We start from the raw sequence: 56059 nt of genomic DNA, 5'->3' as shown, positions 1-56059 counted from the left end.
TGACATGCCCGGTTTCCTCGACTGCCGCCGCCAGCGCGCCTGCGGGCGTGTAGGAGACCAGGCGCGGCTGCCCCAGCTCGGCGTTGTTGGCGACGCCGATGATCGCGACCTTGACCTTGTTGCCCAGCGCGTCCTGCTGCTCCATGGGCTCCGGCGTCGCGGTGACGGTGATTTCCTTGCCGTCGCGCAACATGGTGAAAGTGATGGCGTCGCCGGCGCGGCCCGAGACCAGGCGCTGAACGTCGGCAAAGGTCCCCACCTTGTTGCCGTCGACCTTGACGAATCGGTCGCCGGGCTGGATGCCTGCCCGCGCCGCCGGACTGCCGGCGGTCACTTCGGCCACCATCGGCTCCATCACCGGACGGCCGTAGAGCGAAAACAGCACCGCGAACACGGCGATCGTCAGCAGGAAATTGAACAGCGGTCCGGCAACAACGGTTGCCGCGCGTTTCCAGATCGGCTGCGTGTGGAAGGCGACCCGGCGCTCGGCCTCGGTCAGCGATTCGAGGTCTTCGGCGCTCGGCTGGCTCGATGTCGCGTTCATGTCGCCGACGAATTTGACATAGCCGCCGAGCGGAATGGCGCAGAGCTTCCAGCGCGTGCCGTGGCGGTCATTGAAACCGAAGAGTTCCGGGCCGAAGCCGATGGCAAAAGCCTTCACGCCGATGCCGCACCAGCGGCCGATGAGATAGTGGCCCATCTCATGGACGAACACCACGACGGTGAGCACGAACAGGAACGGCACGAGGGTGCCGAGGACAAAGCCCTGCGTGCTGAAGAGCGCGTGAAGAATCTCGTTCAAGTCATGCCCTCAAATTCGCCCAGCGCGAGCGTCCGCCGCGACTGTGGCATCAATCCGGGCGAATCCGTGGCATGCGTCGTTTTTCGCCCGTTGGCGACGCCGTTCAGTTCGGAAACAGCCCCAATGCCGGATGGTCGGCGCCCGCCGCGATCCAACCGATGACGTACAGGGCGAAAGCCGCCGCGACAAGCCCATCCACCCTGTCCATGACGCCGCCGTGGCCTGGAATCAGATTGCTCGAATCCTTGCAGCCATGCCGGCGCTTGACCCATGATTCGAACAGGTCCCCGATCTGCGAGACTATCGAGAGCGCCAGCGCCACGAAACCGAGCATGACGAGATTGTCCGCCCTGGCCGCGATTGCCAGCAGCAATCCGGCGACCACGCCACCGATGGCGCCGCCGATCGCGCCGCTCTGAGTCTTGCCCGGCGAGATCGATGGCGCGAGCTTCGGCCCGCCGACGGCGCGACCGACGAAATAGGCCGCGATGTCGGTTGCCCAGACCACCGCGAACAGAAAGAGGATGGCGATCAGGCCGGCATGGTCGCTGCCACGCAACAGCGCCAGCGATAGGCCGGAGAGAGACGCATAGGCCAGGCCGGCTGCGTCCCAAGGCGTCGTTCCGCGCATCTGAGCGCCGGCGGCGGTGATGACGACCAGCGCCACCACAAGGATCGACAGCCAGACCGCCGGCACGCCGGCAATCAAGGTGCCGACAAAAACCAGCAGCAGCGCCTCCGGCAGAAAGCCCAGGCTGCCGCCGGTAGCAGGGCGCGACATGCGCGACCATTCGTAGAAAATGGTGCAGGCGAGGAAGGCGCAGAACAGGCGGAACGGCAGCCCGCCGAGCCAGGTGAGCGTCAGCGTAACGGCCGCCATCACGATGGCCGAGATGACGCGTTGCTGGAGATTGCTCATTGACGTCGGCGCTACAAGGCGACGTCGCGGGCGGCGAGTCCGCCGAAACGCCGCTCGCGACCGGCAAAGTCGCGCAGGGCGTCGGCCAGATGCTCCCGGCTGAAATCCGGCCAGTAGCAAGGCAGGAAGACAAGCTCGCTGTAGGCGGCCTGCCACAAGAGGAAGTTCGACAGCCTTAGCTCGCCGCTGGTGCGAATCACCAGGTCGGGATCGGGAATGCCGTCGGTGTCGAGCGAGGCGGCAAAGCTCTCCATCGTGATGCCGTCGCTTGTCATTTCGCCGCGCGCCACGGCGGCGGCAAGCTTGCGCGCGGTGCGCACGATCTCGTCGCGGCCGCCATAGTTGAAGGCAATGACCAGCGTCAGCGACTCGTTGCCGGCAGTCAGCGATTCGGCCTCCTGCAGCAGGCCCCTGATGTCGGGCTGCAGCCCTTCCCGGTCGCCGATCACCCGCACTCGCACGCCGTTCTGGTGCAGCTCTGCGAGATCGCGGCGGATGAAAAGCTTCAAGAGACCCATCAGGTCGCTGACTTCGGATTTCGGCCGCGACCAGTTTTCCGAGGAGAAGGCGTAGACCGTCAGGTAGGAGATGCCGAGCTCAGGCGCGGCGCGCACCGTCTTGCGCAAGGCCTCGACGCCGGCGCGATGGCCGGCAAGCCTCGGCATGCCGCGCGCCTTGGCCCAGCGTCCGTTTCCATCCATGATGATCGCGACATGCGCGGGCGTTGCCATGGTCTCGCTTTCGAGCCGGTGAGAAACCGACCCTAAACCTGCATGATTTCAGCTTCCTTATCGGAAAGCAGGTGATCGATGGTGCTGATCATCTCGTCGGTCAGCTTCTGAACCTGGTCGGAGCGCTTGCGATGATCGTCTTCGCTGATCGTACCGTCCTTTTCCGCCTTTTTTAGGAAATCCATGCCGTCGCGGCGCACATGGCGCACCGCGACGCGTGCATTCTCGGCATAGCCATGCGAGATCTTGACCAGTTCCTTGCGGCGCTGCTCGTTGAGCTCGGGCAAAGGAATCCTCAGATTGGTGCCGTCGACGATCGGATTGAAGCCGAGATTGGCTTCGCGGATAGCCCGGTCGACGGCGCTGACCATCGACTTGTCCCAGACCGAGACCGAGATCATGCGCGGCTCCGGCACCGACACGTTGGCCACCTGGTTGATCGGCATCGCCGTGCCATAGGCCTGGACCTGGACCGCGTCGAGCAGGTTGCTGGAAGCGCGCCCGGTGCGCAGCGAAGCGAGATCGTGCTTGAAGGCCGCGATCGCCCCGTCCATGCGCCGCTTGAGGTCGTCGTACTCGCCACTCATGATCATCTCCTCGACCCGTTCGCCGGGTTCACTGCTTGTCTTCTAATCTCGTCCTGAACCGGCAATCATCTCGCCGACCTCGGCCCCGGTCAATTGTCCGCGACGATCGTGCAACGGCCGCCGCCCCTAAGAATTTCGCCGAAACCACCCTTTTCGTGGATCGAATAGACGATTATCGGAATGTTATTTTCGCGCGCAAGCGCAATCGCGGCCGTATCCATGATCGTAAGCCCGCGTTTGATGACTTCGGCATGAGTTATGTGCTCGAAGCGCACCGCGTTCGAATCCTTCTTGGGGTCGGCCGAATAGACGCCATCGACCTGTGTGCCCTTGAACAGCGCGTCGGCGCCGATCTCGGCGGCGCGCAACGCCGCGGCCGAATCGGTGGTGAAGAACGGATTGCCGGTGCCGCCGGCGAAAATCACCACCTTGCCCTGGTTCATGTAGGCGGTTGCCTGGCGCTGCGAGAAGCTTTCGCAGAGTTCCGGCATGGCGATGGCCGAAAGCACCACGGCGTCGACGCCTATCTTGTTCAGCGAGGTGCGCAGCGCCAGCGAGTTGATGACGGTGGCGAGCATTCCCATGTGATCGCCGGTGACGCGGTCGCCGCCCTTGGAAGCGACGGCCACGCCCCGGAAGATGTTGCCGCCGCCGATGACGACGCCGACTTCGATGCCGAGCGCGCGCGCCTCGGCTATGTCGGCCGCGATGCGGTCGACGACCGAAACGTCGATGCCGAAATGTTGTTCTCCCATCAGCGCTTCGCCCGAAGCTTTCAGCAAGACACGTCGATAGAGGGGCTTCACCGTCATCTGGTTCCTCGAAAATCTCGGCGCGGCAAATCAGGAGGCGAAACTGCCCGCTTCGCCTGGCGGCGCTGGCATGATGGTTCGACCCGATACACGAAGGGCGCGGCGATGTCACGCCGCGCCCTTGCGCAAAATCCCAGGCTTTCCGATCAGTTGCTGCTGATGCTGACCGCCTCGCCTTCGACCAGGACCGGCAGCGAATAGCCGGAAGGCTTGTCGCCGGTCACGGTGCCGCCAGCCACCCTGACCTGGATCTCGGGTCCAAAATAGGAATGCGGGAACGGCGCCGGCGCGCTGCTCACCGAATCGAGCCGCTTGCGAAGCTCGGGCGCGATCGAAAAATCGAGCGCCCCTAGGTTGTCCTGCAGCTGCGCGAGCTTCGTCGCGCCGAGGATGACGGTGGCGACGCCGGGCTGCGTCGTAACCCAATTGAGCGCCACCTGGGCCATGCTGCGGCCGACTTCGGCGGCCACCTTCTCGAGCTCAGCCACGATTGCCCAGTTGCGGTCGCTGAATTTCTGGAAGCCCGGATGCGTGGTGTTGCGAAAACCGTCGAGCCGCCCGGCGTTCCCGGCCTGCGTCGGGCGGTACTTGCCGCTGAGCAGCCCGCTGGCCAGCGGGCTCCAGACCATGATGCCGGCGCCGTGACGCGTGGCCAAAGGCACGAATTCATGCTCGATCGTGCGTTCGGCCAGCGAATATTCGAGCTGCAGGGCCGAGACCGGCTCATAGCCGCGCAGTTCGGCGATCGCCTGCGCCCGGCCCGCATACCAGGCCGGCACGTCGGAAAGGCCGACATGGCGCACCTTGCCCGCGCGCACCAGATCGTCAAGCGTGCGCAGCACCTCCTCGGCAGGCGTCAGCCTGTCCCAGACATGCATGAGATAGAGGTCGATATAGTCGGTTCCGAGCCGCTTCAGCGAAGCGTCCACGGCGCGCATGATGTTCTTGCGGCCATTGCCGCCGCCATTCGGATTGCCCGGTTCTGAATTGAAGGTGAATTTAGTGGCGATCACCGCCTTGTCGCGCAAGCCGCGCTCGGCGATGAATTCGCCAAGCCAGGTCTCGGCGGTGCCGCCGGTATAGAGATCGGCGGTGTCGAAGAAATTGCCGCCTGCCCCGACGAAAGCATCGAACATGGCGCGGGCGGTTTCCCTGTCGGCGCCCCAGCCCCATTCGGTGCCGAAGGTCATGGTGCCCAGCGCCAGCCGGCTGACGCGCAGGCCGCTGTTGCCGAGCGTGTAATATGTCATGCTCATGATGTGTTCCGATCGTGTTCAGCTTATTGGCCGGGGGTCGACTTCACCCAGGGATTGCCGCGCTCATGCGTCACGCGGAAGGTGAAGCCGTCGACCTTCCAGCCCGCGCCGGAGCGGATCAGGTGGTGCTCGTAGGTGCCCCACACTTCCCAGAGCGGGTCGCCATTGCCCTCCATCCGGTTCCAGGCATAGCCATTGGAATGGACGGTCGCCGTGTCGCCATCGATGTCGGTCTGGTGGTTGGTGCGCAGGTGCAGGCTGGTCTTGCTGCCCTTGAGGTTGGCCGCCCAGGTGCCGATCAGGTCGTCAGAGGCGATGGTGGCCGGCGGCTGCCCGGAAAGGCTGCTGAAATCGACGGTGACGCGGTCGGCGAAATAGCTGCGCGCCAGCTTCCAGTCCTGCGCATCGACGGCGCGGTCGATGGCGTCCGCGATACGGATGACGGCGCGCTCGTCGGCAAGCGCCTGCCAGCCCGCCGGTTCGGCTCCGCCGGCATCGACCGGCGCCAGCGCCAGTCCTGCCGCGAAGGTCACGTGTCTCAAAGCATTCATGTCTCTTCTCCTTAAGCATCAGCCCGCCGCCGATGTGTTGGCGGATAATGTGGAGCAGCGCGTCGGCATCGATAAGATTGCATTGTTCGCAAAGACTGTGCGATATCACTCATGAATGGACCGGGATCTGCTCGCACACCTGCCTGTTGTCGTTGCAGTGGCGCGACGCGGCGGCTTCGCGCTTGCCGCGGCCGAGCTCGGCATGAGCCCGTCGGCCGTCAGCCATGCCGTGCGGCTGGTGGAGGAGCGCATCGGCCAGCCGCTGTTTGCGCGCACCACGCGCAGCGTTTCGCTGACCGAAGCCGGCAAGGCATTGGTTGAGACGGCGGCCCCCGCCCTTCAGGATATCACTGAGCGGATGGACCGCATCCGCGGCATCAAGGGCCGCCCCTCCGGCCTGCTCAGGATCAACGCCTCCAACATCGCGATCCCCTTGGCGGTGACGCCGGTGGTCGCGGCCATGGCCGAGCGCTATCCGGATGTGACGGTCGAGGTTTTCGCGGACCAGGCCCTGGTCGATATCGTCGGCGAGGGATTCGACGCCGGCATCAGGCTGGGCGAGATGATCGCACAGGACATGATCACCGTGCGGTTGACGCCGCCCTTCAAGGCCGTGGTCGTCGCTTCGCCCGCCTATATCGGAAAGCACGGCCGTCCGCGTGACGTGGCCGACCTCGCGAAACACAACTGCATCGGCTACCGGCTTGTCCGCGCCGGCGGGCTCTATCGCTGGGATCTGAACGAGGGCGGCAAGGATATCGTGGTCGAGACGCACGGCACGGCCGTCGTCACCGATTCGCTTGCGGCGATCGACCTTGTGCTTGCCGGCGTCGGGCTCGCCTATGTGTTCGAGCCGCTGGTGCGCGCCGATCTCGCCGCCGGTCGTCTGGTCCAGATCCTGCCGAAGACGGCGATCGAGGAGCCGGGGCTCTTCCTTTACTTCCCGCGCCGGGCGTCGATGGCGCCGAAGCTGAGGGCCTTTATCGATACCGCACAAGAAATCGGCCGGGCATCCATGCGGACACCCGACCGAGTTGCCTGAGCTCTTTAGCCTTACTTTTTTCTTCGGGCTATTTCTTGACCACGGCCGCAACTTCCGCCGCGAAATCGGTCGTTTCCTTCTCGATGCCCTCGCCGAGCGCGAAGCGCAGGTAGGCGCTGATCTTGGCCGGAGCGCCGATCTCCTTCTCGGCATCCTTCAGCGCCTTCTCGACAGTGATGTCGGGATTGAGCACGAAGGCCTGCTTCAAAAGCACCACCTCCTCGTAGAACTTGCGCAGGCGGCCCTCGACCATCTTCTCGATGATCGCCTCCGGCTTGCCGGTCTGGCGCGCCTGGTCGGCGAAGATCGCCTTCTCGCGCTCGACCGCTGCCGGATCGAGTTCTTCCGTGGTCAGCGCCATCGGGTTGGTGGCGGCGACATGCATGGCAACCTGGCGGGCAAAGGCGTGGGCGGCATGCTCGTTGCCGGTGGTCTCGATCGCGACGAGCACGCCGAGCTTGCCGAGGCCGTCGGCAACGGCGTTATGGACATAGGTTGCAACCGTGCCATGCGGCACGGTCAGCTTGGCCGAGCGGCGGAAGCCCATGTTCTCGCCGCTGGTGCCGACCGCGTCCTTGATGGTATCGGTGATCGACTTGTCGGAGCCCGGATACTTGGCCGCGGCAACAGCTTCGGTCGTGCCATAGGCGAGCGCGACCTTGGCGACGTTGGCGACGATTTCCTGGAAGGCGGCATTGCGCGCGACGAAGTCGGTCTCGGAATTGACCTCGACGATGGCGGCTTCACGAACGCCGGAATCGACGCCGATCAGGCCCTCCGCCGCGGTGCGGCCGGCCTTCTTGTCGGCCTTCGAGATGCCCTTCTTGCGCAGCCAGTCGACGGCCTCTTCCATGTTGCCGTTGGTTTCGTTCAACGCAGCCTTGCAGTCCATCATGCCCGCGCCGGTCAAGTCGCGGAGTTCTTTGACCTGTGCAGCCGAAATGCTCATTGTCGCCTCTTTGTCTCAAATGCGCCGACGCACCATCGAAACCCGATGATGCGCCCGGCAAAAGCGCTTTAGCGCGCCAACTTATTGGAAAGATGAAGGCCGGAACCGGCCTTCGCTTTTCAAGCTTCCGGAGCCTCGGCCGCCGGGGTGTCGAGCGCCGGCTCGACGGGGGCCTCGGCCGACGCGCCGATGTCCATGCCGAGCGCGCCCTGCTGACGGGCGATACCGTCGATGGCAGCCTTGGCGATCAGATCGCAGTAGAGCTGGATGGCGCGCGCCGCGTCGTCATTGCCCGGGATCGGGAAGTCGATCTTGTCCGGATCGCAGTTCGAATCGATGATGGCGACGACCGGGATGCCGAGGCGCTTGGCCTCGAGGATGGCGATCGCTTCCTTGTTGGTGTCGATGACGAACATCAGGTCCGGCGTCGAGCCCATGTCCTTGATGCCGCCCAGCGCCTTGTTGAGCTTCTCGCGCTCGCGATCGAGGTTGAGGCGCTCCTTCTTGGTGAGGCCCTGGGCCTCGCCGCCGAGCGTCTCGTCGAGCTTGCGCAGCCGCTGGATCGAGTTCGAGATCGTCTTCCAGTTCGTCAGCATGCCGCCCAGCCAACGCGAGTTGACATAGTACTGGGCCGAACGCTGCGCGGCGTCGGCGACGATGTCCGAAGCCTGGCGCTTGGTGCCGACGAACAGCACGCGGCCGCCCTTGGCGACGGTGTCGGAAACCTGCTTCAGGGCCTGGTGCAGCAGCGGCACCGTCTGCGACAGGTCGATGATGTGGATGTTGTTGCGGGCGCCATAGATGTAAGGCGCCATCTTCGGGTTCCAGCGGTGGGTCTGGTGGCCGAAGTGAACACCAGCTTCCAAAAGCTGGCGCATGCTGAAATCAGGCAGAGCCATTCTTAGTTCCTTTCCGGTTGGCCTCCACGGACACAGGCATTTTCGGACTTATGTCCTCGATGCCACCGGAGGTTTCAGCCGGATTTCTCCCGGGCAGACACCAAAGTCCGTGTGTGGAATGAGCGCGCATATAGAGGGGAAGCGCGACAAACGCAAGCGGCGTCGCGTCGCTCGACTCAGCGTGCGGCGATCAGCGCATCAGTGCCGATCATGGCGCCGCCTGCGAACCTGTTTATCAGGCGCATGCGCTTCGTTGTCCTGAACCAGCCCGAGGCCCGCCCGGAAAGTGCGGCATAGACACCCATGGTGGCGATATTGACGCTGATCACCACGAGCAGCCCGTCGCCGAAGGTCATCGTATCCAGGTCGAGGATCAGCGGCATTATGGAAGCGTGGAACAGAATTGCCTTGGGGTTGCCCAGCGCGATGGACGCGCCGAGCAAAAACGATCGGGACAGCCTCGGCTGCGCTTGCAGGCCATCGGGTTGCGCGGCGGCCGACCGCCACATCCTGATGCCGAGAAAGACCAGATAGGCGGCACCCGCATATTTCAGGGCGAGAAAAACCCATTCGAAGGTCTGTGCCAACGCCACAAGGCCGAGCAGCGCCAAGGTGACCAGCACCGCGTCGCCGGCGGCGACGCCGACACCGGCCATGAAGGCGCGAACGAAGCCACGCGAGATCCCGTTGGTGATGACAGCAAACATCGCAGGGCCGGGCGTGGCCGCAGCGATCATGATCGCGGCACAATAAGCCAGAAATGCCGTCAACGTCATGGTTGTATCTTCCCGTTTGGCACCCGGACGCGCCTGAAAATCGCGACGATCTCTTCGCGGCTGCATTCGATTGCGCCTAGCCGTACCGCACGGTCGCGCTCGAAGCCGGTGATATCGTAATGCGGCGCAGAAGTCTTCGGCGGTCCCTGGTAGGATGAGCGTTTTAGGCCGAGCTTGGCGGCAAAGCGGTGCAACTCGTCGGTGTCGTCGGCGAGCAGATGGCACCAGCGATGGCCGGCCCATTTCCAGATCGCCGCATCGACATAGACAGCCATCGGGTTTGCAGCACTCCAACCGACGTCACCGGCCCGTTCACAGTCGCCCGGGCCGGAGTGAAGTCAGCGATGATAGAAGGGATTCGGATAGGAAATGAAGCCGCCAGCGGCATCGACCTCGGTCACGATCTTCGTCACGGCGTCCTGCATGCGTGAGCGCAACAAGGCGAGCGCCTCGTCGACCGAGCCGTCATAAGCGTGCAATCCCAACGGCTCCGGCACGCGGATATGGGCGCAGCGCGGCCCGGCAGGCTGCGGGACGAAGCGGTTGATCGTGTCGCGCAATGAGCCCTTGCAATAATCGTTGCGGAGACGCTTCAGATGCTCGGCGATCTCTTCCTGGGTGATGGTCGCATTGACGAAGGCCCATGAGCCGACGCGCTGAATGCGCTGGATCGTTTCGGTCAGTTTTCGCACGCCTTTCTGCGCATCAGCACCGGCCTTTCCGTCGCGCAGCCAGCGGCGTGAACGCCGCAGCAGTTCGGCCAGGTCGAGGCCGGCATCGGCCGCAACGTCTTCCGCGAGTCGCTTGCCAAGCTCGGTCAGCACTCGTTGCTGGCGGACAGCATAGGGAACGCTCTCCTGCGCCGTCACGCCGCAGGCCTGTTCGTCGCGGGACAACAGGGTTGAATAGAGGCGATAGACGCGCTCCGGCAGCGGGCCGTTTGCGGCGCCTTCGATTTTCAGACTTTTCTCGACATAGGCGCATTCCCTGGCAAGCGCCCGCTCGACATTACCGGTGAAAGCGAGCTTCCACACCACCGGGGCGACCCAGACCTTGAAATCCGTGTTCGTCTCGCGGCCGCGCGGCAGCGCCGCGAGCCCCATCTCCACCGCGCCGGGAAGCAGCGGCGCGACATAATTGCCGTGCCAGCCGACGCTGCCTTCCGGGTGAAGCAACACCCCATAGCCTTTCAGCGCCCAGTCGACCGAATGCGCCTTGGCGGCTTCGCTGTTGCCCGGGATCTGCGCGATCAGATTGTTGGCCAGCCAGAATTTCTGCATCAGCCGGCCAAGCCCGTTGACCACGCCATGCGTGGCCCAGGACGCGGCAAGCGGGCTGACGCGCGAGACGATCTCCTTGTCGATCATCCAGTCGGTGAAGAATTCCGGATGGTTGGGCGTGATGAACGTCGCTTGCCCCTCGCCGCAGCAGGCCTGCAGCCGTTGTTGGTCGGCGGCGGGAAAGTCGATGTGGCGGACATTGGCGACGCCGCGCAGGCCGGCGAGCCTGTTGAACGGCAACAAATCACGGAGCCCGGGAACGCCATGCAGCATGACGATGCGGTTGACGATCGTCATTACATTGATCAGCGCCGGATTGGGTCGCGGCGCCACGAACACGTCGATCCTGCCCAAGCCTCTCCCCCGAAATGCCTTCAGGAAAGCTGGGACAGGATTGCGGCGCCTTCAAGTCAGGCCGCCGCGGCACGCCGCTTTGTGGTTAACCCGCTGCTATTTCGAGGCCGGGCAAGGCTTGGCCTGATCGAACAGCGACAGGTTCACCAATTTGCCGGTCATCGAGAAGTCGCCATAGTCCATGACGAGATCGCGCGTGATGCCGTTCTCATGCAGCTTGAAGCTGATCCGGTACTCCGGCACTTCCTCGCCGCCTTTGCCGGTATCGTCGAAATAAGCGATGTCGACCGGCCAGTACTTGTCGGTGGCGAGCTTGGCGAGCGCCGGCGCCTCCGGGTCGGACTTCTCCGCGTCGGCCTTCTTGCCGACGACGACGGTGGTCGTCATCACCTTATTGGCGTCCTCGGAGCCGTCGAACAGATTGGTCTGATAGAAGTTCTCGCCCTTTTCGGCCTTGCCGATCAACTCGACCAGATGCTGGGTCGGGAATTGCGTGGCGGCGAGTTCCAGCGTGTTCTTCTCGGGCTTGTCGATATCGACCTTGAGGCCTTTCGCCCCCCTGGTCGCCATGCCCTTGACCTCCTTGTCGAGGTTCTGGTCGACGAAGGATTTCGTCACGAAGGAGAAGGTCTTGCCCTCGGCGTCCTCGAACGTCGTCGTCTGCTGGTCTGTCAGCCTGGTGGTTTCGCTGGTGACGATCTGGGTGACGAAGCGGAACTTCACCGTGTAGCCCTCGCAGGCAGAGCCGTTGAACTCATACACCATGCGGCCGGAAATGCCGGTGATGCCCGAGCGGTCGGACGCTTTGTTGAGGGTAAGGTCGTAGACGGCGCGGTGCGCTTGCAGCGCGGGCACGGCAAACGCCGGAGCCATGGGGATGGTCATCGAAAGCAAGGCGGCGGAAAGGAAAAGGCGCGTCACGCGCATGAAGTGCTCCGATCGTCGCGACCGATGGCAGGCCGCAGGGAAAGATGGTCCAGCTTAAAAAAAGTCGTGGCGGAAGCGAGGCAAAAATAGCAATTTCGGCCCGGCCAGCGCGGCGCCTTCCAGCAATAGGGAAAACCAATGAGCGAAACAATCGAAAAGCGGCTAAGCGATCTCGGCGTCACCATTCCGGCCGCCGCCGCGCCCGCTGCCAACTATGTGCCCTACTGCCGGACCGGCAACACGCTGTTCACCGCCGGTCAACTGCCGCTGAAGGACGGCAAGCTGCAGGCAAGTGGGCTGCTCGGCAGCGACATCGACACCGCTGCCGGCAAGGAAGGGGCGAAATTCTGCGCCATCAACATCCTGGCGCAGGCCAAGGCGGCGCTCGGCGATCTCGAGAAGATCCGCCGGCTGGTCAAGATCACGGTCTTCGTCGCCTCGGCGCCGAATTTCGTAGAGCAGCATCTGGTCGCCAACGGCGCCTCCGACTTCCTGGTCGCAGCTCTAGGCGAGCGCGGCAAGCATGCCCGCTCCGCCGTCGGCACCGCCTCGCTGCCGCTTAACGCCGCAGTGGAAATCGAAGCGATCTTCGAAGTCGAGTGAACGAGCCTGACATGACCGACCTTTCCTGGCTGATTGCCCGCCCGGTCGCGCATCGCGGCTTCCACGACATGAACAAGACGCGCTGGGAGAACACGCTATCGGCCTTGGCCGCAGCGGCCGAGCGTGGCTACGCGATCGAATGCGACGTGCATCTCTCGTCCGACGGCGTGCCGGTCATCATCCATGACGGCGATCTGAAACGGCTGACCGGCGAGGACGGCTTCGTCTGGCAGCGCACCGCGGCCGAGCTGACGACGCTCAAGGTGGGCGGCACCAAGGACCACGTGCCGACACTGCAGGAAGCGCTCGACCTAGTGGACGGCCGGGTGCCGCTGGTGGTCGAGCTGAAAGGCGTTGCCGGCCACGACAACGGGCTGGTGGCGAGCGTCGGCAGGCTGCTCAAGCGCTACAAGGGCTATGTGGCGATCATGTCGTTCGACCACTGGCTGATCCGCGATTTCGCCAAGGATGCGCCGGGCATTCCCGGCGGGCTGACCGCTTATGGCAAGGACAACCAGCTGATCGAGGCGCATTTTGCCATGCTGGCGCACAACCTCGCCTTCACCTCCTATGCCGCCGGGGACCTACCGAACCCGTTCGTCAGCTTCGTGCGCGAGAAGCTCAGGATGCCGGTCATCACCTGGACCGTGCATGACCAGCCGGCGGTCGACCTCACCTTCAAATATGCCGACCAGATGACCTTCGAGGGTTTCGAACCCAATCTCGTGAAGGTAGTGTGAGCAGGCTTGCACGCGCCGGCACGCAACTTAAATAAGGTCCATGGATCAAGGGGACGACTGCGAGAGGCAAGCGGCTGACACGGAGTATGCGATCCGTGTCGCCGCCGGGATCGGCGCCTTCACCCAGGAGGAGTGGAACGGCTTCGCCGGGACCACGCGCGACGACAAGGAAAACGGCTACAACCCGCTGGTTTCATTCGCCTTTCTGAGCGCGCTGGAGGACTCCGGCTGCGCCATCCGGCGCACCGGTTGGCAGGGCCACCACCTCAGGCTCGAGAATGCGCAAGGCAGGCTGCTGGGCGCCGTGCCCTGCTATCTCAAGTCGCACAGCCAGGGCGAGTACGTTTTCGATCACGGCTGGTCCGACGCCTTCGAGCGGGCCGGCGGGCGCTATTATCCGAAGCTGCAATGTTCCGTGCCATTCACGCCGGTCACCGGCCCTCGCCTGCTGGTCGGCAAGGCCGAGGACGCGAGCGCGGTGAAGGCTGGCCTCGCCGCCGGCCTCAAGATGGTGACAGACAGGCTTGGCGTCTCCTCCGCGCATGTCACTTTCGCGGCGGAGCCTGACGTCGCGACGCTGGAGGCGGCCGGCTTTCTGCACCGAACCGACCAGCAGTTCCATTTCTTCAACGAAGGCTTTTCGAACTATGACGACTTCCTCGCTACGCTTGCCTCGCGCAAGCGCAAGGCGATGAAGAAGGAGCGGCGCGAGGCGCTGGTCGAGGGCATAAGCATCGACTGGCTGACCGGCAAGGACATCACCGAACGCGCCTGGGACGATTTCTTCGGCTTCTACATGGATACCGGCAGCCGGAAATGGGGCCGGCCCTATCTCAACCGCCAGTTCTTCTCGCTGATCGGCGAGCGCATGGCCGACGATATCCTTCTGGTGATGGCCAAGCGCAACGGCCGCTACATCGCCGGCGCCATCAACTTCATCGGCTCCGACGCGCTCTACGGCCGCAACTGGGGCTGCATCGAGGACTACCCCTTCCTGCATTTCGAGGTTTGCTACCATCAGGCGATCGACTTTGCGATCGACCGCAAGCTGAAGGTGGTGGAGGCTGGCGCGCAAGGCGAGCACAAGCTGGCGCGCGGCTATCAGCCGGTGACCATGCATTCGGCGCACTACATTGCCCATCCCGGCCTGCGCAACGCCGTTGCCGACTATCTGCGACGCGAGCGGCGCGAGGTCGAGCGGATGGGCGAATATCTCGAAGAGCACACGCCGTTCCGCAAGGATCTTGAGGAATAGGCCCCTCTTCCCGAGTTTACCGAGCGAGCGAAATCCGCTAGACACAACCTGGGATATGGGTTGCCTCGGCGCCCGGGGGAAGCATGTGGGGTTTGGCATCCTTGGACGCCGGGCAATGGCTCGGCGTAGTAGGTCTCTTGATCGTCCTGCCGCTGGTCGCGTGGTTCGAGCGCAGGCCGGCGACATGGCATCTTGGCTTCGCGACGGTCATTCTCTTCTTCGGCCTTACACATCTCTTGCTGCCGGGGAGGACCAGGGCGCTGTGGACGACGCTCGCGCTGGCGGCGACGATAGGAGCCGTCTCCAAGCTCAAGTACCGTCAGCTCGGCTTCAACCTGCTGGCGGGCGATCTCTACCACCTCGCCCCAAGCAGCTTTCGCGGCGTGCTTGCCGACCATGCCCGGGTAATCGTCCCCGCTCTTTTCGGCATGGCTGTCATCGCAGCGCTGACCGTCACCATCGACATGATGCTGGACGAGCCCGCGAGGCCGCTGCCGATCCGCCTTGCGGTATTCGGCGCTGCCGCCTGCTTTTACCTGATCACTTTCCGCTCGAGCGGCGGCACATCGCGTTTCAGGTTCCAGTTGCTGACACAGGACCGTGCCCACCTTTCGGCCTTCGTCGCTTCCCTGTTCGGCGCCGGACCGTCGCGGCGGCCTGCCTTTGTCGACATCGACGCCGAGCCGTTGCCGTTGCTGCCGCCGGTACCGGCGAAGCAGCCGTCGGGCGAGCCGTTGCCGCACATCATCATGATCCTGCATGAATCGACCTTCGACCCGCGGCGCTTCGGCCTGCCGATCGGCGAGGCGTTCCAGCGCTTCTTCTCCCCGCCCGGCGGCCTCTCCGGCACGCTCAATGTCGAGGTCTTCGGCGGCAGCTCGCTGCAGAGCGAATTCTCCATCCTGACAGGGTTGTCGACGCGGTCGTTCGGCACCGACAGTCGCTACGTCTTCCATCTCCTTGACGGGCGCATCCGTCATTCGCTTCCGCCTTACCTGTCGGCTATCGGCTACAGCCTTTCCTATCTGAGCTGCGACGGACCATCTTTCCTCAATCGCGGCAGTTTCTATAGATCCATCGGGCTCGACGATGTCGCTTACGCCGAAACCTTGCCGCTGCCATTCGATGGCGAGCGCTGGCGACGCGAGCATCATGACGAGCAGCTTTATGACCATGCGCTTGGCCTGTTCCAGAAACAGGCGGCGGGTGGCGAACCCTGCTTCCTGTCGATCTCGACGCTGATGAACCATGGCGATCATCGCCGCCGCGTCTTTCCCGAAGACCATCATGCCGGGCTTCGCCGCGAAGCGGACGCCGCCGTCGGCAGCGCGGAGTATGGCGAATACGTGGTCCGGCTCGCGGAAACAGTCGGCGCCTACGACGCATTCCGCGCCAAGCTGGACGCGATCCTGGACGGCCATCCCGCGATCATCGTGCGTTTTGGCGACCATCAGCCCTCGTTCACCGCCGCCATGAGCGGCAGGCCGCCTTCGGACCCGGCGCTTTACGAAAGCTTCTATGCGATCGAGGCGATGAATTGCGCGCTGCCGCCGGACCTTGCGGCGCCGCTGGCGCTCGACGTGGCCTATTTGTCCACGCTCGCGCTGCAGGCCGCGGGCATGCCCCTCGATCCGGTCTTTGCCACGCGCGCTGCATTGTTGCGGGACAATCCGGCCATCTATTTCGACCCCGCCTCGACGCGAAAGCGGCGCTTCCACCGGGCGCTGGTCGAAGCGGGCATGGTCGATCTGAGCTGACTTTGCCTTGCCGCGCCATCGCGGCTTCGCTACACGAGGCGGGACATCATGATCAGGAGCGCGCCATGGCCGATTACGATCCCGGCAATATTTTCGCGAAAATCCTGCGCGGTGAGATTCCCTCGCACCGCGTCTATGAGGATGATGCCGTCATCGCTTTCATGGATGTGATGCCGCAAGGGATCGGCCACACGCTGGTGGTGCCGAAGGCGCCGTCGCGCAACATCCTCGACGCCGACCCGGCAACGCTCGGTCCGCTGTTTGCCGCCGCGCAGAAACTGGCCGCGGCAGTGAAGAAGGCGTTCAACGCCGACGGCGTCACCCTGATGCAATTCAACGAATCGGCCTCCGGGCAGACTGTCTACCACCTCCATGTCCATGTCATCCCGCGCTTCGACGGCGTGCCGCTGAAGCCGCATTCCGGGCAGATGGAGAAGCCGGAGGTGCTGGCCGAGAACGCCGGCAAGATCCGCGCGGCACTGAGAAATTGAAGCTCGCACTTCCGCCGACATTGAAGGCCTATCGATAGCCCCGGACCGACGAACCCGATTCGGTTTGCCGCGGGAACCTCCGTGCGTTTTTTCGGGTCTAGCCGGTCGCGTGCAGCGCCGGATGTGAACGTTTGCACTCGAATCGTCTGGTTAAAGCATGTCTCCCGAAAGTGGGAACCGGTTTCGGGATAAAGGCATGCGCAAAATCAAAAACCTAAAGCGCATGGAGCGAATCTGAAAGATCGCGACGCGCTTTAGGAAATATCGAACCATCTCGCTGTAAAACGCTGAGGCAGTGGCGAGCTATTGGGTCTCAAACCATGGAAAATTCGGTTGCGACGTCGACCCCCCTTGCGAGGACGGCTGTCGGACGTGCTTTTCTGATTGACCTGGCGGACGCCTTTCGGCGGCACCGGCTGCTGCACGCCATGGCCGTCGGTGCCCTGCTTCTGGCAACACTGATCGGCATGCATACCGGAAACATGCCGGATTTCAGCGTGCTGGAGGAATACGCTCAGTACCTTTTCATCGCTTTCTGGATCTGCGGCTGCGTCTTTGCGCTTGGAATCTTTCTCCACCTTGCGCTGGTCAAGCGGGATACCGAACCGCTCGGTACCTTCCTGAAATCTCTGGGCAGCTTTTTCGGCGACGCCGAACGCACTGCCAACAGCCTGAATGGCCTGGCCGCGAGCATCGCCTTCATATCCGCCGTCGGTGTGCTGAAAGGAGCCATCGCAATCCTCTCCCCATTTGCATGGGACAAGGCGCTGGCTCACGCCGATCGGATCCTGCATTTCGGCCGAGCACCGGACGAATGGCTATGGTTTGTCGTCCAGTCGCCATTTGCATTGAGGATGCTCAATATCGCGTACAATTTCTGGTTCATCGTGCTCATCGCCACGGTTTTCACAGCCTGCACCACACGCAACGATACGAAGCTGCGTCATCAGTTCCTGATGAGCTTCATGCTGATATGGACGCTTGGCGGCTTCTTCCTGGCGATGGGGCTGTCGTCGGCAGGGCCGTGCTTTTACGAGCGACTGGGGCTCGGCGGTGACTTTCGTCCCCTCATGCAAGCGCTCGCCGCCGCCGATCGCATCTATCCGATCTGGGCGCTCAGCACGCAGGACATGCTATGGAGCGGCTATACCGGCGCGACCAATGGCAGTATCGGAATATCCGCTTTCCCATCCATGCACGTGGCGATGGCGGTGCTTTTCTCTCTTTACGCAACGCGCCGCTCCCGGCTGGCCGGCATCCTGATGTGGGCATTCGCCGGTATGATAATGGTCGGCTCGGTCGTGCTTGGCTGGCACTATGCCATCGACGGCTACGCGGGTGCGCTCATATCGACAATGATCTGGAAGGCATGCGGATATCTTCAGACACGCTTCGCGCCGGGCGGCGTTGCCTGACGTCTGCAACCAGCAAGGCATGAAATGAAAAGTTCCGTCTTTGGGGGCTTTTTGATCTTCAGGTCTTCCAGCCCGGCAGTCGCGGCATCGGGCTGCGCTGGTTGCCGTCCTTGTCCCTTGCTCGCATTTGCGCCAGCTTCCGGAAGGCCAGCGGTTCTGGTCCGGCCTCGAGCCGGTGCCGGATCGCCCCGGCGCACTCGGCCGGATTTTGCCGCGACGTATCGACCTCCAGATCGTAAATGCCTGGCCTGTGCACCTCTTCCTGCCAACGGCGAACGGGCAGCGGCACCGGATCGCCAACGGAGCCGCTCACATAAGCTCCGTCCGCTCCACTAGCGGAACGCCTTTGCAGGATCACCTCGATCGGACAGCGGACGCCGACGAACAGGACCGGCAGCCCGGCCAGACGCCGGGCGCAATCGGAAAGGATGTCGAGCGGCCTCGAATAGGCATCGTGGTGACCGACATCGGTGACGACATTCAGCGCCAGCCGGCTGTGTGCCGCGATGGAGTCATAAAGCGCGGCGTAGATGCGCGGCACAAGGGCCTCGAGATCGGGTCGTTCGCCGCCGGGGCGCAGGCCAATGCCCGGACGCAGTCGCGGCGGCGTGATTTGCGCGCAGGCATCGACGCCGAAATTGATCCAAACGCCATCGAACATGTCTTGGATCGCGGCGGCAATGCTCGACTTTCCGGAGCGCGGCGCGCCGTTCAGAATGATGATTTGCCCAGCCGCCACGTTCGGGTTCCTCCCAACGAAAAAAGCCCCGGGGCCGGGGCTTTTTTTGACTTCAATGCATGTCGCCCAAAAAGTGTGCAGCCGTTTTGGGAGAACGACATGCATCAAAACAAACACCTAAAGCGCGTCGCCTGAATCCATTTCGACGCGACGCGCTTTAGGCCGATCAGCCCTTGCGGGGCAGTTGCGGGACCAGGCTTCGCTTGCCGCCGTCCTTGCCCTTCGATTCCGGCTTCCGCGCCACCGCCTTCTTGGCGGCGGGCTTCTTCGCCGCTGCCTTCCTTGGCTTCGGCGAGTCCTCCGGCTCTTCCTTCTTCGGCTTCACCGGGGCTTCGTCGGCGAGCGACTCGAGCTTCAGGCCGGTTTCGCCGGTCTCCTTCTTCTCGACAGTGACGCGCACCGTGCCGCCCTTCTTCAGCTTACCGAACAGCACCTCGTCGGCCAGCGGCTTCTTGATGTGCTCCTGGATGACGCGGCCGAGCGGACGCGCGCCCATGCGCTCGTCGTAACCCTTGTCGGCCAGCCAGGCGATCGCTTCCGGCGACAGGTCGAAGGTGACGCCACGCTCGGAAAGCTGCGCTTCCAGCTGCATGACGAACTTCTGCACAACCTGGTGGATGACCGGCACCGGCAGCGAGCTGAACGGGATGATCGCATCAAGACGGTTGCGGAACTCCGGGGTGAACAGCCGGTTGATAGCCTCGACGTCGTCGCCCTCGCGCTTGGTCGAGCCGAAGCCGATCGCCGCACGCTGCGCATCGGAAGCACCCGCATTGGTGGTCATGATCAGGATGACATTGCGGAAATCGATCTGCTTGCCGTTGTGGTCGGTCAGCTTGCCGTGGTCCATCACCTGCAACAGGATGTTGAACAGGTCGGGATGCGCCTTCTCGACCTCGTCGAGCAGGAGCACGCAGTGCGGATGCTGGTCGACCCCGTCGGTAAGCAGGCCGCCCTGGTCGAAGCCGACATAGCCGGGAGGCGCGCCGATCAGCCGCGAGACGGTGTGGCGTTCCATGTATTCCGACATGTCGAAGCGCAGCAGCTCCACACCGAGCGAGGCCGCGAGCTGCTTGGCCACTTCCGTCTTGCCGACGCCGGTTGGTCCTGAGAACAGGTAGGAGCCGATCGGCTTCTCCGGCTCGCGCAGACCGGCCCGCGCCAGCTTGATCGCCGACGTCAGCGCGGTGATGGCGGTGTCCTGACCGTAGACGACGCGCTTCAGCTCGATATCGAGACCCTGAAGCACCTTCTCGTCGTCGGCCGAAACCGTCTTCGGCGGAATGCGCGCCATGGTGGCGATCGTCGCTTCGATCTCCTTGATGCCGATCGTCTTCTTGCGCTTGGCCTCCGGCACCAGCATCTGCGAGGCGCCGGTCTCGTCGATCACGTCGATCGCCTTGTCCGGCAGCTTGCGGTCGTTGATGTAGCGCGCCGAGAGCTCGACCGAGGCCTTGATCGCCTCGCTCGTGTAGCGGACCTTGTGGAACTCCTCGAAATAGGGCTTCAGGCCCTTCATGATCGCGATGGCGTCCTCGATGGTCGGCTCATTGACGTCGATCTTCTGGAAACGCCGCACCAGCGCGCGGTCCTTCTCGAAGAACTGGCGGAACTCCTTGTAGGTGGTCGAGCCGATGCAGCGGATCGCGCCGGACGACAGCGCCGGCTTCAACAGGTTCGACGCATCCATGGCGCCACCGGAGGTGGCCCCAGCGCCGATCACGGTGTGGATCTCGTCGATGAACAGCACCGCGCCGGGATAGTCCTCGAGCTCCTTGACGACCTGCTTCAGCCGCTCCTCGAAGTCGCCGCGATAGCGCGTGCCGGCCAGCAGCGTGCCCATGTCGAGCGCGAAGATGGTGGCGTCCTGCAGCACCTCCGGCACATCGCCTTCGACGATGCGCTTGGCAAGGCCCTCGGCGATCGCCGTCTTGCCGACGCCGGGGTCGCCGACATAGAGCGGGTTGTTCTTGGAGCGGCGGCACAGCACCTGGATGGTGCGGTTGATCTCGCTCTCGCGGCCGATCAGCGGATCGATCTTGCCGGCCTTGGCCTTGTTGTTGAGGTTGATGCAGTAAGCCGTCAGCGCGTCCTGCGGCTTCTTCTTGCCGCCGTCCTCCTGCGGCTCGGCCCCATTCTGGCCGCCCTGCTCGTCCTCGGCGCCGCGCGGCGTGCGCGACTCCGAAGCGCCGGGGCGCTTGGCGATGCCGTGCGAGATGTAGTTGACCGCATCGTAGCGGGTCATCTGCTGCTCCTGCAGGAAATAGGCGGCGTGGCTTTCACGCTCGGCAAAGATGGCGACGAGCACGTTGGCGCCGGACACTTCCTCGCGACCGGACGATTGCACATGGATGACGGCGCGCTGGATGACGCGCTGGAACCCGGCGGTCGGCTTGGAATCCTCGTCGTAACCGGTGACGAGGTTGTCGAGCTCGGTGTCGATATAGGTGAGAACGGTGTGCTTGAGCTCGTCGAGATCGACATTGCAAGCGCGCATGACGGCGGCCGCCTCGGTATCGTCGATGAGCGCGAGCAGCAAATGTTCGAGCGTTGCATATTCGTGATGCCGCTCGTTGGCGAATGTCAGCGCCTGATGTAGCGCCTTTTCCAGGCCTTGGGAGAAAGCCGGCATGTTACCTCACTTCTTCTCCATCACGCATTGCAGCGGATGCTGATTCTGTCGGGCGAAATCCATGACCTGAGACACCTTGGTCTCGGCCACCTCGAATGTGTAGACCCCGCACTCGCCCACTCCATGATTATGAACATGCAGCATGATGCGTGTGGCGGCCTCGCGGTCCTTCTGGAAAAAACGCTCCAGGACGTGAACCACGAACTCCATCGGAGTGTAGTCGTCGTTGAGGATGAGGACCCTGTAGAGACTGGGCTTCTTGGTCTTGGTTTTGGTGCGCGTGATGACCGCGGTGCCGCGACCGGGATCGTTGCGGTCGCCGTCACTTTGCATTCGCACCACGCCTGTCGTGGCAGTCAAACCGATCGTCACGTAGTCCTGCCTTTTCGAATCCTCATGCGAGTTCAACATGTAGGTCTTCGATGACCGATTTTAAGCCCTTCTGTTTAGCTGACAATATGGCTAGGTGGGCAAACTTCAGCGAATTTCTCAATCGTGAATGCGGCAAGGCTCGGGTGGTTGCGATCGCGCATGAAAAAACCCGGCCGCGTTTCCGCGACCGGGTCCTTTCTGCAGGCCCGCAGGTCGTGTCGGATGTGAACCGACGAAATTACTTCGCCTTGGCGACGACCGATTCGAACGGCTTGTAGGCTTCCTTGGCGAGTTCGGCGTAGAGATTGCCGATCTTGCTGGCTTCGGCCACGAAGCTCTCATAGCTCTGCTTGGCGTAGTCGGTCTGGATCTCGATGGCCTTCTCGATCGACTTGGCCGAGAACAGCTTCTCGACGGCGGCGCTGCCGGCCTCGAAGCTCTTCTTGGTGTATTCGCCGGCTTCGGTGGCGATCGCCTGCGCACCCTTGGTGAGCGAGGCAAAGCTCTTCAGCCCGGTGTCGGCAAACTCCTTGCCGTATTTCGAGAAATCCTCATAGGTCTGGGTCATTTCATTCTTCCCTTGGTTGAAACGCCCATTAGCCCCGGGCGCCCTTGTGCAATGCACTTCAATATATTGTGCATTGCACAAAAGTCAAGATTCCCTTGAGCCGCAGGGCGCGCGCGAGGCAGCAACGGCTAAAATTCGAATAAACAGAGGCTCAAATCGCCGGAAAATGGTGAACGCGGCGGTTACCATAAACGGATTGGTAACGCTGGCCGCGATAGCTTGGCCGGAAGCGAGGCAGGCACTCCCTCTGCCGCCTCCGGGGCAACGAAAATTCAGGGTAAGTAGCGGTGCGTCAGGCGTTGTCGGGCTTCGTCTCCAAATCTTCATTCTCCTTCAAGGCGATCATGGTCGCCGCGCTCGCGGTGACGATTGTCGCCGCCGATGTCGCATCGGCTCTTGCCGCAAAGTCGGCGGCCATTGTCGTCGACGCCAAGACCGGCAAGGTGCTCTATTCGGCCGACGCCAACGGCCGGCGCTATCCCGCCTCGCTGACCAAGATGATGACGCTCTACCTCACCTTCGAGGCCTTGGCGAAAGGCAGGATCAGCAGGAACACGCCGGTGCCGTTCTCGGCCCACGCCGCGTCCGAGCCGCCGACCAAGCTCGGCGTGCGCGCCGGCGGCTCGGTGCCGGTCGAGACAGCGATCCTGTCGATGGTGACGAAGTCGGCCAACGATTCGGCGACCGCGCTGGGCGAGATGCTGGGCGGCAGCGAAGATAATTTTGCCCGCATAATGACGGCCAAGGCGCGCCAGCTCGGCATGAACGGCACCGTCTTCCGCAATGCCAACGGCCTGCCCGATCCGGGCCAGTTCACCACGGCGCACGACATGGCCATGCTGGGCATCGCGCTCCGAGAGCACTTCCCGCAATATTACGGCTATTTCTCGCAGCGCTCGTTCCTCTATGGCCGCCAGCGCATCAACGGCCACAATCGACTGCTCGGCCGCGTCAAGGGCGTCGACGGGATCAAGACCGGCTACACGCGCGCTTCCGGCTACAATCTGGTTTCCTCCGTCGCCGATGGCGACCGCCGTCTTGTCGCCGTGGTGATGGGCGGTGCTTCCGGCCGCAGCCGCGACAACCAGATGGCCTCGCTGATCAACGCTTACCTGCCGCGCGCCTCGACCCGCGGCGGCGGCAATCTGATCGCCAAGGCGGGCGGCGACAACCCGATCAAGGCTTTGGCAAAGGTCCTTCTGCCGAAGCATGACGCGCCGACCCCGGACGAAAAGCCGGCCGTCGACGACACGGAAGTCGCCTCGGCCGATGACAATGCGCCGGTCGCCGAGGAAACCAAGCCGGTGATCCAGGTCAGGAAGGTGAAGACGGTGGCTGTGGCCGCCATGGCTCCGGCACCCGCGCCGCAGGAAACCACAACGCAGACCGAAACCGCATCACAGACCGTTGCCGCCTACGCCGAGCCGGCGCCGGCGGCCGTCGATCCGGTCAAGACGTCTTCAGTGCCGTCCGGATGGGTGGTGCAGATCGCGTCCTCGCCGACGCAATCGGGGGCACAAGCCCTTCTCGACAAGACGAGCAAGCAGGCGCCGAAGGTGCTGGCCGATGCGTCGGGCTTCACTGTCGCGTTCGACAAGGGCGGCGTCACCTACTACCGCGCCCGCTTCGGCGGCTTCGGATCGAAGGACGCAGCCTGGAAGGCCTGCGATGCCCTGAAGCGTAAGAAAATCGAGTGCTACGCTGTCCAGCAATAGGCGGCGTTTGAACCTCCCGGGAAGTTCCGCGTCGAAGGAGACTAGTCGTGATTGGAGAGCAAGACGTCCTTGGCTTCATTGATCCGCGCCGCCAGGACAGACGTGCCGCCGACATCAGCGTTCAGGCGCTGCATCAGGCGGCGGTGCGCCTTGCGGATATCCGCCGCGGCAGCCCCCGCTTCAAGACCAAGGATCTTGTAGGCCTCCTCCTTAGTCATGGCGCCCGCACCTGGCGCAACACCCAGCCTTTCGCCACTGTCCGGTTGCGCGTCCTTGCGCCAGACGGGAAAACGGCCGTCAAGATACGTCTCTAGCAGTTGGCGGCTCTCCGGGTCCGGCCGCAGCTCGACGTAGAGTTGCTGCAGGTCTTCGATCCCCATCGCGCCCAGCATTTTACCCTCATAGTGGCCGGCGAGAACCAGGCCCTCGAGCTTGCCGCTGTCGTGGTCAAGGTCCATTTCGAGAGCCGCGGTGCGCACGGTCGAACGTTTGGCCGCGGCAGGCCTCGGCGGCGGCCGCCTCGCTCGCATCCACGCATACCAGCCGGCCGCCACAATCACGAGCAGGCCGCCGAGGCTGCTGCGAGCGGCCACGAGCATCGCCGCGCCGATCAGGCCCAACAGCGCGGGCCCAAGTGTTCTGAGATTGTCCGCCATCCTGGCGGGGTCGGCGCGTACAAAGACCGTTGCGACGCCGAAAAGCAACAGAAGCAAAGCCGCCAATGCGATGATCACGCCCATCGGTTTGCATCGTCCAGATGATTGCGCCTGTAAATGAGGATGGGGTGTAGGCTTGATGCTTGCAAGTCCCACATCGGACGAGCCGAAGGGCCAGCGCGAAGTGATGCCCGCAGTGATGCTTTACAGCAGGCCGAGTTCGGCAAGCTCCATTCGCAGTTTCGGCGGCATCTCGGCCAATGCGGCCCTGCCCTTGCCGAGATCGGGCGGAGCGTCGGAAGATTTGAGATAGCGCCAGCCCTGGAACGCCCGGCGTGGCTGCCAGTCGGTGCGCACCACTTCGGGATCGAGCACCAGATGGCAGCGGCCGATGCCTTCGTCGTCGACGAAAGGCCGGATCTCGGTAATCAGCTGCCGGCACTGCACGTTGCCCTTGATCACCCAGTAGAGCGAGCCGCCATCGGTGATCTCCTCGCCGCGCGTCGGCACCATGCGGGTTGTGTGCCAGTGCTCGGCCGGCTCGCTAGCGCGGCGCCGCTCATCAAGACGGAAGGCGATCCACTCTTCCAGATCCTCGACGCTGTCGCAGCCGACGCAGAGCTTGATGAGATTGAGAGACATGCCCGCAATCTAGCGACCGCAGGACGGAGGTTCAACGCCGGGCGACGTTATGCACAGGCCGGTGCCAGCCCGATCATGAGGCCAGAGCGGCTGTTTCGATTGCTTCCGCAACCCACTCGTTGAGGCTCTTGTTCTCGGCTGCGGCGGCGATGACGGCAGCTTCGTGAGTGGCCGGGGCAAGTCGAACGTTGAAGCGGCCGGAAAATTCTCGAAAAGGCTTGATGCCCTTCTCGCGGCACATGTCGAGGAAAACTTTCAACGACGTTGCGCCCTCAGCGTAGAGTTGTTCGACATTCGCGGCGTAAAAATCCGCGCCCCCGGCCAGTCCCAGGAATTCGCCCCTCAGCAATCCAAGCTCCGGGTCGAAAGACACCGATGCCTTGTGGCCGTCGATCTCAATGATGTTCTTCATGGTCTCACTCCATGGCTCTTCAGCCACTTCCTGATGCTGGCAACAGCGCCCTTGTCGGTGTCCGGCGTCGGATGGGGCCGATGGAAAACCCGGACCTCACCGAACAGAAACACGCCGACGCGCGATCCTTCGCGTTCACTGACTTCGGCACCCAAGGCCACGAATAATGCCTCGATATCCGACCATCGAATTGTGCCGCTTACCGGCCGCGAGAAAATCTGCGCGAGCGTTGCCTGATGCTTTCGCTTCATCGCAGCTTAGTACTACAAATTGGTATCGTTTGGCAAGAAATGCAGGGGCTGGGAAGCGTAGCGTCTTCAGCACTCGACGACATTGACCGCCAAGCCACCGAGGCTGGTTTCCTTGTATTTCTCGTTCATGTCGAGGCCGGTCTGGCGCATGGTCTCGATCGCCGCGTCGAGCGGCACGAAATGCGTGCCGTCGCCCTTGATGGCGAGCGAGGCGGCGGTGACCGCCTTGACGGCGCCGAGCGCATTGCGCTCGATGCAGGGCACCTGCACGAGACCGCCGACCGGATCGCAGGTCATGCCGAGATGATGCTCCAGCGCGATCTCGGCGGCGTTCTCGACCTGCTCAGGCGTGCCGCCCATGACGGCGCAGAGCCCCGCTGCGGCCATGGCCGATGCCGAGCCCACCTCGCCCTGACAGCCGACCTCGGCGCCGGAAATCGAAGCGTTGGACTTGATGATGCCGCCGACGGCAGCGGCGGTCAGCAGGAAGTCGCGAATGCCCGGCTGGTCGGCCTCGGGATGGAAATGCAGCCAATAGCGCAGCACCGCCGGCAGCGTTCCGGCCGCGCCATTGGTCGGCGCGGTCACCACGCGCCCGCCGGCCGCGTTCTCCTCGTTGACCGCCATGGCATAGATCGACAGCCAGTCATTGGCGAGCAGGGGATTGGGACGGTTCTGCTGCCATTGCTCCTGCAGCTTGTCATGCAGTTGGCGCGCGCGCCGGCGCACCTTCAAGCCGCCCGGCATGATGCCGTCCTGCGACAGGCCGCGATCGATGCAGCCCTTCATGGCGCTCCAGATCGCGTCGAGGCCGTCGTCGAGCTCCTCGCGCGACATGTGCTTTTCCTCGTTGACCCGCTTCATCTCGGCGATCGAAAGCCCGCTCTTGGCCGCCATCGCCAGCATCTCAACGGCGTTCTTGAACGGATAAGGCACCTTCTTGCCTTCCGTCGTCACCGAGCCCTTGGCCTTCATGCGCTGCAACTCTTCCTCGGAGACGACGAAGCCGCCGCCGATCGAATAATAGATGCGCTTGAGCAGCAGCCGGTCGGATGCGTCATAGGCATAGAAGGCCATGCCGTTGGCGTGGCCGGTCAGTGGCGTCTTGCGGTCGAGCACCAGGTCCTTGGCGGGGTCGAAGCGATAGGACGGATGTCCAGGCGGCGAGACCCGTTTATCCGCGCCGATGCGGGCAACGATGCCATCCGCCTCGTCAGGATCGACCGTCTGCGGTGTCTCGCCCGCCAAGCCGAGGATGACGGCGCGGTCCGAGCCATGGCCGATGCCCGTATAGGCGAGCGAGCCGTGCAGGCTGGCGCCCACGCGGTCGACCTCGACGCCCGCCGGACGCGGCCAGTCGCCGGCAAGGATTTCGTCCAGGAAGCGGCGCGCGGCCGTCATCGGCCCCATCGTGTGCGAGCTCGATGGGCCGATGCCGATCTTGAATAGGTCGAAAACCGAAAGGAACACGCGCCGTTGTCTCCTGAAACCGTCTCGACATTAGATATAGGAATTCACACCGATGTTTCCGCTGTTTTGCAAATCGCGGCGCGGCGTCCGCCGACTTTGTTTGCTCCGGCAGCGACATCACCAGCGAGTCCTGCCTCAAGCAGACGTCGAAATGCGGGGCCGGCCTGTGATAAAAGCCTTGCATGGTCGATTCCATCCATCTTTCGGCCGCCGATCTGGCGGCGCTGGCCTTCTTTCTGGTTGTCTGGGTGCTGCATACGCTCGCTTCGGACGGGAAGCTCGTCAGCCGCGTGTCGCTGACGACCGCGATGAACGCCCAGCGCGAGGCCTGGATGCGCAACATGGCCGAGCGCGAGGTGCGTATCGTCGATACCGCGATCATGAGCGGACTGCAGCAAGGCACGGCGTTTTTCGCCTCCAGTTCGCTGATCGCGCTCGGCGGCTGCTTCGCCCTGCTCGGCGCTTCCGACCGGGTGCTTACCGTGCTGGGCGACCTTCCGTTCGGCGCGCTGACGTCGCGCGAGTCCTTCCAGACCAAGGTATTCGGCCTGGTTCTGATCCTCGCCTTCGCCTTCTTCAAGTTCGGCTGGGCCTACCGGCTGTTCAACTATTGCTCGATCCTGATCGGGGCCGTGCCGATCCCGCATGGCGAGGCCTCGCGCAATCCCGCCAGCGAGGCAGCGGTATGGCGCGCCACACGCATGAACGTGCTTGCCGGAAAGCACTTCAATTCCGGCCTGCGCGCCGTCTTCTTCTCGATCGGCTATCTCGGCTGGTTCGTCGACCCGGTCGTGTTCGTATTGTCGACGCTGGTCCTGCTGGCTGTGCTGGTGCGCCGTCAGTTCTTCTCGGCGGCAAGGCAGGCCGTGCTCGGTCAGCCGCCCGGCGCAGGAAAGGGCCGATCGATCCGGCCGGACAGCCAGTAGGCGAAGAGCCCGATCCATTCGCGGATTGCCATCGTGGTCGCCTGCAACGCGTCAGCCGGGTTGTCGCGGTAGAGGCCGATGCCTTCGCGCCCTGATGTCCGGTAGTCGACCGGCCAGGGAACTGTTGGAAAACCTGCCTTGTCGAACAGCGCCTTGGCACGCGGCATGTGGAACGCGGACGTCACCAGCAGCCATGTCTCGCCGGGCTTCGGCTCGACCAGCCTGCGGGTAAAGACGGCATTCTCATAGGTGTTGCGCGACTTGTTCTCCAGAATCAGGCGATCGGGCGCAACACCAAGGGCGCTGAGCAGGCGCGGCGCAGTGTCGGCATCGCCCTCGGCGTCGAGGAAAAGCTCGCCGTTGCCGCCGGAGACGACCACTCTCGCCTGCGGGAAGCGCCGGGCGAGGATGGCGGTCTCCACCATCCGGTCGCCGCCGCTGTTCAGCTCAAAGCCGCCGCGCGCAAGATTGATCGCACCCTCAAGGCCGCCGCCAAGCACGACGATGCCGTCCACCTTCTCCGGCAATGGCGGCCTTGGGAAGCGCTCTTCCAATGGATTGAGCATCATCGCGCCGAGCGAGGTCCACGCCGATAGCCCAAGGACCAGGAAGGCGAGCACGCTGCCCGTTGTGGCCAGCCGCCGGCGGCCGAAAAGCGCCGCCAGCAAGCCGGCAAGCAGCAGGAAAATCGCTAGGTTCAACGGCTGGATGAAGAACCAGAATATCTTGGAAAGATAGAAGAACATCCCTCACCCCGTTTCAGACGAGGGACGACGCTACCACCACTTTTCCGGCTGAAATTTGCCCGCCGCCTGCTCGATCACATGCGCGGACTGGAACAGCGTTTCCTCGTCGAACGGCCGGCCGATGAGCTGGAGGCCGAGCGGCAGCCCCTTGCCGTCGAGGCCTGCCGGTACAGAAATACCGGGAAGTCCGGCCATGTTCACCGTCACGGTGAAGATGTCGTTGAGATACATCTTCACCGGATCGGAATTCATGTCCTCGTCGGCGACGCCGAAGGCGGCTGACGGCGTCGCTGGCGTCAGGATGACGTCGACGCCGGCGGCAAAGACGTTCTCGAAGTCGCGCTTGATCAGCGTGCGCACCTTCTGCGCCTGCAGATAGTAGGCGTCGTAATAGCCCGCCGACAGCACATAGGTGCCGATCATGATGCGGCGCTTGACCTCGCGGCCGAAGCCGGCGGCGCGCGTCTTCTCATACATGTCGACAATATCCTTGCCGGGCACGCGCAACCCATAGCGCACGCCGTCATAGCGGGCGAGGTTGGACGAGGCCTCGGCAGGCGCCACTATGTAATAGGCCGGCAGCGCGTATTTGGTGTGCGGCAGCGAGATGTCGACGATCTCGGCGCCGGCGTCCTTCAGCCAGGCAATGCCTTGCTGCCAGAGCGCCTCGATGTCTTCCGGCATGCCGTCGACGCGGTATTCCTTGGGAATGCCGACCTTCATGCCCTTGATCGGTTTGCCGATCGCGGCCTCATAGTCCGGTACCGGCCGGTCGACCGACGTCGTGTCCTTCTGATCGGACGAGGCCATCGACTTCAACAGGATCGCGGCGTCGTGCACGTCGCGCGCGATCGGGCCGGCCTGGTCGAGCGAGGAAGCGAAGGCGACGATGCCCCAGCGCGAGCAGCGGCCATAGGTCGGCTTGATGCCGACGGTGCCGGTGAAGGCCGCGGGCTGGCGAATCGAGCCGCCTGTGTCGGTCGCGGTAGCGCCGGCGCAGAGGAAGGCGGCGACGGCCGAGGCCGATCCGCCGGAGGAGCCGCCGGGGACGAGCTGGGCATTGTCCAGCGTGCGCGCGGTCTTGGCGCCGCCGGCCGAGACGAAGCCGCCGTCGCCCTGATGCGTGGTCGGCATCACCACCGTGTCGAGGCGCGAACGCCGCCATGGGTTGATGACCGGGCCGTAATAGGAGGTCTCGTTGGACGAGCCCATGGCGAACTCGTCCATGTTGAGCTTGCCGAGCATGACCGCGCCGTCGGCCCACAGATTGGATGTGACGGTCGATTCATAGCGCGGCTTGAAACCGTCCAGCACATGGCTGCAGGCCTGGGTGTGGACGCCTTCGGTTGCGAACAGGTCCTTGATGCCGAGCGGGATTCCTTCGAGCGCGCCACCCTCGCCCTTGGCAAGCTTGACGTCGGAGGCCTTGGCCATGTCGCGCGCCTTGTCGGCGGTCACCGCGACATAGGCATTGAGCACCGGATTGGCGCGATCGATCGCCGCGAGATAGGCCTCAGTGATCTCGGCAGCGGTGATCTCCTTGCCGCGCAGCTTGGCGCGGGCCTCGGAAATGGTGAGATGTGTGAGGTCGCTCATCAGGCAAGGCTCTTTTCGTAAAACACCGACCATTCGGAGTCGGGATAATCCAGCACCGGGCCGCAACGCGAAAACCCGGCGCGCTCATAGATGGTCCAAGCGGCGGGGTGGCGGTCGCCGGTCTCCAGAACCAGGCGCTTCAGCCCTTCCTGCCGCGCCAGCGCCTCGACCCGTTCGACGATCCGGGCGCCGATCTTCTGGCCACGATGCGAGGGCCGCGTGTACATCCGCTTGACCTCGCCAGTCGCGTTGTCATGCCGCTTCAGCGCGCCGCAGCCGACGGCGAGGCCACCGTCGCGGGCGATGAACACGGTCGTGTCGTGGCCAGCCATCTGCTCCACGGTCAGGTGGTAGCAATGTTCCGGCGGCGTCAGCTCGAGCAGCGTGGCGTTGAGCTCCGCGACCAGCGCGCGCACGTCGTCCTGCAACGGCGTCTCGGCGGCGATCTCGATGGCCATGGCGCCCTACTCCACGACCTTCGGAACGAGGAAGAAATTCTCTTCCGTCGCCGGCGCGTTGGCGACGATGTCGGCGGCCTTGGTGCCGTCGGTGACGACGTCCTGCCGCTTCTTCATCTCCATCGGCGTGACCGAGGTCATCGGCTCGACGTCGGAGACGTCGACCTCGTTCAGTTGCTCGACGAAACCGAGAATGGCGTTCAGCTCGCCGGTCATTCGCTCGGCATCCTCCTCGCTCACCGCAATGCGGGCAAGGTGAGCGACGCGCTTCACGGTCAGAAGATCAACGGACATGTCTATTTGCCTCGGGAAAACCAGTGCGGGCTATAGCGGCGCGACGCTTGCGGCGCAACATCGATGATGCCGGATCGGCCGGCCTGCGATGCTTCGGGCGCCGCCCAAGGCAGCGCAACCCATCGCAGAGGGCGAAACGGGCTAGATTGCGATCGCCTTACCGATCTCGGGCAGCGCCACCTTGACTCCCGATCCTTCCATGCCGGCCACGAATTTGTCGGCGGTCTGGTCGATGATCGGAAAGGTGCCGAAATGGCAGGGAATGACCGTATCGAAGCTGAAAAAGCGTCGGCAGGCAAGGGCCGCCACCGCGCCGCCCATGGTGAAGCGGTCGCCGATGGGCACGATGCCGATCTTCGGTTCATGCAGTTCGTTGATCAGCCCCATGTCGGAAAAGATGTCGGTGTCACCCATGTGGTAGAGCGTCTTGTCCTCCTGGAAATGCAACACGAGCCCGCCCGGGTTGCCGAGATAGGTGTTGGTACCGCCCTGGCCGCCGAATGAGGAAGAATGCAGCGCCTGGACGAAGGTGGTGGTGAAGGGCCCGCAATCGACGGTGCCGCCGATATTGCCGGGGTTGATCTTCTTGTCGCTGACGCCCTGGCCGACGAGATACATGCAGACCTCGAAATTGGCGACCAGCATGGCGCCGCTCTTCTTCAGCACCTCGATCGAACCGCTGACATGATCGTTGTGGCCGTGGGTCAGCAGAACATGCGTCACCCCTTCCGCCGGCCCTTCCCAGCCGCCGGTCCAGGATGGATTGCCGACCAGATACGGGTCGATCAGGATGTTGGCGTCCTTGGTCTCGACACGGAATGCCGAATGTCCGTACCAGGTCAGTTTCATGATGCTTTCCTCGATTTTCTCGCTATCAGAGGATAGAACGCAGGCGGCAAATTGAAAGTCCAGCGGCCCATCAAAAAGCCGCGCGGCAGAACACCAGGAGAGCAGTTGAGCATCATCGGCATAGAGGAATTGCCGGCACGGCTCGCGGGCGGCCGCACGCTCGCCGGCCTCGATCTGGGCGACAAGACGATCGGCGTGGCGGTGTCGGACCGCGGCCTGTCCTTTGCCCATCCGCGCCCGGTGATCCTGCGCAAGAAGTTTTCAGCTGATGCCGCCCGGTTGCTGGCTCAGCTCGAGAAGGACAATGTCGGGGCGATCGTGCTTGGTCTTCCCGTCAACATGGACGGATCGGAAGGCCCGCGCGCGCAGAAATCCCGCGCCTTCGCGCGCAACATGGCTGCTTTGTCCGACATGCCCTTTGTGCTGTGGGACGAGCGGCTGTCGACGGTCGCTGCGGAACGGACGCTGATCGAGATGGATTTCTCGCGCAAGAAACGCGCCGGCAAGATCGATTCTGCGGCGGCGGCTTTTATTCTGCAGGGAGTGTTGGACCGGCTTCAGTCGCTCGGCCGAACCGATCCGGACTGACCGCGCCTTCCCGGCGCCGCCTGATCCATTCGCCGATCTGGCGCCGGCGGCGGAATGCCACCAGTCCGACCAGCAGGAAACTGTCGAACACGCAGGCCCGCGCGACCATGCCCGGGATAATAGCCGGATCGATGCCGAGCATCTGGCCGTAGAGCTGGAAGACCAGGTCGTGCAACTGGCGGCTCAGCATGACGTAGCCGAAATTCATGTCGTTGAGCGACAGGAAGAACCAGCCCCAGAACAGGACCAGCGGAGCCGCCCAGAATGCGAACAAGGCGCGCATCAGTAGCGGCCTCCGGGTCTGGTTTCCGGGCGGCTGGAGATGCGGGACAGGAGCGAACTGTGCGCAGCACCCATCGCCATGCGATGGGAAGCCAGGCGGGCTTCGCTCTCATACAAGGTCGTCGCGGCGAGAGCCGAGCGACGTTCGGCGAGCACTGCGACATAGGAGGCGAGCAGCGCCGTCATCTGGATGGCGACCACCATGAACAGCCCGTTGATGCCTTGCGCGGCGCCGCCGAGGAGGATGATCGACAGCAGGAAGGAGGCTGAGATGAAGGCGATCCGCACCACTGCGTCGCCGGCATCGGGCCTTGTCGCGATATTGAGCAGCGTTTCGACGAAGGCCCAGCAGAACAGCAGCGCGACGATCAGCAACGCGACCGAGAGCGGCGCTACGATGACGGCGTGCTCGAGACCCGGGAAACGGCTGCCTTGCACCGATACGCCAAGCACGCCAAGCGCCGAAGCGATGCCGCGATCACCATCCATACAGATGTAGGCCAGCAGGGCGAAAACGATCGCCCAGTGCAAGGCCAGAAAAGATTTCAACACGTGCCGCATGCGCTTCCTGCCTGGCGGAGCACGGGATGCTCATGGTTAATGCTTCCCTACTCCAGTAGGCAGAGTGGGCTCTGCGAAGGCTCCCCGCAATGGAAACCATTTGTTAAGGTTAACGATGATCCACAGGCCGGCGATGGACCGCGTTACAGGCCTGCTCAGGTCAGCGGCGGGTAGAGCGTGTCGATGATCATGCGCGCGTCATGGCGCGAATCGAGCATGCCGTAGGTGGTGCGCCATTGGCCGCCGAGCCTTGTCTCGACGAAGGCATCGGCAATCCGCCCTGCCCCCAGCCGGCGCAGCTCCGCCGCCGCCGCCGAAAGCGCCAGCTGTTCGGTCAGCAGGCGCGCCGAGCCCTGGTCGGTCGAAGCCACCTGCATGGCCGCCTTGAGCACGCCGATGGTGCCCCGCCCGCCGGCGCCGAGGTCGCGGTCGATCCCGACCAGCACTTCCTCGAACAGGCCGGGCGCGCGGCCGAGCACACGCAGCACGTCCAGCGCCATGACATTGCCCGAGCCTTCCCAGATCGCGTTGACCGGAGCCTCACGGTAGTAACGGGCAAGCGGCGCTTCCTCGACATAGCCGTTGCCACCGAGGCACTCCATCGCCTCGTAAAGCAGCTGCGGCGCGATCTTGCACACCCAGTATTTGACCACCGGCGTCATGGCGCGGGCGAAGGCCGCCTCGCCGCGATCGCTCGCCGCCTCGTCGAAGGAGCGCGCCAGCCGGAACGACAGCGCCGTCGCCGCGGCGACGTCTAGCGCCATGTCGGCCAGCACCCGCTGCATCAGCGGCTGGTCGACCAGATTGGTGCCGAACACCTGGCGGTGGCGCGTGTGGTGGACGGCTTCGGCCAGCCCTGCCCGCATGATCGCCGAAGACGCGACCGCGCAGTCGAGCCGGGTCAGCGTCACCATGTCCATGATCGTCTTGACGCCGGCGCCGGGCTCGCCGACCATCTCCCCTATGGCGTTGACGAACTCGACTTCCGACGAGGCGTTGGAGCGGTTGCCGAGCTTGTCCTTCAGGCGCTGGAAGCGAAAGCCATTGCCCGAGCCGTCGCCCAGGATGCGCGGAACCAGGAAGCATGAAAGCCCTTCCGGCACCTGCCCGAGCACGAGGAAGGCGTCGGACATCGGCGCCGACATGAACCATTTGTGCCCTGTGAGCCGGTAGAAGCCGCTTCCCGTTCGCTCCGCCCTGGTGACGTTGGCGCGCACGTCGGTGCCGCCCTGTTTCTCGGTCATGCCCATGCCGAGCGTCAGCCCGGTCTTTTGTACCGGCGGCTTCTGGCTTTGGTCGTATTTGCGCGTCGTCACGCGCGGCGCCCACTCGCGGAACAGTTTCGGGCTTGCCATCAGCGCCGCCAACGAAGCGCTGGTCATGGTGATGGGGCAGAGATGCCCGGTCTCCAGTTCGGCGGTGAGGTAGAAGCGCGCCGCCCTCACCTGGTGGCGGCGGCCGATCTCGGCGTCGCCGTTTTCCCAGACTGAGGAATGCAGGCCACCGGCAACCGAGCGGCGCATCAAAGCGTGATAGGCCGGATGGAATTCGACCAGATCGATGCGCCGGCCCTGACGGTCATGCGTCCTGAGCTTCGGCGTGTCGGTGTTGGCGAGGCGGGCAAGTTCCTGCGCCTCATGCGTCATGACGAACCGGCCAAGCCCGTCCAGATCCTTGCGGACGGAATCGGAAAAACGCTCGGCAAGCTGGATGAGCAACGGATCGCCCCGCCACGCATTGCCGCCCGTCAATGGCGGCGGCTGGTTGATCACGTCGTCGGTCACGCCCCATCCTTCAGTTGGCGGAAAGGTCCTTACCATCTCAAGGCCGCGGTCGCGAATCCGAAGCCACGGGGCCTTATAGCCCAAGCCATACAAGGCACGCGACGAAAATACCGGGGAGAACGCCCGCAATCCAAAGCTGGCGCTTGCGGCTGGCCAGACCGCACCCTATAGCAGCGCCTTGAGATGACCGACGCTTCGTCCCTGCCGCTGTTTCCGCACCGCCATCTTCTGGGCATCCGCAATCTTTCCCCGGCCGATATAGAGCTGCTGCTCGATCGCGCCGACCAAGCCGTAGCGATCTCGCGGCAATCGGAAAAGAAGACTTCGACGCTTCGCGGCCGCACTCAGATCAACCTCTTCTACGAGGCCTCGACCCGCACGCAATCATCCTTCGAGCTCGCGGGAAAAAGGCTCGGCGCCGACGTGATGAACATGTCGGTGGCAAGCTCATCGGTGAAAAAAGGCGAGACGCTGATCGACACCGCCATGACGCTCAACGCCATGCGTCCGGATATCCTGATCATCCGTCACCAGTCGGCGGGCGCCGCTGCGCTTCTGGCGCAGAAGGTCGGCTGCTCGGTCGTCAACGCCGGCGACGGCGCGCATGAGCACCCGACGCAGGCGCTGCTCGACGCGCTGACCATCCGCCGCGCCAAGGGACCGCTGTCGAAGCTGATCGTGGCGATCTGCGGCGACATCCTGCATTCGCGCGTCGCCCGCTCCAACATCATGCTGTTGAACGCGCTGGGCGCGCAGGTACGCGTCGTCGCGCCGTCGACGCTGCTGCCGGCGGGCATCGACCGGATGGGCGTGATCGTTTCGCGCTCGATGGCCGAGGGCCTGAAGGACGCCGACGTGGTGATGATGCTGCGCCTGCAGCGCGAGCGCATGGAAGGCGCCTTCGTGCCGTCGATCCGCGAGTATTTCCGCTATTTCGGCCTCGACGCCGAGAAGCTGAAAGCGGCCAAGGAGGATGCGTTGGTCATGCACCCCGGCCCGATGAACCGCGGCGTGGAAATCGCCTCGGAGATCGCCGACGGGCCACAGAGCGTCATCCAGGAACAGGTCGAGATGGGCGTTGCCGTGCGCATGGCGGTCATGGAAGCGCTGCTCGACCCTCGTCGCAACGATGAGGGGCGCGGCGCATGAGCGTGTCGGTCTTCAGCAAGGCCCACATCGTCGACCCGTCGCGCGGCGTCGATGAGATCGGCACCGTCATTGTCGATGGCCGCAAGATCGCCGCCGCCAGCAAGGCGGCGCTGAACCAGGGCGCTCCTGAAGGCGCTATTGTCATTGATTGTGCCGGCAAGACGATCATTCCCGGTCTCCTAGATGCGCGCGTCTTCATCGGCGAACCCGGCGGCGAGCACCGCGAGACGATCGCTTCGGCAAGCGTGGCAGCGGCGGCCGGCGGCGTCACCTCCATCGTCATGATGCCCGACACCGATCCGGTGATCGACAATGTGGCGCTGGTCGAGTTCGTGCTGCGCACGGCAAAGGATACCGCAAGCGTCAACATCTTTCCGGCAGCGGCGATTACCAAGGGGCTGGAAGGCCGCGAGATGACCGAGTTCGGCCTGCTTCGCGAAGCCGGCGCCGTAGCCTTCACTGACGGCCGCCACACGATCGCCAATGCGCTGGTGATACGCCGCGCGCTGACCTACGCCCGCGATTTCGGCGGCGTCATCGCGCATGAGACCCAGGATGCCGACCTCGCCTCGGCCGGCGTGATGAACGAAGGTCTTTATGCGAGCTGGCTCGGCCTTTCCGGCATTCCGCGCGAGGCCGAGCTCATCCCGCTGGAACGCGACCTGGCGCTCGCGCGGCTGACGGGCGGCGCCTATCACGCCGCCAAGATCTCGACCGCGATGGCGGCAGGGGCGGTCAGCCGGGCGAAGGCCGACGGCGCCAATGTCACCGCCGGCGTCGCCATCCACAATCTGTCGCTCAACGAGAACGATGTCGGCGAATACCGCACCTTCTTCCGGCTCACTCCGCCCTTGCGCGCCGAGGACGATCGGCTGGCGATGATCGAGGCGATCAAGGACGGCACCGTCGACATCATCGTCTCCTCGCACGACCCGCAGGATGTCGATACCAAGCGCCTGCCTTTCGCCGATGCCGCCGCCGGCGCGATCGGGCTGGAGACGCTTCTCGGCGCAGCGCTTCGGCTCTACCACAATGGCGATGTGCCTCTGCTCCGTCTGGTCGAGACGCTGTCGACCGCGCCGGCTAGACTGTTCGGCCTGCCTGGCGGCACGCTGAAGCCCGGCGCCCTGGCCGACCTTGCCCTAGTCGATCTCGACGAGCCCTGGATCGTCAGCGAGAGCGGTCTGCGCTCACGTTCCAAGAACACCTGCTTCGAGGGCGCGCGCCTGCAGGGCAAGGTCTTGCAAACCATGGTGGCGGGCCGCACAGTGTTTTCGATCTGATGGCACGAAAAAACCGGACGCCATAACCGATCCGGCCGGAGAAAAAAGCGGGGGAAACAATGAGCTACGTCCTGTCTTTGCTGTTCGGCTATCTGCTCGGCTCGATCCCGTTCGGCCTGCTGATAACGCGCGCGGCGGGCCTTGGCGATGTGCGCAACATCGGCTCCGGCAACATCGGCGCCACCAATGTTTTGCGCACCGGCAATAAGGGGCTCGCCGCCGCGACGCTGCTGCTCGATGCGCTGAAGGGCACCGCCGCGGTGCTGGTCGCAGGCCATTTCGCGCCTGAGCTCGCGCTGGTCGCCGGCTTCGGCGCTTTCCTCGGCCATCTTTTCCCGGTCTGGCTCGGCTTCAAGGGCGGCAAGGGCGTCGCCACCTATCTCGGTGTGCTGCTCGGTCTTGCCTGGCTAGGCATGCTTGTCTTCGCCGTAGTCTGGCTCGCCATGGCCTTCTTGTTCCGCTACTCCTCGCTCGCGGCGCTGACAGCGGCGGTCGTCGTGCCGATCGCGCTCTATTTCGTCAGCACGCCGGAGATCGCCGGCCTGTTCGCGCTGATGAGCCTGATCGTCTTCATCAAGCATCGCGCCAACATCCAGCGCCTGCTCGCCGGCACCGAGGGCAAGATCGGGGCGAAGGAATGAGCGGGCCTGCCGGCCCGCGCCTCAGCGACCGGCAGCGGCTTGCCTGGCTCCGCCTGATCCGCACGCCGAATGTCGGCCCTGCCTCTTTTCGCGAGCTGATCAACCGCTTCGGCTCGGCCGAAGCCGCGCTCGAAATGCTGCCCGAGCTTGTGATTTCGGGAGGCGCCAACCGCATTGTCCGTATCCCCTCCATCGCAGAAGCGGAGGCGGAGGTGGAAGCCGCCCGCCGCGCCGGCGCCCGCTTCGTCGGCATCGGCGAGGCCGATTATCCGGGCTTGCTGAAGACCATGGACAACCCGCCGCCGCTGCTCGCGGTCAAGGGTGAAGGCGCGGTGTTTCGCTTGCCCGCGGTGGCGATTGTCGGCGCCCGCAACGCCTCGCTCGCCGGCATCAAGCTGGCGCGCATGCTGGCGGCGGACCTCGGCCGAGACGGTTACGCCGTCGTGTCGGGCTTGGCGCGCGGCATCGACACCGCGGCGCATCAGGGCAGTCTTTCGACCGGCACGGTCGGCGTGCTGGCCGGCGGCCTCGATGTCCCCTACCCGCCGGAAATGCCGGTCTTTGCGACGAGATCGCCGAGCGCGGCGGCGCCATCGTCTCGGAAATGCCGTTCGGCTGGCAGCCGCGCGCGCAGGATTTTCCGCGCCGCAACCGGCTGGTTGCCGGCATGGCGCTGGGCCTGGTCGTCGTCGAGGCGGCGCAGCGCTCCGGCTCGCTGATCAGCGCCAGGCTGGCCGGCGAGATGGGCAGGCTGGTTTTCGCGGTGCCCGGCTCGCCGCTCGACCCGCGCGCCGCCGGCTCCAACGGCCTGCTGAAGGACGGCGCCACGCTCGTCACCGAAGCGGCCGACATCTTGAGCGCGCTGGCGCCGCTTGCCGGCACCCGCCCGCCAAGAACCGCGCCGCTCGCCGAGGCGCCGGACCTGTCGGCATTGCCGCCGCCTGGCGAGAACGAGCGCGCCGACGTGCTGGAAGCTCTCGGGCCGACACCCGTCGGCGTGGACGAGATCATCCGCCACACGGGCCTGAGCGCCGCGCAGATCGCGATGGTGCTCCTGGAACTCGACCTCGCTGGCCGGCTGGAGCGCCACGCCGGCGGTAATGTGTCGCTCGTTGCCTGAACTGGCGCGCTGACCCGCCGTTTCAGCGTTAAAGCATGTCTCCCGAAAGTGTGCAGCGGTTTCGGGACAAAGACATGCTTAAAATCAAAGACCTAAAGCAGGTCGCGTGAATCCTTTTTCACGCGACCTGCTTTAGCGAAACAGATATCTGGACACCTCCGGGTTGCCGCGGCGCCACATCACATTGTCCAGGAAATAGTGGTGCACGTTGATGAAGATCAGCACGATGAAGAAGAACAGCGACGAGCCGAGGACCTGCCTGTCGTAGGGGATCAGGGCGGTCAGCACGAACGGGATCAGCCAGAAGCCGAGATATCCCAGAGCCGCCCCGCCAACGATAAAGCCTAAAACCCGAAGTCTGTAGAGAGGGCCCAGAGGGGACAGGATCTTCGGTTGCGGATCCCTGGCCGCATCCTGACTGTCGCGCTCGACATTGGTCTGGTAGCGCCAGACCACCGCCAGATATTGCAGCGAGTGGAGCGCCGGCACCACAAGCAGCCATAGCGGGTTTATCCTCGCAATCAGGATCCAGAGATAGAGCGACGCGACATAGGCCACGATGCCGTTATACGGCAGGGCGCCGCCGTTCCTTCGCCAGCGGTTGATCAGCATCAGAACCGCGGCCGCCGTCGAGGCAACGGCTGCCAGCAGGGCAATGTGGGCGATCCAGGAAGGGGCCGCGAATGTGTAGTATTCCAGGCCGTAATATTTCCCCTTCGTCACTGCCGTGTTCGTCAACAGCCATGCCAGGATCCACACGACATAGCTGTTGACCAGCAGCACTTTCTTGTCCCGGTCGTCGAAGAATTTGCGCTTCAGGACGGCGTCCACCATCAGCATGCCGTAGCCCTGCTTGACGTAGTGCCAGCCCACGAAGAAAAACATGGCGTTGGCCGCATATCCGAGCAGCCGGGTGTTCGCCGTGGCGGCGCCATAAGCAAAGAACGCGCCCATGACCAAGGGAACGACGATGCCAGCAAAAACGTAGCGAAGCTGGAGGCTCCTGTCGTATCCGTTCCCGCTCACCTTGCGCGCGAAATTGCGGTAGAAGATCTGGTATGAATGGGCAAAGTGGGGATAGTTGACCAGATACGCCACCACGACCATCGTCGCGGCCACCAAGCCTTCATACTCGAGCGGCACCAGGAACAGGACTGGCAGGATCAGAAGCGCGCTGCCGCCGAGCATGAGGAAGTCGGTGACCGGGCCGAAGAGATATTTGCCGGGTGTCGCCGCTTTGGGGGCTGAAACATCTACCGAAAGGTCAAGTGCCATGGTCGAGATCTCCTTCGGGAAGATCGACCTTAACCATCACCCAGCCAGGTCACAAGGTTGGGCCGGCGTTCTGAGTTCGCCCGAAGGCTTCAACGCCTCGCTGGACGATCACTGCACCCGCTTTGGCGACTGTAGCTCGCGCCACATCTTTGCTGCCTGAAAGATGGTCATCAGGACCAGGACCGGCTCGCCGTCGGTAGGGTTGACCGTGAGGGCCACGCGGCCAAGCTCGTCACTCATGGCGCAGGTCCAGTCCTTGACCGCGATCACCTTTTTCTCGGGCAATTTGCCCTCCCTTGGATGCCACATGCCTGTCTCCAGCGGGCATTGTGCGGGCCGCCGGTTATGCCGGGCCACCGGATTGCCCTGCCCTAAGCCAACCATGGTCCCGGGTCGACCCAAGAACAAGCGATTGCTAATGTAGTCGGCCGGCGGCCGAGGAGCTTTCGCGGATGCCCCTCACTTCGTATGGTCCAGCAGCCTCGTCACGGAAACGTCTCGACGATGTTCGGAATTGGCGCGATCGATACCGTCCACGGTGATGGCGAACATTCCGTTTTCGATCCTTGCTATCCAGCCCTTTGCCTTCAGATACCAGAGATGAAACTCCAGATGCTCACGCGGGCAGCCCGACAGGCGTTCGAGCTCTTCATCGCCGATGCCGGGATTGTTGACGTCTTGTCGACGTTTTACATAAAGGAGCGACAGCAGCTTGGCCTGAATGACAACGTCCCGTTCAAGCCCTTTGGCGTCGCTGGCTTCCTCGCTCAACTCGCGGCGAAGGCTCAAATGGTGTTTATACTGGACATCGTACTGGGCGCGTTTGACCGGATCTTTGAGCGTATTATGGGCTTCCACGATTTCGCTGAAGCGTGATTCATTGCCGGTGTCCCGATTGTCGGGATGGTAGCGCATAGCAAAATAACGAAATATCCGCTCAATCGTTTCCGAATTCGCGTTCGGGCTGATTTCAAGAAGTTCGTAGTAGTCAACGAACATAGTGGTGCTTCCACAGAATCGACATCACGAACACCATTCCCCGCCGGCAGCATTGCGCAACCGTTCTGCCTGTGCAAGCCGGCCTCCCCGAGCGGGAGCGCTTGGCGACTTGGGCGAACAGGACCATCAAGCGAACAGCCCGTGCGACCTTTCAAAGTCGCACGGGTCGCAAAAGTTCCGCCTCTGCGCCAGAGATTGAAACGCTAAGCAATTGATGTTTCAGTGAAATTTTGGTGAGCGCGATGGGATTCGAACCCATGACCTACTGATTAAAAGTCAGTTGCTCTACCGGCTGAGCTACGCGCTCCCGCGGGCCCAAAACGCCGCCCTTGAAAGTGCGCGGAACATAGGGAGAGTGCCGCGACCGGTCAACCGGAAAAAACTGGCCTGCAAATCCTGCTTTTTCGCGACCTCGAGGTCCCTTCGAACCCTTCCAGGAAAGGCCGAGCAGTTCTACGCCAGGAACCGAAAAAATGGCCCCACGGCAAGATCGGAAGGAGAGGCTTCGGTCGCGTGCGTCGCGTTGATTTAGCTTCATACAACTGACTTTAAGTACTTGTTTTCAATGCATGTTATTACCCAGACCCGCCGCGCGCCATTGGGCGGGATCCGGCAGGATGACTTGAACGGCGGCTTGGCGTTTTGGCGGAACAATTGCAACCGCTGCCCGTTTTTCCTCCCACAAAGGACGGCAACCAACCCTTCAAGGAGAAGATCATGAACAAGATCGCATCGGGTCTGTTGGCAACCGTGCTATCGGCTTCGTTCGCAGCGGCAGAGATCGTGCCCGTCAACGCCCAGCCGAACTATGTGCCGCAGGGCCAGGACCTCTCGAATATCCAGACCGTGCAATACCAGGACTGGCGGAAGCGCCGTGGTTTCAATCGCTCCCGTGAAGGCATGTATTCGCGCAACGGCGCCGTGTACTGGCGCGGCCATCGCGGCTACCGCGAATATCATCGCGGCTATCGCCGTCACGGCGACTACTGGTTTCCGCTGGCTGCCTTTGCCACCGGCGCGCTGATCACCGGCGCGATCATTAATAACCGGAACCGTGTCGCTCGCGGCGATGCCCACGTGCAGTGGTGCTACGATCACTACAGGTCCTACCGCGAGTATGACAACACCTTCCAGCCGAGCTACGGCCCGCGTCGGGAGTGCGTTTCGCCCTACTGACGGATCGGACACGGAAGGCTGAGAGAGCCCGCGCCGGCAACGGCGCGGGCTTTCTTCGCTCTTCTGAGACTACATCAGCTACGGTGTGCTTAAGGTCCTGCGCACGGCATCGCGCCAGCCCGCGAGCTTCGCCGAGCGGGTGGCTGCATCCAACTCCGGTTTGAAGCGCTTATCGAGCGCCCAGGTTTTGGCGAACTCCTTCGCTTTCGGCCAGACGCCGGCCTTCGAACCGGCAAGCCAGGCGGCGCCCAGCGCCGTCGTCTCCAGGATCGTCGGTCGGTCGACCGGCGCGTCGAGGATATCGGCGAGACGCTGCATGGTCCAATCGGACGCCACCATGCCGCCGTCGACCCGAAGCACCGTCTTGGCAGAGGCGCCCTTCCAGTCCTTGCGCATGGCGTCGAGCAGGTCGCGCGTCTGGAAGGCGACGGATTCGAGCGCGGCGCGAGCGAATTCCGCAGGCCCGGAATTGCGGGTCAGGCCGAAGATCGCGCCGCGCGCGTCGGCATCCCAGTGCGGCGCGCCGAGCCCGACAAAGGCCGGCACCAGATAGACAGCTTGCGCCGGGTCGGCGGTAGCCGCCAGCGCGCCGCTCTGCTCGGCCTTGCCGATCACCTTGATGCCGTCGCGCAGCCACTGCACGGCCGCGCCCGCGATGAAGATCGAACCCTCCAGCGCATAGGTGGTCTTGCCGTCGAGCCGGTAAGCGATGGTGGTGAGCAGCCGGTTCTTCGAGCGCACCAGGTCGGCGCCGGTGTTGAGCAGCGCGAAGCAGCCTGTGCCGTAGGTGGATTTCATCATGCCGGGCTCGAAACAGGCCTGGCCGATGGTCGCCGCGTGCTGGTCGCCGGCGACCCCAAGGATCTTCATCTCGGCGCCGAAAAGGCTCTTTTCGGTGACGCCGAAATCATCGGCACAATCCTTCACCTGCGGCAGGATCGCGGCCGGTATGTTCAGGACGGCCAGCAGCTCGTCGTCCCAGACGTTCTTCTCGATGTTGTAGATTAGCGTGCGCGAGGCATTCGTAGCATCGGTGGCGTGCACCTTGCCGCCGGTCAGCCGCCAGATCAGAAAACTGTCGATCGTACCGGCGAGCAGTTCGCCCTTCTCAGCGCGCTTCCTGGCGCCCTTCACCTTGTCCAGCATCCAGGCGATCTTGGTGCCGGAGAAATAGGGATCGAGCAGCAGTCCGGTCTTGCGGGTGAATTTCTTCTCCAGCCCTTGGCTACGCAGCTTCTGGCAGAGCGGCGCCGTGCGCCTGTCCTGCCAGACGATCGCGTTGTGGATCGGCTTGCTGGTCGCCTTGTCCCAGATGACGACCGTCTCGCGCTGGTTGGTGATGCCGATCGCCGCCACGTCGGATGCCTTGCGGCCGGCCGCCTTCAGCGCCGCCTTCACGGTCGCGACCACGCTTGACCAGATATCTTCCGGGTCATGCTCAACCCAGCCGGAAGCCGGATAATGCTGCGTGAATTCCTGCTGGCCCGTGCCTGCAACCTTCATCTTGTCGTCGAACAGGATCGCTCGCGTCGATGTCGTTCCCTGATCGATGGCCAGCACAAAACCGCTCATTCCGTGTCCCTCCACTTCTCATGCAACAGGGGAGACGGCAAAGCCGCCTCCCCTGCATTTCCTACATGGGCGAGCACGCCCACGTCATGCAGTTACTTCTGCCAGCTCTTCACCAGCTCGTCATAGTTGATGGTGATCGGCTTTTCCTTCTCGTTCTCGATCTTGAGCTGAGGAGCGAGATTGCCCTTCTTGACCGCGTCGGCGTTCCAGTAGGCGAGGTCATGCTCTTCGGCCATCTTCGGGCCGATATCGCCCTGGACACCGGCCTTCTCGAGGCGGCTCATGACCTTTTCCTGCTCGGCGCAGAGCGAGTCCATCGCTTCCTGTGCGGTCTTGGCGCCCGACGACGCATCGCCGATAGCCTGCCACCAAAGCTGTGCCAGCTTCGGATAGTCCGGCACGTTGGTGCCGGTCGGCGACCACTGCACGCGCGCCGGCGAGCGGTAGAACTCGATCAAGCCGCCGAGCTTCGGAGCCCGCTCGGTGAAGCTCTTGTCGTGGATCGTGCTCTCGCGGATGAAGGTCAGGCCGACATGGCTCTTCTTCACGTCGACGGTCTTCGACGTGACGAACTGCGCATAGAGCCATGCGGCCTTGGCGCGGTCGGTCGGTGTCGACTTCATCAGCGTCCAGGAGCCGACGTCCTGATAGCCGAGCTTCATGCCGTCCTTCCAGTAGACGCCGTGCGGCGACGGCGCCATGCGCCACTTCGGCGTGCCGTCGTCGTTGAGCACCGCCTTGGCGCTGGCGTCGACCATCGAGGCAGTAAAGGCGGTATACCAGAACATCTGCTGGGCAACTGCGCCCTGCGCCGGCACCGGGCCCGATTCGGAGAAGGTCATGCCCTGTGCTTCCGCCGGCGCGTAGGCCTTCAGCCAGTCGAGATACTTCTGGATCGAGTAGACGGCAGCCGGGCCGTTGGTGTCGCCGCCGCGCGCCGTGCAGGAGCCCACGGGCCGCGAATTCTCGTCGACCTTGATGCCCCACTCGTCGACCGGCAGGCCGTTCGGGATGCCCTTGTCGCCATTGCCGGCCATCGACAGCCAGGCGTCGGTGAACCGCCAGCCAAGCGACGGGTCCTTCTTGCCGTAGTCCATATGGCCGTAGACCTTCTTGCCGTCGATCTCACGGCCGGTGAAGAACTCGGCGATGTCCTCATAGGCCGACCAGTTGACCGGCACGCCAAGGTCGTAGCCGTATTTGGCCTTGAAGTCCGCCTTGTTCTTCTCGTCGTTGAACCAGTCGTAACGGAACCAGTAGAGGTTCGCGAACTGCTGGTCGGGAAGCTGGTAGAGCTTCTTGTCGGGAGCGGTCGTGAACGAGGTGCCGATAAAGTCTTTCAGGTCGAGGTTCGGGTTAGTGACATCCTTGCCGTCGCCCGCCATCCAGTCGGTCAGGTTGCGTACCTGCTGGTAGCGCCAGTGCGTGCCGATGAGGTCGGAGTCGTTGACCCAGCCGTCATAGAGGTTCTGGCCGGTCTGCATCTGGGTCTGGATCTTCTCGACGACGTCGCCTTCCTGGATGGTGTCATGCGTCACCTTGATGCCCGTGATCGCCGAAAAGGCCGGCGCCAGCACCTGCGATTCATATGAATGGGTGGCGATGGTTTCGGAGACGACCTTGATGTCCATGCCGGCGAAAGGTTTCGCGGCATCGATGAACCACTGCATTTCAGCTTCCTGGTCGGCGCGCGAGAGCGTCGACAGCGGGCCGATTTCCTTGTCCAGGAAGGCTTTTGCCTCGTCCATTCCGGCATAGGCATTGCCTGCCCCGAGCAATAGGACAAGGGCAGTCGTTGACGTTAGAAATTGCCGTCGCATGTGTTTCCTCCACAGTTTAGGTTTCAAGTGCGATCTGGAGCGGCCGCCAGCACGCGGTCGCTCCAACAGTTTCCCCCTCTATACGTAGCGGAACACGCCGACGGCGTAGACCACGGAGAGAGCGAGAGCCCACCACAGGTTGGGTCCGACAAGACCCAACCAAGCGAGATGGATAAAGGCGCTGCCAAGCAGCGACAGGAAGAGACGGTCGCCGCGCGTCGTCTCGAAGCGCAGCACGCCGACACGCGGATTGCCGCCCGGCGAGGCATATTCCCAAGCCGCCATGCCGCACAGCAGTAGAAAGATGGTTCCGAAGAAGGCCGCCGTCGGCCAGGTCCAGGCCATCCAGGTGAGGTCGAGATTCATGGTCGCACCCTCCCCAGGGCAAAGCCCTTGGCGATGGTGTTGCGTACGAACTCTTGCGTTCGTTTCATCACACCCTCCCCAGGGCAAAGCCCTTTGCGATGTAGTTGCGGACGAACCAGATGACGAGCGCACCGGGGATAAGCGTCAGCACACCCGCGGCGGCGAGAAGGCCCCAATCCATGCCGGCAGCCGAAACGGTACGGGTCATCGTGGCCGCGATCGGCTTGGCGGCGGTCGTGGTCAGCGTGCGCGCGATCAAAAGTTCGACCCACGAGAACATGAAGCAGAAGAAACATGCCACGCCGATGCCGCTGGCGATCAGCGGCATGAATATCCTGACGAAGAAGCGCGGGAACGAATAGCCGTCGATATAGGCCGTCTCGTCGATCGCCTTCGGCACGCCCGACATGAAGCCTTCGAGGATCCACACCGCCAGCGGCACATTGAACAGGCAGTGCGCCAGCGCCACCGCGATATGGGTGTCGATCAGGCCGAAGGCCGAATAGAGCTGGAAGAACGGCAGCGCGAACACCGCCGGCGGCGCCATGCGGTTGGTCAGCAGCCAGAAGAACAGGTGCTTGTCGCCGAGGAAGCGGTAGCGCGAGAAGGCGTAGGCCGCCGGCAGCGCCACGGCGACCGAGATCACCATGTTCATCACCACATAGGTGATCGAGTTGATGTAGCCAGAGTACCAGGACGCATCGGTGAAGATGGTGACGTAGTTGGCGAGCGTCGGCTGGTGCGGATAGAGCGTCAGCGAGGAGACGATCTCGGCATTGGTCTTGAAGCTCATGTTGATGAGCCAGTAGATCGGCAGCAGCAGAACGATGATGTAGATCGTCGGCACGATCCACCACCAGCGCGATTCCTCGCCCCGGCGCCGCATCAGCTTTGCGATCTTGTCCTGCGACAGCGCGCTGGTGAGCCCATCCGAAACTGCCGTCTCGCTCACTCTGTCCGTTCTTTCGTTGGCGCGGCTCATCTCAGCGCTCCGCGTCGTAGTTGGTCATCACGGTGTAGAATATCCATGACAACAGCAGGATGATGAGGAAGTAGACCAGCGACATGGCGGCCGCCGGTCCGAGATCGAACTGTCCGAGCGCGGTCTTGACGAGGTCGATCGACAGGAATGTCGTTGAGTTGCCGGGACCGCCGCCGGTGACGACGAAGGGCTCGGTATAGATCATGAAGCTGTCCATGAAGCGCAGCAGCACGGCGATCAGCAGCACGCGCTGCATCTTCGGCAGCTGGATGTAACGGAACACCGCCCAGCGCGAGGCGCCGTCTATCTTGGCCGCCTGATAGAAGGCGTCAGGAATGGAGACCAGGCCGGCATAGCAGAGCAGCACGACAAGACTGGTCCAGTGCCAGACATCCATGATGATGACGGTGACCCAGGCGTCGTACTTATCCTGCACGTAGTTGTAGTGGATGCCGAGCGCGTTGACGTAGTAGCCGAGCAGGCCGATGTCGTTGCGGCCGAAGACCTGCCAGATGGTGCCCACGACGTTCCACGGGATCAGCAGCGGCAGCGCCATCAGCACCAGGCAGACCGGCACACCCCAGCCTTTCTTCGGCATGTTGAGCGCGATGAAGATGCCGAGCGGCACCTCGATCGCCAGGATGATGAAGGAGAAGATCAGGTTGCGCGCCATCGCTTCCCAGAAGCGATTGGAATGCAGCAGTTCCTCGAACCATTCGGTGCCGGCCCAGAAGAAGACGTTGTTGCCGAAGGTGTCCTGCACCGAATAGTTGACGACGGTCATCAGCGGGATGACGGCCGAGAACGCCACCAGCACCAGCATCGGCAGGACAAGGAACCAGGCCTTGTTGTTCCAGGTCTTTTCCATCTATGCCCCCATCTCGACGCGCCATGAATCGGCATAGATGTTGATGCCGGCCGGGTCGAAGCGGACCTTGGGTTCGGCCGGCACCTCGTCGTCCTCGCCGATGACGGCGGCGATTTCCCTGCCCTCGAGATTGGCGCGAACCACCTTGTGGCGGCCGACATCCTCGACCTTGCTGATCTTCACAGCCATGCCGTCGCGGCCGAGCCGCACATATTCGGGACGGATGCCGAGCTCGACGGCGCCGGCTTCGGCCTTGGGCGCGCCCGGCAGCTCGATGCGCTGCGAACCGAGCATCGCCGTCCTGCCTTCGAGCGCAACCGGCAGGACGTTCATGCCCGGCGAGCCGATGAAATAGCCGACGAAGGTATGGCGCGGCCGCTCGAACAGCTCTGCCGGCGTGCCGATCTGCACGATCTCGCCGTCATACATGACCACGACGCGGTCGGCGAAAGTCAGCGCTTCGGTCTGGTCGTGCGTGACATAGACCATGGTGTAGCCGAAGCGGCGGTGGAGCTGCTTGAGCTGCGAGCGCAGCACCCACTTCATATGCGGGTCGATGACGGTGAGCGGCTCGTCGAACAGGATGGCGTTGACATCCGAGCGCACCAGGCCGCGGCCGAGTGAGATCTTCTGCTTCTGATCGGCAGTCAGCCCGCGAGCCTTCTTCTTCGCCCAGGAGGCGAGATCGATCATGTCGAGCGTCTCGCGCACCTTGCGGTCGACATCGGCTTCCTGCACGCGGCGGTTGCGCAGCGGGAAGGCCAGATTGTCGTAGACGGTCATGGTGTCGTAGATGACCGGGAACTGAAACACCTGGGCGATGTTGCGCTCCTGTGTCGACAAATTGGTCACGTTCCGGCCGTTGAACAGAAGCTGGCCGTGCGAGGGGTGAAGCAGCCCCGAAATGATGTTGAGCAAGGTGGTCTTGCCGCAGCCGGACGGCCCGAGCAGCGCATAGGCGCCGCCGTCCTCGAAATTGTGATGCACTTCCTTCAGCGCGAAATCCGAATCCTTCTTCGGATTGGGCAGATAGGAGTGGCGGATGTGGTTGACGTCGATGCGCGCCATCTTTTCCTCCTCAGGCCGCCAGCTTCGACACCGTCACGGCGCGGTCGTTCTGGTCGAACACCATGATGTGGCGCGGATCGATGAACACCTCGACCTCGTCGTCCGTCTCGAAATCGAGGATACCGTGCGCGAGCATCACCCAGCGCGCATCGGCGAAGTCGAGATGGACGAAGCTTTCCGAGCCGGTGATCTCGGTGATGGTGACCTTGGCCCGCACCGGCACGGCTCCGGCATTGGGACGTTCCAGCGACAGATGGTGCGGCTGAAAGCCGATCGTGTAGCTGGCGTCCGGAATGCCGGTGAGTTCCGCCGGCACGGGAAGTTTCACGCCGCCTTCGAGAAGGAAATCCGACCCCTTCTTGGCAAGCACGATGGAGTTGAGCGGCGGATCGGCGAAGGTCCTTGCCGTCACCAGGTCGACCGGCTTGCGGAACACGTCGATGGTCGGCCCGAATTGGGTGACGCGGCCTTCCGAAAGCGTTGCCGTGTTGCCGCCGAGCAAAAGCGCCTCGTGCGGCTCGGTCGTGGCGTAGACGAAGATGGTGCCGGTGGCGGCAAAAATCTTCGGCAACTCGGCCCGCAATTCCTCGCGCAGCTTGTAGTCGAGATTGGCGAGCGGCTCGTCGAGCAGGACCAGACTGGCGTTCTTCACGATGGCGCGGGCGAGCGCGGTGCGCTGCTGCTGGCCGCCCGACAGGCTGAGCGGCGTGCGGTCGAGATAGGGCGTGAGCTTGAGAAGCGCGGCAGCGTTCCGCACTTCCTTGTCGATCCTGGTCTGCTCGACGCCGGCTACCCGAAGCGGCGAGGCGATATTCTCGTACACGGTCATCGCCGGATAGTTGATGAACTGCTGGTAGACCATGGCGACGTTGCGCTTCTGCACCGGCAGTCCAGTGACGTCCGTGCCGTCGAACCAGACCGAGCCCGATGTCGGAGCGTCGAGGCCGGCCATCAGCCGCATCAGGCTGGTCTTGCCGGAAAGCGTCGGCCCGAGCAGCACGTTCAGCGAACCGTGCTGAAGCGTCAGCGACACGTCGCGGATATGCTCCTGCGCGCCGACCGTCTTCGTCACGTTCCTCAATTCCAGCATCACGCCTCCTCCCAGGCCTTACGCATTATCGTGCGGTCTTCATTCGGCCGCCGCGACGTGGCGCCGGCCACGCATGAATTCTTCCAAGGCAGCCGTCTGTTCGCGGCTGAAATGCAAGCCGCGCTTGGTCCTGCGCCACAGCACGTCCTCGGCGGTGACGGCCCATTCGTTCTCGACCAGATAGCGCACCTCGGCCTCGTAGAGGTCGGCACCGAAATTGCGGCCGAGATCGGCGTTCGACTTGGCGAGGCCAAGCAGCTTCTCGGCGCGCGTACCGTAGAGCCGGGTGAGGCGGCGTGCCAGCCGCTGATCGAGGAACGGATAGGCTTTCTTAAGTCTCGATACCTGCGCGTCGAAGCCGGTCGCCGGAAAATCGCCGCCCGGCAGCGGCGCATTGGCGGTCCATGGCTTGCCGCGCTTGCCGAGAAAGCCTTCGATCTTGTCCAGCATCGATTCCGCCAGCCGGCGGAACGTCGTGATCTTGCCGCCGAAGGCATTGACTAGAGGGGCCGCGCCCTCCCCGCCATCGACCTTCAGCACATAGTCGCGCGTCGCTTCCTGCGCCTTCGAGGCGCCGTCGTCATAGAGCGGGCGCACGGCGGAATAGGTCCAGACGATGTCCGAGCGCTTGACGGGTTGGGCGAAATATTCGCTTGCCGCGGCGCAGAGATAGTCGATCTCGGCATCGCTGATCTTCACGTCATGCGGATCGCCCGGAAAGTCGCGGTCGGTGGTGCCGATCAGCGTGAACTCTTCCTCGTAGGGAATGGCGAAGATGATGCGTCCGTCCTTGTTCTGGAAGAAATAGGCGCGCGGATCGTCGAACTTCTTGCTGATGACGATGTGGCTTCCCTGCACCAGCCGGACATTGTGCACGTCGTTCTGGCCGACCGTTTTTGCCAGCACCTGATCGACCCAGGGCCCCGCGGCGTTGACAAGAAGGCGGGCGCGAACTTCCTCGGTCTCGCCCGTCAGCACATTCTGTATCTTGATCGTCCACAGCGCGCGCTCGCGGCGCGCGCTGACCACCTTGGTGCGGGTGCAGATGACGGCGCCGCGGTCAGCCGCGTCGCGGGCATTGAGCGCCACCAGGCGGGCATCGTTGACCCAGCCGTCCGAATATTCGAAGGCCTTGCGAAACAACGGCTTCAACGGCTTGCCGGCCGGATCGGTGGCCATGTCCAGCGTCTTCGTCGCCGGCAACAGCTTGCGCCCGCCGATATGATCGTAAAGGAACAGGCCGAGCCGGATCAGCCAGGCCGGGCGCAGACCCTTGGCATAGGGCAGCACGAAGCGCATCGGCCAGATGATGTGCGGCGCGTTCTTCCACAGAACCTCGCGCTCCATCAGCGCTTCGCGCACCAGGCGGAATTCATAGAACTCGAGATAGCGCAACCCGCCATGGATCAGCTTGGTCGAGCCGGAGGACGTCCCGCTGGCGAGATCGTTCATCTCGGCGAGGTATACCGAAAATCCGCGGCCAACGGCGTCGCGGGCGATGCCGCAGCCATTGATGCCGCCACCTATGACGAAAATGTCATGGATCGGAGATGCGTCCACAGGGTTCCTCCACGATTTCGCATTGCACCATTTTTGTGTTTCGCGAAACCGTTGTGGAATTATTTCGAACTCGATCCGAATGTCAAACGAAATATCATAGGCGCGTGAGGCGACGGTGAAACGGTGTTATCCAAGCGCTGTCTCGATCAAACGAACCTCCGTTTCCTCGCAGATCCTGCGTACCGAGGGGATATCGCAACGGTCGGTGATGAAGGTGTTGACCTGCGACAGATGGCCGATGCGAACTGGCGCCGTGCGCTCGAATTTCGTCTGGTCGGAGACGAGGATCACATGGCGCGCATTGGCGATGATGGCCTGCGCCACCTTCACCTCGCGAAAATCGAAGTCGAGCAGCGCGCCGTCATGGTCGATGGCCGAGGCGCCGATGACGGCGTAGTCGACTTTGAACTGGCGGATGAAATCGACCGCGGCCTCGCCGACGACGCCGCCGTCGGAGCCGCGCACCACGCCGCCGGCGATCACCACCTCGATCGAAGGATAGATGCGCATCCTATTGGCAACATTGATGTTATTGGTGATGACCATAAGCCCATTATGGTCGAGAAGCGCCTTTGAAACAGCTTCCGTCGTGGTGCCGATGTTGATGAACAGCGAGGCGTTGTCGGGGATCAGCCTGGCCGCGGCGCGGCCGATCGCCTCCTTCTCGTCGGCGGCGATCTTGCGCCGCGCCTCGTATTCCATATTCTCGATGCCGGAGGGAAACAGCGCCCCGCCATGGATGCGCGTGAGCAGCCGCTCGTCGCAGAGGTCGTTGAGATCCTTGCGGATGGTCTGCGGCGTCACGCTGAAATGTGTCGCCAGGTCCTCGACCAGCACACGACCGTGGTCCTTCGCCATCTGAATGATCTCGGCATGGCGTGGCGAAAGAAACATCCGGCGTCCTCCATTTTCGTTTTTCTCATCTATATCGGAAAACGAAAGCAATGAAAAGGTATAAGCCGGCTAACGAAATCCCGACGATCGCAAAGGCAAACCGATTCGCAATGGGACCTCTGGCTTCACGCAAGACGTCGTGCGACCTCGGTGACCACATCGAAAGCCGCATCGATATCGGCGGCCGTGGTCTCGAACTGCCCCGCCTGAAAGCGAATCGCCACCCGCCCATCGACGCGGGTCTGCGTCAGATAGATACGGCCGTCGGTGTTGATCGCATCGACCAGCCGCAGATTGTGCTCGTCCGGATCGGCGCCCAACGGGGCGCGATGGCGGAACGAGAACAGCGACAGCATCGGCTCGGTGACGAGCTCGAAGTCCGCTTCTGCGGCCAGGCGTGTGGCAAGACCTTCGCTCCAGGCGACATGGTTGCGGATCATCCTGCGCAACCCCTCCAGCCCATGGGCGCGCAATAGGAACCAGAGTTTCAGCGCCCGGAACCGCCGGCCGAGCGGCACCGACCATTCCGAATAGTTGATGACGCCGTCATGGCCGCGGGTCTTGAGGTAGTCCGGCTTGATCGCCAGCGTGCGCACGAGATCTTCCGGCTGAAAGACAAACTGGATCGAGCAGTCGAATTGCGCGCCCAGCCACTTATGCGGATTGAAGACGATGGAATCCGCGCCCTCGACACCTGCCCAGAAATGCCGGTATTCAGGGCAGATCATGGCCGATCCGGCCCAGGCTGCATCGACATGTAGATAGAGCCCATGCCGCTTCGCTACCGCCGCAACGGCAGCGATATCATCGGTGCCACCGGTGCTGGTGCCGCCGACGCAGGCGATGATGCCGGCCGGCAGCAGGCCGGCTTGGCGATCGGCGACGATCGCAGCCTCGAGCGCCGCTGTATCCATAGCGCGGAAACGCCCGCCAACAGGGATGCGGACCAGATTCTCCTCGCCGATTCCGGCCACCCAGATCGCGCGATCGATCGAGGTGTGGACCTGGTCTGAGGAATAGACGCGCAGCTTCGCCTGCCCGGCGAGCCCTTGTCTGTTCCCCTGCCAGTCGAGCGCGCGCTCGCGTATGGTCAGCACCGCGGCCAGCGTCGCCGACGAAGCCGAATCCTGGATGACGCCGGAAAAGCCTTTGGGCAGTCCGAGCGCCTGGCGCATCCAGTCGACGGTTCTGGTCTCGAGCTCGGTCGCCGCCGGCGAGGTCTGCCACAGCATGCATTGCGCGGCCATCGCCGAGACGAGATATTCGGCGACCACCGAGACCGGGGCCGCGTTAGCCGGGAAATAGGCGAAGAAGCGCGGATGCTGCCAATGCGTCATGCCGGGGACGATCTTCGCTTCGAAATCGGCGAAGATCTTTTCCATCGGCTCTGCGGTTTCGGGTGGCGACTCTTCAATGCTCCTGAAGATCTCTCCTGGCGCGATCGCCGGCCGCACCGGACGGTCGCGCAGGCTGGCCCGGTAATCGGCTCCCCAGTCGGCGGCGCGCCTCGACCAGTCGCGGAATTCTTCGTTGTCCATGCATCCTCCCGGCAGCCGACCGAACGTGCTGACCTATCCGGCTGTTTCAGTTTTTTGATTAACACGTTAATTACATCGGGGCAACGGAGCAGCGCTCCTTGCACCGCCCTACCCCGGAAAGTCCGGCAGACTGGCGAAGGCGGTCTTCAGCGCGTTGGACCAGCCGTCTGAGATGGTGCGGTAATATGGATCGTCCTGGCCGATCCGCTTCTTGAGAGCGACCTTGAAGGCGTCCTGCTCCAGGTAGAGCAGATCGAGCGGCAGGCCGACCGAAAGGTTCGACTTCAGCGTCGAATCGAAGGAAACAAGGAGCAGCTTCACCGTTTCCGCCAGGCTCATCGCGCGATCATAGGCGCGGATGATGATCGGCTTCCCATATTTCGTCTCGCCGATCTGAAAGAATGGCGTGTCCTCGGTCGATTCGATGAAATTGCCCTCGGGATAGATCATGAACAACCGCGGCGCGCTGCCCTTGATCTGGCCGCCGAGTATGAAGGAGGCGTTGAAATAAGAATCGGCCTTGTCACCGGCAGGCGAAGATTGGGCGATGACCTCTTTCACCGTATCGCCGACCAGCCGCACCGTCTGGTACATGGATGGCGTTTCGAGCAGCTTCTCGTGGCGATCGCCCACTGCTTTGGTGCGCTCGTCGAGCAGGCTGACCACGGCTTGGGTGGTGGCCAGATTGCCCGCCGACATCAGCACGATGACGCGCTCGCCGGGTTGTTCCCAGACATGCATCTTTTTGAAGGTCGAGATCGAATCCATGCCGGCATTGGTGCGCGTGTCCGACATGAACACGAGCCCGCGATCGATCTTGAGGCCGACGCAATAGGTCATGATTCTTCTTCTGGCAGCGAATCCTAAAGCAATTCCAGGAAAGCGTGTGGCGGTTTTCCGTCCGGAGTTGCGCAAAAACAAACAGTTAGAGCAGTTCAGCGATTCTATCAAAGCTGAACTGCCGAAATTAC

Annotated in this window: 57 protein-coding genes, 1 tRNA gene and 2 pseudogenes (1 of these 60 cut by a window edge); 15 read left to right on the top strand and 45 right to left on the bottom strand. The window is 63.3% G+C overall.

The features are described 5' to 3' along the window. From rseP to EH240_RS18545, 7 genes and pseudogenes are all read right to left on the bottom strand, one after another. Positions 1-802, bottom strand: partial view of an RIP metalloprotease RseP gene (gene rseP / locus EH240_RS18575; protein ID WP_125000955.1) — the 5' portion only. Its footprint begins 341 nt before the window's first position; the window shows 802 of its 1143 coding nt (coding positions 1-802); its start codon is at positions 800-802; its stop codon lies off the left edge, out of view. 103 nt (positions 803-905) lie between these two features. Then, positions 906-1721 (bottom strand): phosphatidate cytidylyltransferase, encoded by an 816-nt coding sequence (locus tag EH240_RS18570; RefSeq protein WP_125000952.1) that lies wholly within the window; start codon positions 1719-1721, stop codon positions 906-908. Between the two features lie 11 nt (positions 1722-1732). After that, positions 1733-2464: pseudogene (locus EH240_RS18565) on the bottom strand (isoprenyl transferase); the annotation flags it as partial. A gap of 20 nt (positions 2465-2484) precedes the next feature. Beyond that, positions 2485-3039 carry a ribosome recycling factor gene (frr, locus tag EH240_RS18560; RefSeq protein ID WP_125000947.1) on the bottom strand — a complete coding sequence of 185 codons (555 nt, stop codon included), beginning with the start codon at positions 3037-3039 and terminating at the stop codon, positions 2485-2487. A gap of 89 nt (positions 3040-3128) precedes the next feature. Then, positions 3129-3851 (bottom strand): UMP kinase, encoded by a 723-nt coding sequence (pyrH, locus tag EH240_RS18555; RefSeq protein ID WP_125000944.1) that lies wholly within the window; start codon positions 3849-3851, stop codon positions 3129-3131. Positions 3852-3997: 146 nt separating this feature from the next. Next, positions 3998-5107, bottom strand: coding sequence for an aldo/keto reductase (locus tag EH240_RS18550; protein ID WP_125000942.1), 1110 nt, complete (start codon positions 5105-5107; stop codon positions 3998-4000). Between the two features lie 23 nt (positions 5108-5130). After that, complete coding sequence (locus EH240_RS18545; protein WP_125000939.1) at positions 5131-5658, bottom strand: nuclear transport factor 2 family protein; 528 nt, start codon at positions 5656-5658, stop codon at positions 5131-5133. 115 nt (positions 5659-5773) lie between these two features. Here EH240_RS18545 and EH240_RS18540 point away from each other — a divergent pair, with 115 nt between their 5' ends. Continuing rightward, complete coding sequence (locus EH240_RS18540) at positions 5774-6700, top strand: LysR family transcriptional regulator (protein WP_125000936.1); 927 nt, start codon at positions 5774-5776, stop codon at positions 6698-6700. A gap of 28 nt (positions 6701-6728) precedes the next feature. Here the strand turns inward: EH240_RS18540 and tsf are convergent, their stop codons facing one another. The 6 genes from tsf to EH240_RS18510 all read right to left on the bottom strand — a co-directional run bounded on the left by tsf (position 6729) and on the right by EH240_RS18510 (position 11885). Continuing rightward, positions 6729-7649 carry a translation elongation factor Ts gene (gene tsf / locus EH240_RS18535; protein ID WP_125000933.1) on the bottom strand — a complete coding sequence of 307 codons (921 nt, stop codon included), beginning with the start codon at positions 7647-7649 and terminating at the stop codon, positions 6729-6731. Positions 7650-7768: 119 nt separating this feature from the next. Then, positions 7769-8548, bottom strand: a complete 780-nt coding sequence (rpsB, locus tag EH240_RS18530) for a 30S ribosomal protein S2 (protein ID WP_125000930.1) — start codon at positions 8546-8548, stop codon at positions 7769-7771. Between the two features lie 176 nt (positions 8549-8724). Next, a complete protein-coding gene (locus tag EH240_RS18525) occupies positions 8725-9324 on the bottom strand; it encodes a LysE family translocator (protein ID WP_125000927.1) in 600 nt (199 codons plus the stop codon). Continuing rightward, positions 9321-9599, bottom strand: a complete 279-nt coding sequence (locus EH240_RS18520) for a DUF4031 domain-containing protein (protein ID WP_125000924.1) — start codon at positions 9597-9599, stop codon at positions 9321-9323. The genes EH240_RS18525 and EH240_RS18520 overlap by 4 nt, the downstream gene beginning before the upstream one ends. A 63-nt stretch (positions 9600-9662) precedes the next feature. Next, entirely contained in the window at positions 9663-10958 is a 1296-nt protein-coding gene (locus tag EH240_RS18515) for a hypothetical protein (protein ID WP_125000921.1), read from the bottom strand. Between the two features lie 96 nt (positions 10959-11054). Beyond that, positions 11055-11885: a cell envelope integrity EipB family protein gene (locus EH240_RS18510; RefSeq protein WP_125000918.1), complete on the bottom strand. Its 831-nt coding sequence runs from the start codon at positions 11883-11885 to the stop codon at positions 11055-11057. A gap of 138 nt (positions 11886-12023) precedes the next feature. On the opposite strand from EH240_RS18510, the gene EH240_RS18505 reads away from it, so the two are divergent. The 6 genes from EH240_RS18505 (at position 12024) to EH240_RS18480 (ending at position 18146) form a co-directional block, all read left to right on the top strand. Beyond that, the gene (locus tag EH240_RS18505; protein WP_125000916.1) at positions 12024-12488 is read left to right on the top strand and encodes a RidA family protein; all 465 of its coding nucleotides are present in this window, start codon (positions 12024-12026) and stop codon (positions 12486-12488) included. An 11-nt stretch (positions 12489-12499) separates the two neighbouring features. Then, positions 12500-13228: a glycerophosphodiester phosphodiesterase gene (locus EH240_RS18500; RefSeq protein ID WP_125000913.1), complete on the top strand. Its 729-nt coding sequence runs from the start codon at positions 12500-12502 to the stop codon at positions 13226-13228. A 40-nt stretch (positions 13229-13268) separates the two neighbouring features. Then, positions 13269-14483: a GNAT family N-acetyltransferase gene (locus EH240_RS18495; protein ID WP_125000910.1), complete on the top strand. Its 1215-nt coding sequence runs from the start codon at positions 13269-13271 to the stop codon at positions 14481-14483. A 92-nt stretch (positions 14484-14575) separates the two neighbouring features. Further along, a complete protein-coding gene (locus tag EH240_RS18490; RefSeq protein ID WP_125000907.1) occupies positions 14576-16240 on the top strand; it encodes a sulfatase-like hydrolase/transferase in 1665 nt (554 codons plus the stop codon). 65 nt (positions 16241-16305) lie between these two features. Next, positions 16306-16731 carry an HIT family protein gene (locus EH240_RS18485; RefSeq protein WP_125000904.1) on the top strand — a complete coding sequence of 142 codons (426 nt, stop codon included), beginning with the start codon at positions 16306-16308 and terminating at the stop codon, positions 16729-16731. Positions 16732-17051: 320 nt separating this feature from the next. Continuing rightward, the gene (locus tag EH240_RS18480) at positions 17052-18146 is read left to right on the top strand and encodes a phosphatase PAP2 family protein (RefSeq protein WP_245436179.1); all 1095 of its coding nucleotides are present in this window, start codon (positions 17052-17054) and stop codon (positions 18144-18146) included. A 58-nt stretch (positions 18147-18204) separates the two neighbouring features. Here the strand turns inward: EH240_RS18480 and EH240_RS18475 are convergent, their stop codons facing one another. The 4 genes from EH240_RS18475 to EH240_RS18460 form a co-directional block, all read right to left on the bottom strand. Continuing rightward, entirely contained in the window at positions 18205-18885 is a 681-nt protein-coding gene (locus EH240_RS18475; RefSeq protein WP_245436177.1) for a chloramphenicol phosphotransferase CPT family protein, read from the bottom strand. A gap of 166 nt (positions 18886-19051) precedes the next feature. Next, positions 19052-21517 (bottom strand): ATP-dependent Clp protease ATP-binding subunit ClpA, encoded by a 2466-nt coding sequence (gene clpA, locus EH240_RS18470; RefSeq protein WP_125000898.1) that lies wholly within the window; start codon positions 21515-21517, stop codon positions 19052-19054. Positions 21518-21523: 6 nt separating this feature from the next. Further along, positions 21524-21850, bottom strand: coding sequence for an ATP-dependent Clp protease adapter ClpS (clpS, locus tag EH240_RS18465; RefSeq protein WP_040972327.1), 327 nt, complete (start codon positions 21848-21850; stop codon positions 21524-21526). A gap of 277 nt (positions 21851-22127) precedes the next feature. Next, entirely contained in the window at positions 22128-22457 is a 330-nt protein-coding gene (locus EH240_RS18460; RefSeq protein ID WP_125000895.1) for a phasin family protein, read from the bottom strand. A 287-nt stretch (positions 22458-22744) separates the two neighbouring features. Here EH240_RS18460 and EH240_RS18455 point away from each other — a divergent pair, with 287 nt between their 5' ends. Further along, positions 22745-24172 (top strand): D-alanyl-D-alanine carboxypeptidase, encoded by a 1428-nt coding sequence (locus tag EH240_RS18455; protein WP_125000893.1) that lies wholly within the window; start codon positions 22745-22747, stop codon positions 24170-24172. Positions 24173-24213: 41 nt separating this feature from the next. Here EH240_RS18455 and EH240_RS18450 read toward each other — a convergent pair whose 3' ends face one another. The 5 genes from EH240_RS18450 to EH240_RS18430 form a co-directional block, all read right to left on the bottom strand. Continuing rightward, positions 24214-24912 (bottom strand): J domain-containing protein, encoded by a 699-nt coding sequence (locus tag EH240_RS18450; protein WP_125000890.1) that lies wholly within the window; start codon positions 24910-24912, stop codon positions 24214-24216. A 120-nt stretch (positions 24913-25032) separates the two neighbouring features. After that, positions 25033-25470 carry a DUF1489 family protein gene (locus tag EH240_RS18445; RefSeq protein ID WP_125000887.1) on the bottom strand — a complete coding sequence of 146 codons (438 nt, stop codon included), beginning with the start codon at positions 25468-25470 and terminating at the stop codon, positions 25033-25035. Positions 25471-25543: 73 nt separating this feature from the next. After that, positions 25544-25909 carry a type II toxin-antitoxin system HicB family antitoxin gene (locus EH240_RS18440; protein ID WP_245436175.1) on the bottom strand — a complete coding sequence of 122 codons (366 nt, stop codon included), beginning with the start codon at positions 25907-25909 and terminating at the stop codon, positions 25544-25546. Then, entirely contained in the window at positions 25879-26133 is a 255-nt protein-coding gene (locus EH240_RS18435) for a type II toxin-antitoxin system HicA family toxin (RefSeq protein WP_125000884.1), read from the bottom strand. Before EH240_RS18435 ends, EH240_RS18440 begins: the two co-directional genes overlap by 31 nt. A 66-nt stretch (positions 26134-26199) precedes the next feature. Further along, the gene (locus tag EH240_RS18430; protein ID WP_125000881.1) at positions 26200-27603 is read right to left on the bottom strand and encodes an L-serine ammonia-lyase; all 1404 of its coding nucleotides are present in this window, start codon (positions 27601-27603) and stop codon (positions 26200-26202) included. A 182-nt stretch (positions 27604-27785) separates the two neighbouring features. Here EH240_RS18430 and EH240_RS18425 point away from each other — a divergent pair, with 182 nt between their 5' ends. After that, complete coding sequence (locus tag EH240_RS18425; protein WP_125000879.1) at positions 27786-28529, top strand: DUF599 domain-containing protein; 744 nt, start codon at positions 27786-27788, stop codon at positions 28527-28529. Here EH240_RS18425 and EH240_RS18420 read toward each other — a convergent pair. The 5 genes from EH240_RS18420 to EH240_RS18400 form a co-directional block, all read right to left on the bottom strand. Further along, on the bottom strand, positions 28478-29275 hold the full coding sequence (locus tag EH240_RS18420) for a YdcF family protein (protein WP_125000876.1): 798 nt from the start codon (positions 29273-29275) through the stop codon (positions 28478-28480). The genes EH240_RS18425 and EH240_RS18420 overlap by 52 nt on opposite strands. Before the next feature lie 30 nt (positions 29276-29305). Next, entirely contained in the window at positions 29306-30871 is a 1566-nt protein-coding gene (locus EH240_RS18415; RefSeq protein WP_125000873.1) for an amidase, read from the bottom strand. Continuing rightward, the gene (locus tag EH240_RS18410; protein WP_125000870.1) at positions 30871-31329 is read right to left on the bottom strand and encodes a GNAT family N-acetyltransferase; all 459 of its coding nucleotides are present in this window, start codon (positions 31327-31329) and stop codon (positions 30871-30873) included. The genes EH240_RS18415 and EH240_RS18410 overlap by 1 nt, the downstream gene beginning before the upstream one ends. 6 nt (positions 31330-31335) lie before the next feature. Further along, on the bottom strand, positions 31336-31623 hold the full coding sequence (gene gatC, locus EH240_RS18405) for an Asp-tRNA(Asn)/Glu-tRNA(Gln) amidotransferase subunit GatC (protein ID WP_125000867.1): 288 nt from the start codon (positions 31621-31623) through the stop codon (positions 31336-31338). Positions 31624-31764: 141 nt separating this feature from the next. Further along, entirely contained in the window at positions 31765-32472 is a 708-nt protein-coding gene (locus EH240_RS18400; RefSeq protein ID WP_125000864.1) for a metal-dependent hydrolase, read from the bottom strand. Positions 32473-32577: 105 nt separating this feature from the next. Here EH240_RS18400 and ruvX point away from each other — a divergent pair, with 105 nt between their 5' ends. Next, entirely contained in the window at positions 32578-33060 is a 483-nt protein-coding gene (gene ruvX, locus EH240_RS18395; protein ID WP_125000861.1) for a Holliday junction resolvase RuvX, read from the top strand. Here ruvX and EH240_RS18390 read toward each other — a convergent pair. The 3 genes from EH240_RS18390 to EH240_RS18380 all read right to left on the bottom strand — a co-directional run bounded on the left by EH240_RS18390 (position 33002) and on the right by EH240_RS18380 (position 35723). Beyond that, on the bottom strand, positions 33002-33343 hold the full coding sequence (locus EH240_RS18390; RefSeq protein WP_125000858.1) for a DUF6105 family protein: 342 nt from the start codon (positions 33341-33343) through the stop codon (positions 33002-33004). The two genes, ruvX and EH240_RS18390, sit on opposite strands and share 59 nt — an antisense overlap. Next, positions 33343-33903: a hypothetical protein gene (locus EH240_RS18385; RefSeq protein WP_125000855.1), complete on the bottom strand. Its 561-nt coding sequence runs from the start codon at positions 33901-33903 to the stop codon at positions 33343-33345. Before EH240_RS18385 ends, EH240_RS18390 begins: the two co-directional genes overlap by 1 nt. A 155-nt stretch (positions 33904-34058) precedes the next feature. Next, positions 34059-35723: a DNA alkylation response protein gene (locus tag EH240_RS18380; protein ID WP_483466606.1), complete on the bottom strand. Its 1665-nt coding sequence runs from the start codon at positions 35721-35723 to the stop codon at positions 34059-34061. Between the two features lie 147 nt (positions 35724-35870). Between EH240_RS18380 and EH240_RS18375 the strand changes: the two genes are divergently transcribed. From EH240_RS18375 to dprA, 4 genes and pseudogenes are all read left to right on the top strand, one after another. Beyond that, the gene (locus tag EH240_RS18375) at positions 35871-36836 is read left to right on the top strand and encodes an aspartate carbamoyltransferase catalytic subunit (RefSeq protein WP_125000850.1); all 966 of its coding nucleotides are present in this window, start codon (positions 35871-35873) and stop codon (positions 36834-36836) included. After that, entirely contained in the window at positions 36833-38119 is a 1287-nt protein-coding gene (locus EH240_RS18370; protein ID WP_125000846.1) for a dihydroorotase, read from the top strand. Before EH240_RS18375 ends, EH240_RS18370 begins: the two co-directional genes overlap by 4 nt. 59 nt (positions 38120-38178) lie before the next feature. Then, positions 38179-38760 (top strand): glycerol-3-phosphate 1-O-acyltransferase PlsY, encoded by a 582-nt coding sequence (gene plsY / locus EH240_RS18365; RefSeq protein ID WP_125000843.1) that lies wholly within the window; start codon positions 38179-38181, stop codon positions 38758-38760. Continuing rightward, positions 38757-39880, top strand: a pseudogene (gene dprA / locus EH240_RS18360) (DNA-processing protein DprA). The gene plsY and the pseudogene dprA overlap by 4 nt, the downstream one beginning before the upstream one ends. Before the next feature lie 132 nt (positions 39881-40012). Here the strand turns inward: dprA and EH240_RS18355 are convergent. From EH240_RS18355 to EH240_RS18340, 4 genes are all read right to left on the bottom strand, one after another. Beyond that, on the bottom strand, positions 40013-41155 hold the full coding sequence (locus EH240_RS18355) for a hypothetical protein (RefSeq protein WP_125000840.1): 1143 nt from the start codon (positions 41153-41155) through the stop codon (positions 40013-40015). Between the two features lie 108 nt (positions 41156-41263). Beyond that, entirely contained in the window at positions 41264-41464 is a 201-nt protein-coding gene (locus tag EH240_RS18350) for a hypothetical protein (protein WP_125000837.1), read from the bottom strand. A 150-nt stretch (positions 41465-41614) separates the two neighbouring features. Next, positions 41615-42154 (bottom strand): DnaJ domain-containing protein, encoded by a 540-nt coding sequence (locus tag EH240_RS18345; RefSeq protein ID WP_125000834.1) that lies wholly within the window; start codon positions 42152-42154, stop codon positions 41615-41617. 231 nt (positions 42155-42385) lie between these two features. Further along, positions 42386-42461: transfer RNA gene (locus tag EH240_RS18340), tRNA-Lys, on the bottom strand. Positions 42462-42871: 410 nt separating this feature from the next. On the opposite strand from EH240_RS18340, the gene EH240_RS18335 reads away from it, so the two are divergent. Then, complete coding sequence (locus tag EH240_RS18335; RefSeq protein ID WP_125000831.1) at positions 42872-43330, top strand: BA14K family protein; 459 nt, start codon at positions 42872-42874, stop codon at positions 43328-43330. A gap of 78 nt (positions 43331-43408) precedes the next feature. On the opposite strand, the gene glpK is transcribed toward EH240_RS18335, so the two are convergent. The 11 genes from glpK to EH240_RS18280 all read right to left on the bottom strand — a co-directional run bounded on the left by glpK (position 43409) and on the right by EH240_RS18280 (position 55928). Next, entirely contained in the window at positions 43409-44902 is a 1494-nt protein-coding gene (gene glpK / locus EH240_RS18330; RefSeq protein ID WP_125000829.1) for a glycerol kinase GlpK, read from the bottom strand. Between the two features lie 92 nt (positions 44903-44994). Next, the gene (locus tag EH240_RS18325) at positions 44995-46722 is read right to left on the bottom strand and encodes an ABC transporter substrate-binding protein (RefSeq protein WP_125000826.1); all 1728 of its coding nucleotides are present in this window, start codon (positions 46720-46722) and stop codon (positions 44995-44997) included. Positions 46723-46800: 78 nt separating this feature from the next. After that, positions 46801-47088, bottom strand: a complete 288-nt coding sequence (locus EH240_RS18320) for a DUF2160 domain-containing protein (RefSeq protein WP_125000823.1) — start codon at positions 47086-47088, stop codon at positions 46801-46803. 67 nt (positions 47089-47155) lie between these two features. Further along, complete coding sequence (locus tag EH240_RS18315) at positions 47156-48070, bottom strand: carbohydrate ABC transporter permease (protein WP_125000820.1); 915 nt, start codon at positions 48068-48070, stop codon at positions 47156-47158. A 1-nt stretch (position 48071) separates the two neighbouring features. Continuing rightward, positions 48072-48938, bottom strand: a complete 867-nt coding sequence (locus tag EH240_RS18310; protein ID WP_125000817.1) for a carbohydrate ABC transporter permease — start codon at positions 48936-48938, stop codon at positions 48072-48074. Next, on the bottom strand, positions 48939-50006 hold the full coding sequence (locus tag EH240_RS18305; RefSeq protein ID WP_125000814.1) for an ABC transporter ATP-binding protein: 1068 nt from the start codon (positions 50004-50006) through the stop codon (positions 48939-48941). Between the two features lie 10 nt (positions 50007-50016). Then, a complete protein-coding gene (locus EH240_RS18300) occupies positions 50017-51096 on the bottom strand; it encodes an ABC transporter ATP-binding protein (protein ID WP_125000811.1) in 1080 nt (359 codons plus the stop codon). 39 nt (positions 51097-51135) lie between these two features. Continuing rightward, the gene (glpD, locus tag EH240_RS18295) at positions 51136-52656 is read right to left on the bottom strand and encodes a glycerol-3-phosphate dehydrogenase (RefSeq protein ID WP_125000808.1); all 1521 of its coding nucleotides are present in this window, start codon (positions 52654-52656) and stop codon (positions 51136-51138) included. 126 nt (positions 52657-52782) lie between these two features. Beyond that, entirely contained in the window at positions 52783-53550 is a 768-nt protein-coding gene (locus tag EH240_RS18290) for a DeoR/GlpR family DNA-binding transcription regulator (protein ID WP_125000805.1), read from the bottom strand. 125 nt (positions 53551-53675) lie between these two features. Continuing rightward, positions 53676-55088 (bottom strand): pyridoxal phosphate-dependent decarboxylase family protein, encoded by a 1413-nt coding sequence (locus tag EH240_RS18285; RefSeq protein WP_125000802.1) that lies wholly within the window; start codon positions 55086-55088, stop codon positions 53676-53678. 108 nt (positions 55089-55196) lie between these two features. Further along, positions 55197-55928 (bottom strand): proteasome-type protease, encoded by a 732-nt coding sequence (locus EH240_RS18280; protein WP_125000799.1) that lies wholly within the window; start codon positions 55926-55928, stop codon positions 55197-55199. Positions 55929-56059: the final 131 nt, after the last annotated feature.

It is taken from the genome of Mesorhizobium tamadayense, assembly GCF_003863365.1.
GTDB lineage: Bacteria > Pseudomonadota > Alphaproteobacteria > Rhizobiales > Rhizobiaceae > Mesorhizobium > Mesorhizobium tamadayense.
Note: the sequence above shows the minus strand (reverse complement) of the source record. Positions and strands in the feature narration are given on the sequence as shown.

Excerpts from the sequence above, each read along its gene's own strand:
- EH240_RS18570 (WP_125000952.1), bottom strand. The coding sequence starts at position 1,721 with ATGAGCAATCTCCAGCAACGCGTCATCTCGGCCATCGTGATGGCGGCC.
- frr (WP_125000947.1), bottom strand. The coding sequence starts at position 3,039 with ATGAGTGGCGAGTACGACGACCTCAAGCGGCGCATGGACGGGGCGATC.
- pyrH (WP_125000944.1), bottom strand. The coding sequence starts at position 3,851 with ATGACGGTGAAGCCCCTCTATCGACGTGTCTTGCTGAAAGCTTCGGGC.
- EH240_RS18550 (WP_125000942.1), bottom strand. The coding sequence starts at position 5,107 with ATGAGCATGACATATTACACGCTCGGCAACAGCGGCCTGCGCGTCAGC.
- EH240_RS18545 (WP_125000939.1), bottom strand. The coding sequence starts at position 5,658 with ATGAATGCTTTGAGACACGTGACCTTCGCGGCAGGACTGGCGCTGGCG.
- EH240_RS18540 (WP_125000936.1), top strand. The coding sequence starts at position 5,774 with ATGGACCGGGATCTGCTCGCACACCTGCCTGTTGTCGTTGCAGTGGCG.
- tsf (WP_125000933.1), bottom strand. The coding sequence starts at position 7,649 with ATGAGCATTTCGGCTGCACAGGTCAAAGAACTCCGCGACTTGACCGGC.
- rpsB (WP_125000930.1), bottom strand. The coding sequence starts at position 8,548 with ATGGCTCTGCCTGATTTCAGCATGCGCCAGCTTTTGGAAGCTGGTGTT.
- EH240_RS18525 (WP_125000927.1), bottom strand. The coding sequence starts at position 9,324 with ATGACGTTGACGGCATTTCTGGCTTATTGTGCCGCGATCATGATCGCT.
- EH240_RS18520 (WP_125000924.1), bottom strand. The coding sequence starts at position 9,599 with ATGGCTGTCTATGTCGATGCGGCGATCTGGAAATGGGCCGGCCATCGC.
- EH240_RS18510 (WP_125000918.1), bottom strand. The coding sequence starts at position 11,885 with ATGCGCGTGACGCGCCTTTTCCTTTCCGCCGCCTTGCTTTCGATGACC.
- EH240_RS18505 (WP_125000916.1), top strand. The coding sequence starts at position 12,024 with ATGAGCGAAACAATCGAAAAGCGGCTAAGCGATCTCGGCGTCACCATT.
- EH240_RS18500 (WP_125000913.1), top strand. The coding sequence starts at position 12,500 with ATGACCGACCTTTCCTGGCTGATTGCCCGCCCGGTCGCGCATCGCGGC.
- EH240_RS18495 (WP_125000910.1), top strand. The coding sequence starts at position 13,269 with ATGGATCAAGGGGACGACTGCGAGAGGCAAGCGGCTGACACGGAGTAT.
- EH240_RS18485 (WP_125000904.1), top strand. The coding sequence starts at position 16,306 with ATGGCCGATTACGATCCCGGCAATATTTTCGCGAAAATCCTGCGCGGT.
- EH240_RS18480 (WP_245436179.1), top strand. The coding sequence starts at position 17,052 with ATGGAAAATTCGGTTGCGACGTCGACCCCCCTTGCGAGGACGGCTGTC.
- clpA (WP_125000898.1), bottom strand. The coding sequence starts at position 21,517 with ATGCCGGCTTTCTCCCAAGGCCTGGAAAAGGCGCTACATCAGGCGCTG.
- clpS (WP_040972327.1), bottom strand. The coding sequence starts at position 21,850 with ATGCAAAGTGACGGCGACCGCAACGATCCCGGTCGCGGCACCGCGGTC.
- EH240_RS18460 (WP_125000895.1), bottom strand. The coding sequence starts at position 22,457 with ATGACCCAGACCTATGAGGATTTCTCGAAATACGGCAAGGAGTTTGCC.
- EH240_RS18450 (WP_125000890.1), bottom strand. The coding sequence starts at position 24,912 with ATGGGCGTGATCATCGCATTGGCGGCTTTGCTTCTGTTGCTTTTCGGC.
- EH240_RS18445 (WP_125000887.1), bottom strand. The coding sequence starts at position 25,470 with ATGTCTCTCAATCTCATCAAGCTCTGCGTCGGCTGCGACAGCGTCGAG.
- EH240_RS18435 (WP_125000884.1), bottom strand. The coding sequence starts at position 26,133 with ATGAAGCGAAAGCATCAGGCAACGCTCGCGCAGATTTTCTCGCGGCCG.
- EH240_RS18425 (WP_125000879.1), top strand. The coding sequence starts at position 27,786 with ATGGTCGATTCCATCCATCTTTCGGCCGCCGATCTGGCGGCGCTGGCC.
- EH240_RS18420 (WP_125000876.1), bottom strand. The coding sequence starts at position 29,275 with ATGTTCTTCTATCTTTCCAAGATATTCTGGTTCTTCATCCAGCCGTTG.
- EH240_RS18415 (WP_125000873.1), bottom strand. The coding sequence starts at position 30,871 with ATGAGCGACCTCACACATCTCACCATTTCCGAGGCCCGCGCCAAGCTG.
- EH240_RS18410 (WP_125000870.1), bottom strand. The coding sequence starts at position 31,329 with ATGGCCATCGAGATCGCCGCCGAGACGCCGTTGCAGGACGACGTGCGC.
- gatC (WP_125000867.1), bottom strand. The coding sequence starts at position 31,623 with ATGTCCGTTGATCTTCTGACCGTGAAGCGCGTCGCTCACCTTGCCCGC.
- EH240_RS18400 (WP_125000864.1), bottom strand. The coding sequence starts at position 32,472 with ATGAAACTGACCTGGTACGGACATTCGGCATTCCGTGTCGAGACCAAG.
- EH240_RS18390 (WP_125000858.1), bottom strand. The coding sequence starts at position 33,343 with ATGCGCGCCTTGTTCGCATTCTGGGCGGCTCCGCTGGTCCTGTTCTGG.
- EH240_RS18385 (WP_125000855.1), bottom strand. The coding sequence starts at position 33,903 with ATGCGGCACGTGTTGAAATCTTTTCTGGCCTTGCACTGGGCGATCGTT.
- EH240_RS18380 (WP_483466606.1), bottom strand. The coding sequence starts at position 35,723 with ATGGTAAGGACCTTTCCGCCAACTGAAGGATGGGGCGTGACCGACGAC.
- EH240_RS18375 (WP_125000850.1), top strand. The coding sequence starts at position 35,871 with ATGACCGACGCTTCGTCCCTGCCGCTGTTTCCGCACCGCCATCTTCTG.
- EH240_RS18370 (WP_125000846.1), top strand. The coding sequence starts at position 36,833 with ATGAGCGTGTCGGTCTTCAGCAAGGCCCACATCGTCGACCCGTCGCGC.
- plsY (WP_125000843.1), top strand. The coding sequence starts at position 38,179 with ATGAGCTACGTCCTGTCTTTGCTGTTCGGCTATCTGCTCGGCTCGATC.
- EH240_RS18355 (WP_125000840.1), bottom strand. The coding sequence starts at position 41,155 with ATGGCACTTGACCTTTCGGTAGATGTTTCAGCCCCCAAAGCGGCGACA.
- EH240_RS18350 (WP_125000837.1), bottom strand. The coding sequence starts at position 41,464 with ATGTGGCATCCAAGGGAGGGCAAATTGCCCGAGAAAAAGGTGATCGCG.
- EH240_RS18345 (WP_125000834.1), bottom strand. The coding sequence starts at position 42,154 with ATGTTCGTTGACTACTACGAACTTCTTGAAATCAGCCCGAACGCGAAT.
- EH240_RS18335 (WP_125000831.1), top strand. The coding sequence starts at position 42,872 with ATGAACAAGATCGCATCGGGTCTGTTGGCAACCGTGCTATCGGCTTCG.
- glpK (WP_125000829.1), bottom strand. The coding sequence starts at position 44,902 with ATGAGCGGTTTTGTGCTGGCCATCGATCAGGGAACGACATCGACGCGA.
- EH240_RS18325 (WP_125000826.1), bottom strand. The coding sequence starts at position 46,722 with ATGCGACGGCAATTTCTAACGTCAACGACTGCCCTTGTCCTATTGCTC.
- EH240_RS18320 (WP_125000823.1), bottom strand. The coding sequence starts at position 47,088 with ATGAATCTCGACCTCACCTGGATGGCCTGGACCTGGCCGACGGCGGCC.
- EH240_RS18315 (WP_125000820.1), bottom strand. The coding sequence starts at position 48,070 with ATGAGCCGCGCCAACGAAAGAACGGACAGAGTGAGCGAGACGGCAGTT.
- EH240_RS18310 (WP_125000817.1), bottom strand. The coding sequence starts at position 48,938 with ATGGAAAAGACCTGGAACAACAAGGCCTGGTTCCTTGTCCTGCCGATG.
- EH240_RS18305 (WP_125000814.1), bottom strand. The coding sequence starts at position 50,006 with ATGGCGCGCATCGACGTCAACCACATCCGCCACTCCTATCTGCCCAAT.
- EH240_RS18300 (WP_125000811.1), bottom strand. The coding sequence starts at position 51,096 with ATGCTGGAATTGAGGAACGTGACGAAGACGGTCGGCGCGCAGGAGCAT.
- EH240_RS18290 (WP_125000805.1), bottom strand. The coding sequence starts at position 53,550 with ATGTTTCTTTCGCCACGCCATGCCGAGATCATTCAGATGGCGAAGGAC.
- EH240_RS18285 (WP_125000802.1), bottom strand. The coding sequence starts at position 55,088 with ATGGACAACGAAGAATTCCGCGACTGGTCGAGGCGCGCCGCCGACTGG.
- EH240_RS18280 (WP_125000799.1), bottom strand. The coding sequence starts at position 55,928 with ATGACCTATTGCGTCGGCCTCAAGATCGATCGCGGGCTCGTGTTCATG.